This window comes from Staphylococcus sp. HMSC072B07, from assembly GCF_001815505.1.
GTDB lineage: Bacteria > Bacillota > Bacilli > Staphylococcales > Staphylococcaceae > Staphylococcus > Staphylococcus simulans.
Genome location: NZ_KV820912.1, coordinates 1 through 53,898, shown reverse-complemented (window position 1 = coordinate 53,898; position 53,898 = coordinate 1). Strand labels below are relative to the sequence as shown.

Genomic DNA, 53,898 nt, shown 5'->3' with positions numbered 1-53,898 from the left:
TTCAAGTTATAACGGTAGTTTGTCTACGGTCTGGGCAGCTATGCAAGTACATAGCTGCTTTTTTAATTGAATTCTAATAATTCTCTAATTCTTTACAAACTTAACCTCCTTAACATAGGCGATAAGGATTTTTACTAGGAGGTTATAACAATGAAAATTGCAGTGATACCCTCAGGCTTTAAAGAAAGCTTGAGTTCAGCAGAAGTCGGTACAGCAATTCAAAAAGGTCTGCATGAAGCAGATGAAAGTTTAAATATTCAAGTGATTCCGATGGTGGATGGAGGCGAAGGATTTGCGCAAACTATCACGCAAATTAAAAATGGTCAGCTTTATCATTTAAATGCAGAAGATCCATTAGGACAAAAACGCAAAACATTTTATGGTATGTTTTATGAAAACAAACAAAAAGTTGCGGTAATTGAGATGGCCGCAATTGCGGGTCTAAGACATGTACCTAGCAACCAGAGAAATCCGCTTCACACTTCTACATACGGTGTAGGTGAAGCAATTATCCACGCATTAGATCATGGCGCTGAACGTATCTTAATCGGCTGTGGTGATTCGGGAACATCTGATGGCGGTGTCGGCATGGCACAATCAATCGGTGTACGTTTCAAAGATTATAAAGGTAAAACAATATTTATCCATGGCGGAGGTGAAATTGACCGTATTCATGATATGGATTTATCTCATATTGATCCGCGTGTATTAAATACACCTATAGATGTAGCAGTGAATTGGTCGAATATTTTATGTGGACCAAAAGGTGTCGCAAAAGTATTCGGTCCACAAAAAGGTGCAAGTCCAAAAGAAGTCGAACATTTATCGGATAACCTTGATCATTTGGCACGTTTAATAAAACGTTCAACAGGTGAGTCAGTTGCTTATCAACAAGGTTCTGGCGCATCTGGTGGATTAGGTGCAGGGTTAATCGCTTTTGCGAACGCTACATTGCATCCACGTTTTGAATTAATTCAACAGTACTTGCATATTGAACCTGTTATTGCACAAGCTGATTAGTCATCACAGCAGAAGGGTGTTTAGATTTCCAAACGCCAAACGGAAAAATTCCTGCTGAAGTAGCGAGAATCGCACAACAATATGATACACCTGTGATTGCGTTAGCAGGAACAATCGGTCAAAATGCGGAATTTAATTATCAAAGTGGTATTAATGCCTTTCACAGCATTATTAAACAGCCTTCAAGTTTAGATGATTCTATTGAGTATGCATCAAAATGGCTAAAGGAATGTGCACGAAATATATATCACTCAATTCAAATCGGTATGAAGATGAATCAAACAAAGTCACAAACACACACAACTAAACAAAGACATTTTGTGCTTTAAAGATGAGTTATTCTAAATTAATCGCAGCCATTCTTTATCTTATTTTCACGCTATGGCTGTTTTTAGAAACAAATTTGTCCTATTTAGGACAATTGAGTGTGGCTTTGTTTGTGTTATCTTTAGTGCTATTTATTTTTAGTAAAATGCCAGCAGGGTTATCTGCAATGTTGGTTGTATGTTTAGGTATTTTACTCGGTATGCCGCAAGATATTTTGTATCAATCATTAGAAGAACATGTGATTTGGTTAATGATTGGCGCATTTATTATTGGTGGCGTAGTGGAAACCAGTGGTTTATTAGATCGTTTGATTCGTTGGATTGAAGCGAAGTGTACGTCTGGAAAACGTATGAATATCTTTGTCTTTATCTTAGTACAAATTTTATCTTTAATTATTCCATCTACTTCAGGTCGTGCAGCAGCACTTCTACCTGTATATCAAGCATTTGGCAATCGTTTTAATTCAAATCGTCAGTATTTAGGCATATTGATGCCAGTGTTAATTTTGATGGGAACAAACTTATCTTTAATCGGTGCAGGCAGTCATATTATTGGGATTGGACTGCTTGAAAATCAAACAGATGGTTCTATTTCTTATCTTCAATTCTTACTATGGGGCTTTCCATTTGGGATAATTATTGCAATAATAAGCTTATTTATGATAAAAAAGTTTTATATGAAGCCTGTTGAAAAGATTTCAACAGAAAATATAATACAATATGAAAAACAACCATTGACTAAAAAAGAGAAAAAAGCAGCAGTCCTCATTAGTTTGACAGTGATACTTTGGATTACTGAACCACTGCATGGCTTCGATATTGCCTTTGTGACAATTTTAATGAGCTTGATTATGATTATGCCTAAAGTTGATTTGATCGGATGGCGTGAAGCATTTAACAGAGTGTCATGGAGCTTAATTTTCTTTGTAGCGGGTGCGACTGCACTCGGCAATCTATTGGTGAAATATAAAGTGCTCGATGTCATTCAACATCAATTATTTCAAGTGATGCATCATGTCAAACTGGTAAATGAATTTGTGCCGCTAGTGATTATTGTAGTATTGACTATGACTTCTCACTTGTATATTACAAGTCATACAACACGTGCAGTCGTCTTTATTCCATTACTGATTGTTTTTGGTAAAATATTTGGTTTAAACCTGACAGCAGTTGTATTTATTGCGCTGATCGGTACGAACTACTGCTTAACTTTTCCAGTCAGTTCTAAAGCCTTGTTATTGTTTTATGAGAATAAAGAAAGACCATTTACAATTAAACAGCTCATGTATTTAAGTTTAGGTATCATGCCAGTATATATGCTTACCATGATTGTGATGTATTATGTTTATTGGCAATATGTTGGGCTTTCATTGAAATAGGAGTGAATAGAAAGTGGAAACTATCTTAATTGTGGAAGATGACGAGAAAATAGCACGCGTCATTGAACTAGAATTGGATTATGCAGGCTATGATGTCTGTATAGCGCATTCTGGTAAAGCAGCATTACAACTTTATCAAGAACGTCACATTGATTTGATTTTACTTGATGTGATGATACCAGATTTAAATGGATTAGAAGTGCTCAGACGTATTCGAAATGATGATGACTATATTAAAATTATTATGTTAACTGCACGTGATGAAGTCATGGATAAAGTCAGCGGTTTAGATTCTGGTGCAAATGATTATATGACTAAGCCATTTGAAATTGAAGAATTATTAGCACGGATTCGTGTACATTTAAAACAGCAGCAATTAAATCAAAAAGAAGCTGTTGAAGTTTTAACACATGATCACATCGAATTGAATCCACAATCTAGAGAAGTTTTTGTCGATGGCAGTCTAGTCGAACTCACACAAAAAGAGTACGATTTGTTGTACTACTTTATGACTAACCAAAATATTGCTTTAGATCGTGCGCAGATCATTGAGTATGTCTGGGGTTATGATTTCGTAGGTGATACGAATGTTGTAGATGTTTATGTCAGATACTTAAGAAAGAAATTAGATACGGCTGATACTTCAATTATATCAAGTGTCAGAGGTATCGGTTATATGATGAGAGCTTAGTTATGAAACTAGGAACACAACTTCAAATTTATATCACTTTGATGATTGCGATTGTTGTCATTATTACTAATTTGACGATCTATTTTATTTATCGTACCACTTCGTTAAATGCGGAAACCGCACAATTAGAAGATAAAGCAATCAGCACGATGGAAGAATTACGAAAGGCCAAAGAAAATCATAACGACAAAGAAAAAGTATTGCAAAGTTTGATTTTAACTGATGGTTATATTGCGATTGTAGGTAAAGATGATGATAGTAAATTTCAAGTCACATCTAATCCAAAATATAAAGATTTAAGTGAACCGTATAAAAATAAACAATATAAAAAGGCGATTTATAAAAAAGGGCATCATTTTGTCTTAGTCAGTATTCCACTCGTTTGGAAAGATGGTGAAGTCAGTAATTTACAAATTTTTGAGAATATCGATTTCAAATATAGTAAATACGATATTTTAAAAGTGGTATTAACACTTTCTACATTGTTTATTTTGTTGATTGTCTTTTTATTAAATCGATTACTGACTCAAATTATTTTACAACCGATAAATCAATTGATTGAGAAAATGAAAAAAACGATTGAAACGAATCATTATGTCATTATGGATATTAATCAAAAGGATACTAAAGAGTTGCAAGCATTAACTCAGACATATAATGATATGATGGAAAATTTAAAGGAACATGATGAAAAGCAGCAAGCATTTATATCCAATGCTTCTCATGAATTGAAAACACCGATTACGGTGATTAATTCATATAGTCAGATGTTGAAGCGGTTTGGAAAAACTAGAGAAGATATTTTAAATGAAAGTATAGATGCGATCAGCGATGAAGCACAACGACTGAAATATTTAACTGAGCAAATGTTGGATTTAGCTAAAGTAGAGCGCAGTAATCAACAGGCAGAACGACAATCTGTTGATTTAAATGAAATATTAGAGCATAAGGCTTCACGTTTCGCACATGCATATGATAGAAATATTGTATTTCACTGTGATAATACTGCACGTGCATTTGTGAATGAAGATCAGTTCAAACAGTTGATGACAATTTTTTTAGATAATGCGATTAAGTACAGTCAAGATGATGTGATGATACATGCGACAGAACATCCAACGCACATAAACGTGAATATTTCAGATCGTGGCATTGGTATTCCACCAGAAGATTTAGAACAGATCTTCAATAAATTTTATCGTGTGGACAAAGCAAGAGCAAGACAATCTGGGGGTTCTGGTTTAGGACTCTATATCGCGTTTGAATTAGCCAAACGTAATGACATAGAAATTCAAGTACAAAGTGTGCTTGATGTTGGCACAACGTTTATTTTGATTATAGAAAAGGTGACTTCAAATGGTGCTCAAAAAGATGATTAAAATACTGTTGATAGTCATTATTTGTATATTGATAGTGATATTATGTGCAGTGATTTATTTCAAGTCCACGCAACACGACTACACCCAACAAGAAGTTAAACAACTAGTAGATGATCGTTATGACGGCAAAATTCAATCTATTTCTTTGAACAAAGCTAAAACAACTTATAAGGTAAAATTGTTAGATGAAGGGTTAAAGTATGATTTAGAAGTGGATAAAAAAGACGGCGCAATTAAAAATGTCCATACAGTAAAAGTCAAACAACCGACTAAGTCAAAATCACAGCAAGAAAAAGCAACTAAGAAGAAAGAGACACCTTATATTTCAGAAGAAACAGCAAAAGCAGTCGCACAACATCAAGTGCCAGGTCAATTTGTTTATATTGATTTAGAAAAAGAGCACAATCCACCTTTTTATACGGTTCAACAAATCGTAGACGATGATGAAGGCGCAGTAATTAAAGTGAATGCCCTCAATAAAAAAGTACTGTCTGTGTCATGGTTCGAAATTAAAGATGATGACGACGATGATGATTTTGATGATTAAAAATATAAGCAGCTGTTGAAGTGTTATATGCGTTCAACAGCTGCTTATTTTCTTTGCCTATATTTCATTTTGAATTTATTGTAAAATAGTAGAGGTATGACAGAGAGAAGAGGTGTAGTTGATGGAGGGTATTTTACCTGTATTTAAAGAACGTGGTTTAACAAGCCATGATGTTGTATTTAAATTGCGTAAAATTTTACATACTAAAAAAGTAGGCCATACAGGCACATTAGATCCAGAAGTAAATGGCGTTTTACCGATTTGTGTCGGTGGTGCCACTAAAGTCAGTGACTATATCATGGAAATGGGTAAAGCATATCAAGCAACGGTTACGGTCGGTGTGAGTACAACTACTGAAGACCAAACTGGAGAGGTGCTAGAAACGAAAGCAGTCAGTAAAGATTTAACAGCTGATAAAATTGATGAAGCGATTTTATCATTTGTAGGTGAAATTGAACAAATTCCGCCGATGTATTCTTCTGTTAAAGTGAATGGACGTAAGCTTTATGAGTACGCACGTAATAATGAAACAGTTGAACGCCCTAAACGAAAAGTGCGCATTTATGAAATTGAACGTAATTCTGAGATTCGGTATAAAGATGACACATGTTCATTTGATATATTTATACGTTGTGGGAAAGGGACATATATCAGAACGTTAGCAACTGATATCGGTAGAGCATTAGGTTATCCGGCACATATGTCTCAATTAACACGTGTAGAAAGCGGCGGATTTTCTATCGATGAAAGTTTAACTTTGGATCAAATTGATGAATTATATAAGCAAGAAGCATTACAGGAAAAGCTATTTCCGATAGAATATGGTTTGAAAGGGTTGCCTCATATTCAAATTGACGACCCGAACATCAAAAAACGTATTTTAAATGGACAGAAATTTTATAAAAATGAATTTTCTGAAGCGATTGATGAAGTAACAGTGATGGAAGATAAAGAAACAGAAAAAGCCTTAGCGCTTTATATTCCGCACGCTGAGAAACCGAATGAAATCAAACCTAAAAAGGTATTTAACTAAAGGAGCATCGCAAAATGAAAGTAATTGAAGTTACACATCCAATTCAACCTGAGCAATATATACAAGAAGACGTTGCGATGGCATTGGGATTTTTTGATGGCTTGCATAAAGGACATGCGCAAGTCTTTCATACTTTAAATGAGATTGCGAAAAAACGTAATTTGAAAAAAGCGATTATGACGTTTGATCCCCATCCATCGGTTGTATTGAATCCTAAACAAAAAAGAACGGATTATTTAACGCCGTTAAGTGATAAAATCGAAATTTTAGAATCATATAACATCGATTATGTTATTATTGTGAATTTCACATCTAAATTTGCGGATGTTTCGATTGATGAGTTTGTGAATGAATATTTAATCGCAAACCATGTGAAAGAAGTCGTTGCAGGCTTTGATTTTACATTCGGCAAACACGGTAAAGGCAATATGTCTGTACTCCAAGAATTAAAAACACACTTTAATACAACGATTGTGAGCAAACAAGAAATGTTCTCAGAGAAAATATCAACAACTGAAATTAGAAAAGCATTAAAAGAAGGCGACTTGCAGAAAGCAAATGATGAACTAGGCTATCGTTACCGCATCAAAGGAACAGTAGTCCAAGGTGAAAAACGTGGCAGAACAATCGGGTTCCCAACAGCAAATATTGAACCGAGCGACGATTATGTATTACCTAAAAAAGGTGTGTACGCAGTCAGCTTAGCTATCGGTACAGAACAACGTATTTATAGAGGCGTATGTAATGTGGGTGTGAAACCGACATTCCATGATCCTAAGAAATCACATGTCGTGATTGAAGTGAATATCTTTGATTTTGAAGAAGATATTTATGGTGAACGTGTGATTGTCTTTTGGCACCACTATTTAAGACCGGAAATCAAGTTTGATGGTATTGATCCGCTTGTAGAACAAATGAATAAAGATAAAGAACAAGCGAAATATTTATTATCGGTTGATTTCGGTGATGAAGTATCTTATAATATTTAGGTCGGAATGATTACACATGTGGTAATCAAAACAAGATTAAAAACAGTCCTCACTCTTGGCAGGTCGATACTCCGACGCCTGACTCAGACTGGGGAGACTAAATTATTAAAGGAGGAAATTGACAATGGCAATTTCACAAGAACGTAAAGACGAATTAATCAAACAATACCGTGTACACGAAACAGACACAGGTTCACCAGAAGTACAAATCGCAGTATTAACTGCAGAAATCAATGCTTTAAACGAACACTTACGTACACACAAAAAAGACCACCATTCACGTCGTGGTTTATTAAAAATGGTAGGTCGTCGTAGACATTTATTAAACTACTTACGTAAAAAAGATATTCAACGTTACCGTGAATTAATCAAATCATTAGGTATCCGTCGTTAATCTTTTCTTAAGTAAAACGCTGATACCAGTTAGAGGAAAGGACCATCGTTGGTTGCTTTCCTTTTTTTATAGCTTAGATACGAATGTGCGTATAAAAATAATCATGTAAATGATATGATAGAATTATTAATGTAAAAGAGGTAGTAAGAGAAAGGAGATTCCTAATGTCTCAAGACAAGAAAGTGTTTAAGACCGAATGGGCAAACCGTCCGTTAACAATTGAAACTGGGCAGATGGCAAAACAAGCAAACGGTGCGGTACTCGTACGTTATGGGGATACAGTTGTATTATCTACTGCGACAGCATCAAAAGAACCGCGTGATGGAGATTTCTTCCCATTAACAGTTAACTATGAAGAAAAAATGTATGCAGCAGGTAAAATTCCTGGGGGCTTTAAAAAACGTGAAGGTCGTCCGGCTGACGAAGCAACTTTAACTGCGCGTTTAATCGATAGACCAATCCGTCCATTATTCCCTAAAGGTTACCGCCATGATGTTCAAATCATGAATATCGTGTTAAGTGCTGATCCAGATTGTTCACCAGAAATGGCAGCAATGATCGGTTCATCAATGGCATTAAGTGTATCAGATATCCCATTCCAAGGTCCGATTGCAGGGGTAAATGTCGGTTATGTTGATGGTCAATATGTGATCAACCCGACTGTAGAACAAAAAGAACAATCTCGTTTAGATTTAGAAGTTGCAGGCCATAAAGACGCAGTCAACATGGTTGAAGCAGGCGCAAGCGAGATTACTGAAAAAGAAATGTTAGATGCAATTTTCTTCGGTCATGAAGAAATTAAGCGTTTAGTAGCGTTCCAAGAGGAAATTATTGATTACCTTAAACCTGAGAAATCAGAATTTATTCCAGTTGAACGTGATGCAGAAGTCGAAGAAAAAGTAACTGCATTAACACAAGAAAAAGGTTTGAAAGAAGCAATTCAAACATTCGATAAAAAAGAACGCGAAGAAAATATCGACGCAGTTCGTGACGAAATTATTGAGATTTTCGAAGATGAAGAAGATCCGGAAAACGAAGCGTTACTAGCTGAAGTAAATGCAATCTTAAATGATTTAGTAAAAGAAGAAGTCCGTCGTCAAATCGCGGATGAAAAAGTACGACCAGATGGACGTAAACCAGATGAAATTCGTCCATTAGAATCTGAAGTAGGTCTATTACCGCGTGCACATGGTTCAGGTTTATTCACTCGTGGTCAAACACAAGCGTTATCTGTATTGACATTAGGCGCATTAAGCGAATATCAATTAATTGACGGTTTAGGACCTGAAGTTGAAAAACGCTTTATGCATCACTATAACTTCCCGAACTTCTCAGTAGGTGAAACAGGTCCAGTTCGTGCACCAGGTCGTCGTGAAATCGGACACGGTGCATTAGGCGAACGTGCTTTGAAATATATCATTCCTGACACACAAGATTTCCCATATACAGTACGTATTGTCAGCGAAGTGCTTGAATCAAACGGTTCATCATCACAAGCATCTATTTGCGGTTCTACACTTGCTTTAATGGATGCAGGTGTACCAATCAAAGCACCAGTTGCTGGTATTGCGATGGGTCTTGTAACACGCGATGATAACTATACAATTCTTACAGATATTCAAGGTATGGAAGATGCTTTAGGCGACATGGACTTCAAAGTTGCCGGTACTAAAGATGGTATCACAGCAATCCAAATGGATATCAAAATCGATGGTTTAACTAGAGAAATCATTGAAGAAGCTTTAGAACAAGCACGTGTCGGTCGTTTAACAATTCTAGAACACATGCTTCAAACAATCGATCAACCAAGACCAGAATTAAGTGCGTATGCACCTAAAGTTGAAACAATGACAATCAAACCAGACAAAATCAGAGATGTTATTGGACCTGGCGGTAAGAAAATCAATGAAATCATTGATGAAACAGGTGTTAAACTGGATATCGAACAAGATGGTACTATCTTTATCGGTGCAGTAGATCAAGCGATGATCAATCGTGCGCGTGAAATTATTGAAGAAATTACACGTGAAGCAGAAGTGGGTCAAACATATAATGCGAAAGTTAAACGTATTGAAAAATACGGTGCGTTCGTAGAATTATTCCCAGGCACTGATGCGTTATTACACATCTCACAAATTGCGAATGAGCGTATCAATAAAGTTGAAGATGTATTGAAACTTGGCGACTCAATTGAAGTTAAAGTAACTGAAATTGACAGTAAAGGCCGTGTGAATGCATCTCACCGTGTATTATTAAATAAAGAAAACTAATAGAATATGAGATTGAATAAGAAGAATGCTTGTACAACTTGATGTTGCTTCACAAGCATTCTTTTATACATATGTACGGTTTAACATCGTGCTGGCCTATGGATTCATTAGTGTACATTAAAAAGATTTTAACTTATAATATAGAGTGAATACTTATATGGTCGGGGATTATAAATAGGAGGAGAAAAATTGAATTTAGTAAAGAAAAAGAATAATGATATTCGCATCATCCCGCTTGGCGGCGTGGGTGAAATTGCGAAGAATATGTATATCGTTGAAGTTGACGATGAAATGTTTATGTTGGATGCAGGTCTAATGTTCCCAGAAGACGAAATGCTGGGTGTCGACATTGTAATTCCTGATATTCAATATGTCATTGAAAATAAAGATAAATTAAAAGGTATATTCTTATCGCATGGACATGAGCATGCGATTGGTGCAGTCAGCTATGTTTTAGAAAAAGTTGACGCACCAGTATATGGTTCTAAATTGACATTAGCACTTGTTAAAGAATATATGAAAGAACGTAAAATTGATAAGAAAGTCAGATATTATACAGTCAACAATGAATCTGTAATGCGCTTTAAAAATGTCAATGTATCATTCTTTAATACATCACATAGTATTCCAGATAGTTTAGGTGTAACGATTCATACGTCATATGGTGCAATTGTGTATACTGGTGAATTTAAATTTGACCAAAGTTTACAAGGCAACTATGCGCCAGATCTTAAGAAAATGACTGAAATCGGAGACGAAGGTGTCTTTGCGTTAATCAGTGATTCGACTGAAGCGGAGAAACCAGGTTACAACACACCTGAAAATGTGATTGAATCTCATATGTTAGATGCATTTACAAAAGTGAATGGCAGATTGATTGTGTCTTGTTATGCATCAAACTTTATCAGAATTCAACAAGTGTTAAATATAGCTTGCAAATTGAATCGTAAAGTCTCATTCTTAGGACGTTCACTAGAAACATCATTCAATATTGCACGTAAAATGGGATACTTTGATATTCCAAAAGACTTATTAATTCCAATTAATGAAGTTAAAAATTATCCAAAAAATGAAGTGGTAATTATTGCGACAGGTATGCAAGGAGAACCTGTAGAAGCATTGAATCAAATGGCGCGTCAAAAGCATAAAATTATGAATATCGAAAAAGGTGATTCAGTCTTCTTAGCCATGACAGCGTCAGCTAACATGGAAGTAATTATCGGTGACACGTTAAATGAATTAGCACGTGCCGGAGCAGATATCATCCCAAATAATAAGAAAATCCACGCATCAAGTCATGGTTGCATGGAAGAACTCAAAATGATGATTAACATCATGAAGCCAGAATACTTTATCCCTGTCCAAGGCGAGTTCAAAATGCAGATTGCCCATGCGAAATTAGCGGCTGAAGCAGGTGTAGCACCTGAAAAGATTTTCTTAGCTGAAAAAGGCGATGTCTTAAACTTCGATGGCGAAGATATGATTTTAAATGAAAAAGTAGAATCAGGTAACGTACTGATTGATGGTATCGGTGTCGGTGACGTCGGTAATATCGTTTTACGTGACCGCCATTTATTAGCAGAAGATGGTATTTTCATTGCGGTTGTGACTTTAGATCCGAAAAACCGACAAATTGCGGCAGGACCTGAAATTCAATCACGTGGTTTCGTGTATGTCAGAGAAAGTGAAGAATTGTTGAAAGAAGCGGAAGAAAAAGTACGCGAGATAGTGGAACAAGGTCTTCAAGAACGTCGTATTGAATGGTCTGAAATCAAGCAAAATATGCGTGATAAAATCAGCAAGTTGTTGTTTGAAAACACAAAACGCCGTCCAATGATTATCCCAATTATTTCTGAAGTTTAATTAAAAGTATGCAAGATTAACATACAAGAATGCTATGGTGTGCAAACATGCGTACCATAGCATTTCATCGTATAGCTCATATTTTAATCATGTGTAACTATGTGGTCTATACGTTAAATGTTAAAATAGAAGGATAGTAAGTTTAGCATGTGTGCGTATAGGTACCTTAGTTTGTCTGTACGCATAATACATATTCACTAAGACATATTTTATGGAAAAGAAGGTGTATGTTTTGGCACAAAGAAAGAAAAGAACAACAAATACGAAACGTAAAACGACAGCAAGAAGAAAAACCACAAAGAAAAAACAAAATGAAGCACCGTTACGCTATATTGCTGCGATTATTACGGTAGTGCTTGTTGTTCTAGGTGCCTTCCAATTAGGAATAATCGGAAGAGTAATTGATACCCTTTTCAATTACTTGTTTGGCTATAGTAGATACTTAACCTACATTCTCGTTATATTAGCATCAGGCTTTTTAGCTTATAACGGCAAGCTGCCGAAAACTAGAAGATTAACAGGTTCAATTGTGTTACAAGTTGCGTTGTTATTTGCGACACAGTTGTATTTAGTCTTTACGAAAGGTGCTGCGGGCGACCGTGAACCTGTTATTTCTTATGTGTATCGTCAATATGATAAAACCCATTTTCCGAATTTCGGCGGCGGGGTGCTTGGTTATTATTTAGTTCATTTCTCTATACCGCTTGTATCTATTGTCGGCGTTGTCATCTTAACAATATTACTTTTTATTTCTAGTTTTATTTTATTATCTAAACAACGTCATCGTGATGTGGCTAAAATTTTCTTAGAGAAATTAAAATCAGGCAGTGAAAAAGCAGCAGTACATAGAAAAGAACGTAAAGCACGTCAAGCTGAGCGTGCAGAAGAAAAACAACGCCGTAAAGAAGAAAAAGCAGCAGAGCGTGCACAACAAGAAGAAGTGAAGGATGTCAGCGACTTTACAGAAGTTCCCATGTCAGAAGCAGAGAAGCAAGAAGCTGCGATTCCGATTTTCGGTGATGATCAAAAAGAAGAGACACCAAAACCAGCAGAACCTAAACCCCAAGCAGAACCTGCACCTAAAAGAAAACGTGAAAAACGTCAGTTGGTAGAACAAACACAAACAAATGAATCAACAGAATCATCTGAAGATATGGGCAGTATTTCTGAAGCGGGTGAAGTTGAAAATTCAGACTATCAATTACCGCCGCTTTCTATTTTGAATGAACCAGTGAAACAAAAAACGACATCACGTGCTGAAGTTCAAAAGAAAGGGCGACTGCTTGAAAATACATTGAAGAACTTTAATGTTAATGCGAAAGTAACCCAAATCAAAATCGGTCCAGCAGTGACTCAATATGAAGTACAACCAGCACAAGGGGTTAAAGTCAGCAAAATCGTCAACTTGCATAATGATATTGCGTTAGCTTTGGCTGCCAAAGATGTGCGTATTGAAGCACCGATTCCTGGTCGTTCAGCTGTAGGTATCGAAGTACCGAATGATAAAATCGCATTAGTCTCTTTAAAAGAAGTCTTAGATGAAAAATTCCCTTCTAAGAATAAATTAGAGGTAGGTTTGGGTAGAGATATATCAGGCGAACCTATCAGCGTAGAATTAAATAAAATGCCGCACTTGCTTGTGGCAGGTTCTACCGGAAGCGGTAAATCTGTATGTATCAATGGTATCATTACGAGTATTTTACTGAATGCGAAACCACATGAAGTAAAACTCATGCTAATTGACCCAAAAATGGTAGAATTGAATGTATATAACGGTATTCCGCATTTATTAATTCCAGTGGTCACAAATCCTCATAAAGCATCGCAAGCGTTAGAGAAAATTGTGGCGGAAATGGAACGTCGTTATGATTTATTCCAACATACGGGTACGAGAAATATTGAAAGCTATAATGACTATATGAAGCGTCAAAATGAGGAATTAGATGAAAAACAATCTCTATTACCTTATATTGTCGTAATTGTAGATGAATTAGCTGACTTGATGATGGTTGCAGGTAAAGATGTTGAGAATGCGATTCAACGTATTACACAAATGGCTCGTGCTGCAGGCATTCACTTAATTATTGCGACACAACGTCCATCTGTGGATGTTATTACGGGATTAATCAAGAACAATATTCCATCACGTATTGCCTTTGCGGTCAGCTCTCAAACAGACTCTCGTACGATTATCGACCGAGGCGGAGCTGAGAAGCTATTAGGTAAAGGGGATATGTTGTACTTTGGTAATGGCGGTTCTATTCAAACGCGTATCCAAGGTGCATTCTTAAGTGATCAAGAAGTTCAAAATGTAGTGAATTTTGTAATTGATCAACAAAAAGCGAATTATGTTAAAGAAATGGAACCTGGTACAACACCAGAGGGCGGAGAAAAGAAAAGTGAAGATCCGCTATATGATGAAGCTTATCAATTTATTGTCGAACAGCAAAAAGCGAGTACATCCCTTTTACAACGTCAATTCAGAATCGGTTACAACCGTGCATCACGTTTAATGGATGATTTAGAAAACAACCAAGTGATTGGACCACAACGAGGCAGTAAACCACGACAAGTATTAGTGGATTTAGATAATGGTGAGGTGTAATGATGACAAATACGAATTCGATATACAGAATTAAAGAATGGATATTAAATGAAATTGAAGAAGGTAACTTGCAACCGGGTGATCCGGTTCCAAGTACTTTATCAATCGCAAGAGAAGTTAACGCAAAAACTGATGATGTATATGATGCAGTGGATGAACTTATTACGGAACAAGTTTTAACACAAAACTTTGAAGCAACAGCGAGTGTTAAAACTTCTCAACCTTTCTTCTATCCACTTGATAAGTTGTTAAGCATCAGCAAAATGATTGAAAATGAAGGTTATAAAGCGGGCACAATCTTTATGAATTTAGATCAACAACCAGCAACAATGTATGATCGTAAAGCGCTGGATTTAAAAGAAGGCGAATTTGTCACGTTGATTGAAAGAATCAGAACCGCTGATGGTAGTCCTGTTGTTTATTGTTTAGATAAAGTGGCAACGAGTTACCTGACTTGTGCTGCATTTCAAGCGCATGATGAATCCATTTTAACTGCAATCAAAGCTTTTGCTGATATCAGTATCGCATATTCAGAAACAGAAATTGAATCGGTCAGCTATGAACCTAAAGTGTCAGAAGCTTTAGAGTCAGCACCAAATGAAGCATTGATGCTATTAAGACAAATCCATTATGACCATCAAAACAGACCGATTCTTTACTCTTATAATTACTTCAAGAGTGAAGTAGTCAAATTTAAAACAATACGCAAAATTGAAGAAAATTAAGAAAGGGTGTGACAGTGTGAGTCAACAACACAATCATACAGAGCCGCGCATTAAGGTGATGCCGACGGATAAATTTAAAACAACAATTATCACATTCAAATTTATGGCACCGCTGGATGAAGAAACTATGACTGCGCGTGCCTTGTTAAGTAAATTACTTGTCAGAGCCACAAAAGAATGGCCGACAGATAAAGCGTTTAACAGAAAACTTTCAGAGTTATATGGGGCTTATGTCAATAGTTTCGTGACAAAGTTCAAGGATAAACATGTCATCACAATTACATTAGAAATTGTGAACGAACGTTACTTAAAACATAAAGACCCTTTGTTTGATGAAGGTTTAGCATTACTTCAACAAATTCTTTATCATCCGTTAGTTGAAAATGAACGTTTCAATGAAACATTTGTGACACAAGAAAAGACATTATTGAAAAAGAAACTAGAAGCAATCAATGATAATAAAGCACAACTGGCGTTCTTAAAATTAATGAAAAACATGTTTGGCGATCAACCATATAGTTATCTAGCATCAGGTTTAATCGAACATATACCTCAAATCACACCAGAATTGTTATATCATACATACCAATCCATGTTAGAGAACGATGATTGTGCTGTTTATGTCGTAGGTAATGTCGATTCAGAAGAAGTCACAGACAAAATCAAACAACTGTTTGATATTAAACCACTACAACAAGTGTCTTCAGTCATTCAAGCACAACGTTCTAAAGACGAACTGCCGCAAACTATTGTAGAATATGACGAAATTGACCAAGCGAAGTTGAACATCGGTTATCGCTTCAACACATACTATGGACAACCAGATTATTATACCTTTGTGGTCTTCAATACAATGTTTGGTGGTGATCCATCATCTGTCTTGTTCAATGAAGTACGTGAAAAACAAAGTTTAGCATATTCTGTACATTCACAAATTGATGGTAAGAATGGCTACATGTTTGTGTTAAGTGGTGTTTCTGCTGAAAAATATGAAGTTGCGAAAGATACGATTTTAGCGGAATTTGAAAAATTCCAACGTGGTGAATTCAGTGAAGAGAAATTAGAACTTGCGAAGAAAATTTTAATTTCACAACGTAACGAATCTCAAGACCGTCCGAAAAGTATGGTAGAAATTGCACATAATCAAATCTTATTACCGAAAGATTTAACAAATGGTAATTATGGACAAAAAATTCACGATGTGACGAAAGAAGATGTTATTCGTCTCACACAAAGTGCCATCCTAGATACGATTTATGTGTTGACGAAGGAGGACGAAGCATAAATGAAAAAACGTTATTATGAGTTAATCGATGAAACAGTATATGAAGCGCAAATGGATAATGGCTTAAAAGTTTTTATCATTCCAAAGCCAGGGTTCCAAAAAACATTTGTTACATATACGACACAGTTCGGTTCATTAGACAGCAAATTTAAACCTTTAGGCAGTGATGAATTTGTGACAGTACCGGATGGTGTTGCGCATTTCTTAGAACATAAATTATTTGAAAAAGAAGAAGGCGACTTATTTACTGACTTTGCGGAAGATAATGCACAAGTCAATGCCTTTACAAGTTTCGATCGCACAAGTTATTTATTTAGCGCAACCTCAAATGTAGAGTCGAACATTTTACGCTTGATGAACATGGTAGAGACGCCTTATTTCACTGAAGCAACAGTTGAAAAAGAAAAAGGGATTATTGCTGAAGAAATAAAAATGTATCAAGAACAACCAGGTTATAAGCTAATGTTCAATACATTACGTGCAATGTATAAACAACACCCTGTTAAAGTAGATATTGCTGGCAGTGTTGAAAGTATTTATGAAATTACAAAAGATGATTTATATCTTTGCTACGAAACATTCTATCATCCATCTAATATGGTGATGTTTGTTGTAGGTAATGTCGATCCTGAACGTATTCATGATTTAGTTCGTGATCATGAAGCAAAACGAGAATTGACAGCACAGCCTGAAATTGTACGCGATAGCTTAGAAGAGCCTGAAGCAGTTCAACAAACCAAAGTGGTTGAGGAAATGAATATTCAAATTCCAAGATTGATGCTTGGCTTTAAAAACGTACCGCAACAAGCATCAAAAGAAGTCTTTATGAAACGTGATATTGAAATGACATTCTTCTTCGAAATGGTATTAGGTGAAGAAACAGACTTCTATCAAAACTTATTAAATGAAGGCTTAATTGATGATACATTTGGTTATCAATTTGTGTTAGAACCTTCTTACAGCTTCTCTTTAATTACAAGTTCAACACCAGACCCAGATAAGTTGAAGTCATTATTGTTGGATGAGTTGAAAGCTAAGGTCGGTAATTTAGAAGATGAAGAAGCCTTTGAATTGTTGAAGAAACAATTTATTGGAGAGTTTATTTCAAGTTTGAACTCACCAGAATATATTGCGAATCAATATACAAAACTTTATTTCGAAGGTGTCAGCTTATTCAATATGTTGGACATTGTAGATAGTATTACGTTAGAGAGTATTAATGAAGCGGCAGAGAAAAGTTTAAACTTTGATCAAATCGCTGACAGCAGACTGGAGATTAAGAAGTAAATGAAAGCATTAGTCATTGGAGGTTCTGGCTCTATTGGTTCCGCTATTGTAGAACAATTATTGTCAGATGGTTATGAGGTCATTGTTCATTATAATCAATCGTCACCAGATCAGCTAAAAGCTAAATATGAGAGTCAGAATGTATCGTTTGTACAAGCGGATTTGACGCAAAATATAAACATGGAATCTGTATTTTCATTTATTCATAATTTGGATGTTTTAGTTTATGCAGCTGGTCGCAGTTTATATGGCATGTTTCAAGATATGACAGCAACAGACATTGATGCATGTTATCAGTTGAATGTTAAAAACATGATGCTTATTACACGTTTCTTTTTAGAACAATTAAGAGCAAGTGCTCATGGTCGCATTTTAATTATCTCTTCAATATGGGGAGAAACAGGTGCGAGCATGGAAACTGTTTATTCTGCGATGAAAGCGGCACAAATCGGCTTTGTGAAAGCTTTAAGCCAAGAACTTGCGATGACAAATATTACAGTCAATGCTGTGACACCTGGCATGGTCAGTGGTAATATGGCAGATGAGTTTGAACCTTCTGAATTAGCAGCTATTATTGATGAACTGCCACAACAACGTATGGTTACACCAGATGAAGTTGCGTACACATGTGCTTATCTTTATGATAAACGTGCACAAAGTGTCACAGGTACAATACAGAAAGTCAATGGCGGTTGGTATATTTAAACATGAATTCCATATTCATATACTTAGAGATAATGTATAATGTAGATATCTTTCAATTCTATTGAAAATGAGTATGTATCAATTCATTCTGATGAATTCTATATGTTGTTGAACTAAGGGGCGTGTTAAAACATGATAGCACCAGAAAGAAAAATTGAATGGTATTTAGAATATGAAATTACCTTTAACCGAGCTGGACTTTTAGGAGATGTCGCAAGTCTATTAGGGATGATGGGGATCAGTATTGTGACAATTAATGGCGTCGATCAAAATCGTCGAGGTCTATTAATTCGTGCAGACAGTTTAGACAAAATGCGACGCTTTGAAGATATTGTAAGTCAAATTGATGAAATTTCGATTACTAAAATGCGTAAACCGCAATTACGTGATCGTTTAGCAGTCAGACATGGCCGCTATATCAAACAAGATGCAGATGATAAGAAAACGTTCAGATTCGAACGTGAGGATTTAGGTCTGCTGGTAGACTTTTTAGCAGAAATCTTTAAAGAAGAAGGCCATAAACTAATCGGTATTCGTGGCATGCCACGTGTCGGTAAAACAGAATCAATTGTAGCAGGCAGTGTCTGTGCGCATAAGCGTTGGCTGTTTATCAGTTCTACATTGATTAAACAAACCATACGTAATTCTCTATTAAAAGGAGAATACGGACCAGAACATGTTTATATTATCGATGGGGCAGTGACTGCCAGAGAAAATGATCCTAAGCATCGTCAATTAGTCGATGAAGTGATGGCTTTACCAGCAATCAAAGTGGTAGAACATCCGGATTTATTTGTAGATTCTTGTGATTATCAGTTAGAAGACTTTGATTATATTATTGAGTTGAGAGAAACTGAAGATCAAGAAATCAAATATGAACATATGAAACATCAAACAGTTAAAAGTAAGAATAACTTAGATTTCGGTAATTCCTTTGATGACTTTGGCGGAGGATTCGGATTTTTTGAATAATGTTTCAAGGAGTGTCAAAACATGAGCAATACAATTGGACAGACATTAAAAGGGAAAAGAGAACGCTTAGGCATGACGTTAAATGAATTAGAGTCAAAGACTAAAGTGAAAAGAGAAACTTTGACTCTTATCGAAGCGAATGATTTTAATGCGCTTTCTAATCCGAATTATGCGGAAGGTATTATTGAGAAATATGCCAAAGCTGTGAATACAGATGCTTCTATCCTGATTGCTCATCATCAAGAGGAGCTGCCGAATTCTGCAGATAGCCACTATGATGAAACTATTGAACAATTCAGTGGTTCAAATCCGCCAGATTATAAAACACAAAGTAAAGATTCTAAGCAACTGGTTGTTTGGCTCAGTATTTTTATTGTGGTAACTTTGGTCTTATGGGTGGCAGCAGTATTCTTATTATAAAATAGCAAGAAAAGAGGAAATGTTTATGAATCTACCCAATCAGATAACCATCTTCAGGGTAATTTTAATACCGGTATTTATTCTTTTTGCGTTAGTCGACTTCGGCTTTGGCAATATGACATTTATCGGAAGTCATTCGATTCGTATTGAGTTCTTTATCAGCGGTTTGATTTTTATCATCGCTTCACTCAGTGACTTTGCGGATGGCTACTTAGCACGTAAATGGAATTTAGTGACAAACATGGGGAAATTCTTAGACCCGCTAGCAGATAAATTGTTAGTTGCAAGTGCTTTAATCGTTTTAGTTCAACTTGATTTAACGAATTCAGTTGTAGCGATTATTATCATTGCACGTGAATTTGCGGTAACAGGCTTACGCTTACTTCAAATTGAACAAGGATTTGTCAGCGCTGCAGGTCAATTAGGTAAAATTAAAACAGCAGTTACAATGGTTGCATTAGTTTGGATTTTACTTGGTGAACCACTTGTCGTATGGATTGGTTTCCCAATCGGACAAGTATTGTTATACATCGGTGTATTCTTTACAGTTCTTTCAGGTATTGAATATTTCTACAAAGGTAGAGATGTATTTAAAAAACAATCATAATCTATATCATCTTAAGGGTGGCATATACATAGCGGTGAACTGAATGCATATGAGTTCACAAATCACTATGTTTATGCCACTCTTATATTTGTATAGTATGAATTAAGATTCTCAAAGGTAATGGAGGAAATTTTATGAAAATTTCTATTGTAGCAGTAGGATCAGAACTCCTATTAGGACAAATACTCAATACAAATGCGAAGTTCCTTTCTCAATTATTTAACGGTGTTGGCTTAAATGTCGTGGAACAAGCGGTAATTGGAGATAATGAAGCTAGATTAGAACGCTTATTGCGTCAATCTCTAGAAGTTAACGATACGATCGTAATGACAGGCGGACTTGGTCCGACAAAAGATGATTTAACGAAACATACGGTAGCAAAAGTCTTAGGGCGTGAACTGGTTACAGACGAAACAGCATTAGAATATATTGAAAGCTACTTTAAAGAACAAAAACAAGAAATGAGCGAAAATAATAAACAACAAGCATTAGTGATTGAAGGGGCAACGGTTCTGCCAAATAAAGTAGGTATGGCACCTGGTATGTTAGTAGAACAAGATGGTAAACGTATTGCGTTAATGCCTGGACCACCAAAAGAAATGAATCCGATGGCAGAAGAAGAATTACTTCCATTATTAATGCAAGAAAACGGTACAATCTTTTCTGAACAATTGAAGTTTGCGGGTATCGGAGAATCACGTGTTGAAACAGAATTGTTAGACTTAATTGACAATCAATCTAATCCGACTATTGCGCCTTTAGCCGGATCTCATGAAGTTAAAATTCGTGTTACAGCAAGTGGACCAGATGAAGCTACATGTAAGTCTTTAATCAAACCAATTAGAACAGAAATTCTTAATCGTATTGGAGATTATTATTTTGGTTCTGATGAAACAACAATCGAACAAGCAACACTTGAAAAAGTACCGGGTACTTTTGCGATTTATGATGGTGTTACATCAGGAGAAGTTTACTCTAAACTTAAAGAAGATGATAAAGTTGATAAATTAAGAGGTATGTTAGTTGATGATGTTATCTTTGTAGAACAAGACTTAGATATTAAAACACGATTAAAATCAGGTGCAGAACAAGTACGTAAACTTTATCAAACTGATATTGGTGTAGCCTTATTGCATGAAGAGGATGAAGTGTATTTAGGTGTATGCACAGAAGATGACTTCAAAATAGAAGCGTTTACTATGACGCAAAAAAGGAATTTAATTAAACATAGAACGCCAAACTATGTCTATATCCGTTTGATAAATATGTTTTCTAAGTAAGAAATAGACAAAAAATTACGTTTATAAGTACTAGTGTTCGGTTGGTTATCACTAAAAACAAGAAATAACCGAACAAATATTCGTTTATTTCTTGTAATTTAGGATAGAAACCTGTATAGTATGAATTAAGATAAATTTGAGAAGATATCTCGAATAGGAGGCCAGACATTGAATAATGAACGTCAAAAAGCGCTAGATACTGTAATTAAGAATATGGAGAAATCGTTTGGTAAGGGTGCGGTTATGAAGTTAGGCGATAACAAAGCGCGCCGAGTTTCAAGTGTATCAAGCGGTTCTGTTACATTAGATAATGCCTTAGGAGTAGGCGGATACCCTAAAGGAAGAATTGTAGAAATTTACGGACCAGAAAGTTCTGGTAAAACAACAGTTGCATTGCATGCGATTGCTGAAGTACAAAAACAAGGCGGCATTGCAGCATTTATTGATGCTGAGCACGCGTTAGATCCTGTATATGCAGAAGCATTAGGTGTAGATATCAATAACTTATACCTTTCACAACCTGACCATGGGGAACAAGGTTTAGAAATTGCAGAAGCATTTGTGCGTAGTGGTGCAGTAGACATTATTGTTGTCGACTCAGTTGCAGCATTAACACCTAAAGCTGAAATTGAAGGTGAAATGGGAGATACACACGTTGGTTTACAAGCTCGTTTAATGTCACAAGCTTTACGTAAACTTTCAGGTGCCATTTCTAAATCAAACTGTACAGCGATTTTCATCAACCAAATCCGTGAAAAAGTCGGCGTAATGTTCGGTAACCCTGAAACAACGCCAGGTGGACGTGCATTGAAGTTCTACAGCTCAGTACGTTTAGAAGTACGTCGTGCAGAACAATTAAAACAAGGCCAAGAAATTGTAGGTAATCGTACTAAAATTAAAGTAGTTAAAAACAAAGTTGCGCCACCATTCAGAGTAGCAGAAGTTGATATTATGTACGGACAAGGTATTTCTAAAGAAGGCGAATTAATCGACTTAGGTGTTGAACATGATATCGTTGATAAATCAGGTGCTTGGTATTCTTACAATGGCGACCGTATGGGTCAAGGTAAAGAAAACGTAAAGAATTACTTGAAAGAACATCCTGATGTTAAAGCAGATATTGATCAAAAATTACGTCAAAAACTTGGTATTTTTGATGGAGATGTTGAAGAGAAAGAAGAAAAAGAAGCAGAAAAAAATAGTGAAAATGCATCTTTATTTGAAGAAGAATAGTATCTATTTTATAAACCTGGAAATAGCTTCCAGGTTTTTCTTTTTGCGGTGTAATTATGAAGGTTATGTAAACTATTAACCTTGACACTTCTCATGTTAAAAAAGTACAATTGGTATGTATGATTCTTATATAACTTCATATAATCATATTGAAATTGATATACAAATAAACAAAATCCTAGAAAAAGGAGGTGTTTGTGTGAATTTATTAACCCTCCTACTCATTTTGCTGGGTTGTATTCTAGGAGTTGTTGTAGGGTATATAGTTGCCCAAAAAGTTTTGCACGATAAACAAGTGCAAGCAAAACAAACTGCAGATGATATTATCAATCAGGCGAACAAAGAAGCAGAGAATCTCAAGAAAGAGAGATTACTTGAGGCGAAAGAAGAAAATCAACGTTTAAAAGAACAAACAGAAAATGAACTTCGAGAAATACGTGGAAATCTTCAAAAACAAGAGACCCGCCTTCTTCAAAAAGAAGATAACTTAGAGCGTAAGTCTGATCTATTAGACAAAAAAGATGAGATTTTAGAGCAAAAAGAATCGAAAATTGAAGAAAAACAACAACAAGTAGATGCAAAAGAGAGTAGTGTTCAATCCATAATAATGAAGCACGAACAAGAATTAGAACGCATCTCCGGTCTCACACGTGATGAAGCAATCAAAGAACAGTTTCAACGTGTTGAAGAAGAACTGTCACAAGATATTGCAGTACTTGTTAAAGAAAAGGAAAATGAAGCGAAAGAAAAAGTTGATAAAACCGCAAAAGAATTGTTGGCAACAACGGTTCAACGCTTAGCTGCTGAACATACTTCAGAGTCAACAGTATCGGTAGTCAACTTACCGAATGATGAAATGAAAGGTCGTATTATTGGCCGTGAAGGTCGAAACATTCGTACTTTAGAAACATTGACGGGTATCGATTTAATTATAGATGATACACCAGAAGCGGTTATATTATCAGGCTTCGATCCTATTCGACGAGAAATTGCACGCACAGCTTTAGTCAACCTTGTTTCAGACGGTCGGATTCATCCGGGTCGTATCGAAGACATGGTAGAAAAAGCACGTAAAGAAGTAGATGATATTATCCGAGATGCTGGTGAACAAGCTACATTTGAAATTAACGTTCATAACATGCATCCAGACCTAGTTAAAATACTCGGTCGACTTAAATTCAGAACAAGTTATGGCCAAAATGTCTTAAAACACTCAATCGAAGTTGCACATTTATCAGGAATGCTTGCAGCTGAACTTGGTGAAGACGTGACATTGGCAAAACGTGCTGGTTTGTTACATGACGTTGGTAAAGCGATTGATCATGAAGTAGAAGGCAGCCATGTCGAAATTGGTGTAGAACTTGCGAAGAAATATCATGAAAACGAAACAGTTATTAATGCGATTCATTCCCACCACGGGGATGTTGAACCAACATCTATTATCTCTATCCTAGTTGCTGCAGCAGATGCTTTATCAGCAGCGCGTCCAGGTGCTCGTAAAGAGACACTTGAAAATTATATCCGAAGATTAGAACGCTTAGAAGCACTATCTGAAGGTTATGAAGGCGTAGAAAAAGCATTTGCGATTCAAGCAGGTCGTGAAATCCGTGTGATTGTATCACCAGATGACATCGATGACTTGAAAGCACATCGCCTAGCAAGAGATATTAAAAAACAAATAGAAGATGAACTACAGTATCCAGGACATATCAAAGTGACAGTTGTTCGTGAGACGAGAGCAATTGAATATGCAAAATAATTTTTGAAACCAACAGAACCTTGGGCTAGAGATAGCTCAAGGTTCTTTTATATACAAATAAACTATCCCTTCAGCTTTTGAATGAGCTCAAGGGATAGTTTCATTTAATTCATATTAAACTTATATATGCAGCATACTTAGAGTCGCAAAAGTTAATGCGGATAATATAATAGATGCGATTACAATTGCTATTAATGGTTTGCCGGCACGATCTTTAATATCTTTTAAGGCAACATTCAAGCCCAATCCAACCATTGCCATTATGATGAGTAATGTTGCTAAGAAATTTAATACTGCCATTAAAGGTTCTGGCAATGGTAAATACGTGTTAATCAGTGCAGCAATAATAAAACCAAATAAGAAATATGGAATTTCTATTTTAGCTTTTTGTGCACTATGTTGTGATTTGTATTTCATGATTGCGAGTAAAATCAAACTGACTGGAATCAATAGGAATATACGTCCGAGTTTTGCGAGTAGTCCGATTTTAAGTGAAGCTTCTCCCGCAAATCCAGCAGCTAATACGACATGCGCAATTTCATGTAAACTACTGCCTGACCATGCGCCATATAATTGTGGCGCAATATTAAAGATAGATGTAATAACAGTGTAGGCTAATGAAAAGAGTGTTCCGATTAATGCGATAATGCCTACACTTAATGCTGTGTCTTTCTCTTTCGCTTTTAGAATTGAAGAAGTTGCGGCAATAGCAGCTGCACCGCAAATTCCTGTTCCGATTCCTAATAGAAGACCGATATCACGATCACCTTTAAGCCATTTGTTTAATAAGAAAATAAAACCGATACTAAAAATAACTACACCGATATCCACGAGTAATAATGTACGTCCTTGTGTAATGATTTCGTTAATATTTAATTTAAGACCATACAAGACAATCGCAAATTTCAAAAGCTTTTTCGCTGAAAATTCAATGCCAGGTCTAAGTGTTTCCGGATATCCTTTAATATGTCGATAAACAATCGCAAATAAGATCGCAATAGTCAATGCACCTACATTTGCGAGAATCGGCAACTTCGCTAACAACATACTGATGAGTGCGATAACCAGAGTAAAGAGTATCCCTAGTATGAAAGGTTTTTGTCTAAATGTTGTCATAGTCATGCCTCCTTAAAATTAAGGTTATCATTGGCTGACTATAACGTTAAATAAATATTTGGTATAGCGCTCATAACAAATTTGTTATAATAGTGAAAAGTCAAAGAGTCGGAGGACGTACAATGGATCCTTTTAAAGTATTAATTGAAGTCGTAAAAACGAGAAGCTACACGAAAGCAGCACAAAACTTATATACCTCGCAACCTTCAATCAGCCGAGATATTAAACGCTTAGAAAGTGACTATGACGTGAAGGTATTTGAATTTAAACATTCGAACATGCGACTCACAACTGATGGTGAAACTTTATTTCGATATGCGATACAAAAACAGCGACTTGAAGATCGTTTGAGAAAAGATTTAAAACAAGCACCTCATACAATTTCAGGAGAACTAACCATTGGCAGCAGTTACACTTACGGAGAATATCGATTGTCTGAACATCTCGCAGACTTGGCTCTAAAATATCCTAAATTACACATTCATGCGAGATTAGATAACTCAGAACATATTATTGAACATCTTAAACATAATAGTATCGATGTAGGTATTGTAGAAAAAGAAATTCAAGACAATGCGTTAAATAAAATTAAAATTGAACATGATGAGTTAGTTTTAATTCGTAGAAAAGGGCAAGTGTTTGAACAAGCTTCAACTTTTTATATTAGAGAAAGAGGCTTAGGTACGCGTGCATACCAAGAGAAGGGAATTGAGAAACTTGGCTTAGATGATATCTTTTTAGTTGAAATGAATAACACCACACTGATTAAAAATATGGTGCGAAGTGGTATGGGAATATCTATTGTTTCCTCTTCAGCGCTGACTCCTTATGATCATCAATATTTAAGCGTAGTACCTGTAGATATACAACGTGATTTTTATTTGTTTACACATAAGAATAAATACATTGATGATAATCTAAGCTTATTGATAGAACATTTGAAGAAGCAATAAAAAGTTGAACATAAAAAAGAAGTTAAGCATATTTTGCTTAACTTCTCGTGTTTCATGTGTCAGTGTATATCACTGCATTGCTTTTATTTTTATAATCGTTGTCTTTATTTAGATAAAAGTAAATCTGTTTGTTTTACTTCTTTAAGTACTTCGCATGTATCTAAAGCGTTTGAAGATAATTGTGCGTATCTTTCAGCTAAACGATAAGCATTAACATAAAGTTCTAAAGCTTCTTTTGCGATATCTTCAGCATCCTCACTTTTTGACGGATTTGATTGAAGTACTAGTTCTGCGAACTTTTCGGGATCAATATTAATTGACATTGAATAACGACATCTCCTATAAATTTGATAGACAAATCATAACATACAAACACACCCTGAAAAAGTAAAACTTCTAGTCGAAAATTGACAGATTTTTTACAAATACAACAATGTGATGTATGAATGACTTAATTACTTTTACCCGCTCTACATAAAATTAAAGATGAAGTTATTAAAACTTAAAAGAATCTTTGATTTCAGAACGCGATTGATACTTTTCAATTGATGCTTTTTCCATTAAACTAACTAATATGAGAGGATGAAGGAACGTTGAGAATATTATTTATCGGCGATATCGTAGGTAAGGTAGGACGTCAGGCAATCACGACGTATCTTCCTAAATTGAAACAACATTACCGTCCGACTGCGACAATTGTGAATGCTGAAAATGCGGCACACGGCAAAGGACTGACTGAAAAAATTTATAAACAATTATTACGTGAAGGCGTAGACTTTATGACGTTGGGCAATCATACGTATGGTCAGCGTCAGATTTATGAGTTTATTGATGATGCGAAACGTATGGTCAGACCTGCGAACTTCCCTGATGAAGCACCAGGTGTCGGCATGCGTTATATGCAGATTAATGACACAAAACTTGCTGTTATCAATTTGCAAGGACGCGCTTTTATGCAAGATATTGATGATCCATTTAAAAAAGCAGATGCTTTGATAAAAGAAGCGCAAAAAGAAACGCCTTATATTTTTGTAGATTTTCATGCGGAAACAACATCAGAGAAAAATGCGATGGGCTGGTATTTAGATGGCCGCGCAAGTGCTGTAGTTGGAACGCATACACATATTCAAACTTCAGATAACCGTATTTTACCTCAAGGTACAGGTTACATTACAGATGTCGGTATGACTGGCTTCTATGATGGTATTTTAGGTATTAATCGTGATGAAGTCATTTACCGTTTTATCTCAAGTTTACCGCAACGTCATGTTGTACCTGACGAGGGAAGAGAAGTTTTATCTGGTGTAGTTATTGATTTAGATAAAAATGGTAAAACCAAAAAGATTGAACGGATTTTAATTAACGAAGATAACCCATTCGAAATGGTCTGATAGGGTATCGTCCGTTAGTATGAATTTCACTTAAAACCACTGTTATCATAGTAATACAGTGGTTTATTTTGTTATGATGATAGATGAATTATATTACAGGAGGCAAAGCTAGGTATGAAATCACAAGTATCTTGGAAAGTAGGCGGACAACAAGGTGAAGGAATTGAATCGACTGGAGAAATCTTTGCCACAGCAATGAACCGTGAAGGGTATTATCTCTACGGATACAGACATTTCTCAAGCCGTATTAAAGGCGGACATACCAATAATAAAATCAGGGTATCAACAACACCTGTACATGCGATCAGCGATGATTTAGATATTCTAATCGCATTTGATCAAGAAACGATTGAATTAAACCATCATGAAATGCGTGATGACAGCGTAATTATTGTAGATGCAAAAGCAAAACCGTCTCGTCCTGAAAATTGTAAAGCCCAACTGATCGTACTGCCTTTTACAGATATCGCAAAAGAGTTAGGTACAAAATTAATGAAAAACATGGTCGCAATTGGTGCAACATGTGCCATTATGGATTTAGATATCAAATCTTTCGAATCTTTAATTGCGAATACATTCGGTAAAAAAGGCGAAAATATTGTAGACATGAACGTTCAAGCGTTACATGCAGGCTATGAAGCTATGAAAGAAGAAATGACAGACTTAAAAGGTGACTACCACCTTGAAGCAAGCCAGTCTGAGCCGCATTTATATATGATCGGTAACGATGCGATTGGTTTAGGTGCGATTTCAGCGGGTTCTAAATTTATGGCTGCTTATCCGATTACACCAGCATCAGAAATCATGGAATATATGATTGAAAACTTACCAAAAGTAAATGGTGCAGTTATCCAAACTGAGGATGAAATTGCGGCTGCGACAATGGCTATCGGTGCAAACTATGCAGGTGTCCGTGCATTTACAGCATCAGCAGGACCTGGCTTGTCGTTAATGATGGAATCTATCGGGTTATCAGGTATGACTGAAACACCGTTAGTGATTGTGAATACACAACGTGGCGGTCCATCAACAGGCTTACCGACAAAAGAAGAACAATCTGACTTAATGCAGATGATTTATGGTACGCATGGCGATATTCCTAAAATTGTCGTAGCACCGACAGATGCTGAAGATTCGTTCTATTTAACAGTTGAAGCTTTCAACTTAGCTGAAGAATACCAATGCCCAGTCATTATCTTAAGTGATTTACAATTAGCATTAGGTAAACAAACTGTTGAACAATTAGATTTCAGTCGTGTAGAAATTAAACGTGGCGAGTTGCTGCAAAGTGATATTGAAAGAGATGAAGATGATAAATCTTACTTCAAACGTTATGCATTAACAGCAAGCGGTGTATCACCACGACCAATTCCAGGTGTTAAAGGCGGTATTCATCATGTGACAGGTGTAGAACACAGTCCAGAAGGTAAACCTAGCGAGTCTGCACAAAACCGTCAAGAACAAATGGACAAACGTATGCGTAAGACAGAAAAGTTATTAATCAATGAACCTGTGATTGACGATCAACCGTATGATGAAGCGGATATCTTATATATTGGTTTCATTTCAACAAAAGGTGCAATTCAAGAAGGTAAAGCACGTCTTGAAGATGAAGGTATTAAAGTCAATCATTTACAAATTAAACAATTGCATCCGTTCCCTACACAAATTGTGCAAGAAGCGGTAGATAAAGCGAAAAAAGTAGTTGTTGTTGAACATAACTATCAAGGACAACTTGCGAATATATTAAAAATGAATGTGAACGTCCATCAAAAATTAATCAATCAAACGAAGTATGATGGTACACCATTCTTACCACATGAAATTGAAGAAAAAGGTTTAGAAATTGCCAAAGAAACTGAAGGAGTGGTTACAGGTGGCAACATTTAAAGATTTTAGAAATAACGTTAAGCCTAACTGGTGTCCAGGTTGCGGTGACTTCTCAGTCCAAGCAGCGATTCAAAAAGCAGCTGCAAATGTAGGCTTAGAACCAGAAGAAGTAGCATTAATTACAGGTATCGGTTGTTCAGGTCGTTTATCAGGCTATGTTAACTCATATGGTATGCACGCGATTCACGGTCGTGCTTTACCGATTGCGCAAGGTGTTAAAATGGCCAATAAAGATTTAACAGTGATTTGTTCAGGCGGTGACGGAGATGGTTATGCGATTGGTATGGGTCATACCATTCATGCATTACGTCGTAACATGAACATTACGTACATCGTTATGGATAACCAAATTTATGGTTTAACTAAAGGACAAACATCACCATCATCAGCACCTGGCTTTGTGACAAAAACTACACCAAAAGGCAACATTGAACAAAACGTCGCACCGTTAGAATTAGCATTATCATCAGGTGCAACATTTGTAGGACAAGGTTTCTCAAGTGACATCAAAGGATTGACTGCTTTAATCGAAGAAGCAATCAACCATGATGGTTTCTCATTTGTGAACGTTTTCTCACCATGTGTGACTTATAATAAAGTAAATACGTATGATTGGTTTAAAGAAAATCTTGTATCTGTTGATGAATTAGAAGATTATGATCCATCAGATAAAGGTAAAGCAACACAAGCAGTTATCAATCATGAATCATTGCTGACAGGTATTGTATATCAAGATAAAGAAACACCTTCTTATGAATCACAATTAGAAGTGATGAGCGGAGAAGCTTTAGCTAAGCAAGATATTAACATTGACCAATCACAATTTGATGAACTAACAAAACAATTTATTTAAAATACAAAATAGCCTTCATATTCTTCAAATAACGGGTATAAGTTATTGTAAGGGTATGAAGGCTTATTTATGATTCTGAAAATATATTTATATGATTATTTTGTATATCCATTAAATTGGGATTGACTAAAGTTTAAAATAAAAGTTTGGCATACCGCTTAATCAGGGTAATGTTTAAATAAGTCGCATTTAAGAGGTGTACAAAATGAAGAAAGAGATAAACGGAAATGAAACTCCTATGACACAAGAGCACTTATTAAATAAAATTGCACATAATTACTTAGAAGGACAGCAAGTAGATCCTTCAAATGAACATATAATTGAAAATGAAACACCACAAGGGTATGATGCACGCATTTATTTATTAAAAAACGAAGCCAATCGAAAACATTTAGCACACTGTATTAGAGATTATATCAATGGACATCTCGTAAAAGTGTTAGTAGACGATCATTTATTAATCGATTTTACGGAAACAGCAAATAATGATCATACCCATTTCAAAAGTTTAAATGGAGAATTAATCAAACATTTTAATCGAGCAATCAGACAAATTAAAGGTGAAATTCCTTTTGATGAAGATAATCATCCTGTGCCTCTATATGTTAGACGAATCAGTGAAGGTGGTTTTAAAGTTTTGAAACTTGATGAAATCCACCGCCTAGTCTATAAAGAAATTGATCATCGCCTCATTATTATCAGCTGTTATTACCACACTGTATGATTTCCATAAAACTAAGATAGAATATTCGATAGAAAATATAAATTTTGATACAGTAAAGTTAATGAAATAGTGAAAAGAGGTTTGAAAGATGCAAGATACATTGATGAGTATTCAAGTATTACCTAAAACCCCCAATGGTGAAGACGTTATTCCATATGTTGATGAAGCGATTTCTATTATTGAACAATCTGGATTAAAATTTAGAGTATCGCCATTAGAAACAACCGTTCAAGGCACAATGAGCGAGTGTTTGATTTTAATTCAAAATATTAATGACAGAATGGTCGAACTAGAAGTACCAAGTGTCATCAGTCAAGTGAAGTTCTATTATGTACCGACTGGTATTACAATGGAAGATTTGACCGCAAAATATGATTAATAAATATTATTTGCTAAAGCATTCCTAATTACAGGAGTGCTTTTTTGTTTTATCAAACAACCTAATTATAAAAATAATAAAAAATAGAAGCGTCATTGACACAATAGTCTGAATATTAATATAATAATTTCATATAAGCGGCATAGAGATAACAGCAAGAGGAGGAATTATATGAAGAAACGATGGTTTAAGTTAGCGATAGTTTTACTATCACTGTTATTAGTACTATCAGCATGCGGCAGCAAAAAGTCGGATTCTGATAATACTAAGGGTTCAAGCAGTACGGGCAAGAGTGACAAAAAAGGCGGTACATTAAATATTGGTACAGGTGCACCACCAGAAGGTAACTTCTCTGGTATTTTTGCATCATCAGTTACTGATTCAGGTGTTATCGGATTATTCAGTGATGGATTATTCAAAATGGATGATCATTTACAATTAGAACCAAACTTAGTGTCATGGAAAGAAATCGAACCTGCTAAGAAATATAAATTCACATTGAAAAAAGGTGTGAAATGGCAAGATGGTAATCCATTAACAATCAATGACTGGATTTTCACATTAGAAACATTAGCAAATCCTGACTACGATGGTCCACGTTATGACAACGTAGATTGTATCGAAGGGGCACAAGCGAAAAAAGAAGGTCAAGCGGATACAATTTCAGGTATCAAAAAGATTGATGACTACAATGTAGAAATCACATTCAAAGAGAAAAAAGTTAATAACTTATTGAAAATTTATGCTGGCGACTTATTGAGTGAAAAAATCTTTAAAGATATTCCAGTTAAAGATATGGCAAAATCAGACGCTGTTCGTAAACATCCAATCGGTTATGGAGCATTCAAAGTTAAAAAAATCGTAGATGGCGAATCAGTACAATTAGAGAAAAACAAAGATTACTGGAAAGGTGAACCAAAGCTCGACAAAATCAACTACAAAGTTGTAGACCAAAACGCGATGGTTAAAGCTCTTCAAAACGGCGACATCGACATGGTAGGTCAAGGTACACCACCAATGGCAAAACAAGTTAAAGACTCTAAAGCAGACAACATTAAAGTATTAACAGCACCATCAACACAATACATGATTATCGGATTTGTATTAAACAAATATGATAAAAAAGCAATGAAAGTCGGAGAACCACTTCCTAAATACCAAGATGTACGTTTAAGAAAAGCAATGGATTATGCGATCAATAAAGATGAATGGATTAAAGCATTCATGTATGGTTACGCTAAACCAACGAACTCATTAATTCCAACAAGTCACTGGGTATCTCAAGGTAATAAAGGCTTAGAAGACTATAGCTACAATGTTAAAAAAGCGAAAAAATTATTAGATGAAGCAGGATATAAAGATAGAGACGGCGATGGTTTCAGAGAAGACCCTAAAGGTAAAAAATTCGAAATCAGCTTGAAACACTATGCAGGTACAAACCCAACATTTGAACCAAGAACTGCAGCACTTAAAGGTTATTGGGAAAAAGTTGGCTTGAAAACTAAAGTCAGCATGGTTGAATTCAGTAAATATAATGCAGATTTAGAAAAATCAGACGGTAACGTTGAAGTTTATGTCAGAGGATGGCAACAAGGGGCTGACCCAGATCCATCAGGTTTATATAAATCAAATGCATTATGGAATGAATCACGTTACAACAACCCAGAATCAGATAAATTATTAGCAGAAGCTACTGATTTTGATGTTGTAGGAAACGACAAAGAAAAACGTAAAGATATCTACTTGAAATGGCAAAAACTTTGGAATAAAGATGTTCCAGTTATCCCTCTTGTAGAACTTGAAGATATTACTTTAGTTAGCAATAAAGTTAAAAACTTTGAAGTTTCATTCAAAGGTTCTAACCCTGCAAATGAATGGACTGTAGAAAAATAATTTTGCATGAAAAGCCTCGATTATTTTCGAGGCTTTTTCTAAGCAAAAAAAGGGAGTGTTGAAATTGACATCGAGGAATATTTTAGAAATAACACAATTAAAAACCAGCTTTTACATAAAGAAAGAATGGCATTCTGCAGTTAATGATATTAATTTGTCAGTTGAAGAAGGGGAGATTCTTGGGATCGTAGGTGAATCAGGATCAGGTAAATCTGTATTAAGTTTATCTGTGATGCAGTTATTACCAGAAAAAATTGCCAAGATTGAAGAAGGAGAAATCGTCTTTAAAGGTAAGCGTGTCGACAACATCAGTGAGAATGACTATAACCAACTAAGAGGTAAAGAACTCTCAATGATTTTCCAAGAACCGATGACAGCTTTAAATCCAGTATTTACAATTGGTAATCAGCTTACTGAAAAAATCATGCTGCATTTGAAATTGAATAAATCAGAAGCGAGAGCCAAAGCGATTGATTTGCTGAACCAAGTAGGTATTCCGCGTGCCGCAGAAGTCATTGATAACTATCCGCATCAATTATCAGGGGGGATGAGACAGCGTGTCATGATCGCATTAGCTATTTCTTGTAGTCCTGATTTGTTAATCGCTGATGAGCCTACCACTGCCTTAGACGTTACAGTACAAGCCCAAATTTTAGAGTTGTTACGTAAAATCAGAAAAGAAACGAATATGTCTATCATCTTCATTTCGCATGACTTAGCTGTTATCTCAGAACTCTGTGACCGCGTTGCCGTAATGTATGCCGGTAATATTATTGAAACTGGCACGACAAATGAAATTTTCAAATCTCCGAAACACCCTTATACACAAGCTTTAATCAGATCGATACCTAAATTAGACAGTGATGTTGAAAAATTAGAAGTCATTGAAGGTAGTGTCCCTTCACTTGTAAATATGCCGAAAGTAGGATGTAAATTCGCAAATAGATGTCCGCATGTTATGAATATCTGTAAAACTGAAAACGTCGCTTTAAAATCGATTGACGCAAAACATAAAGTCGCTTGTCATTTATATGACGAGCAATAATGGAGGAACGATATGGATAAAAAGACAATCTTAGAAGTAAACAATCTTAAGCAATATTATCCAATTAAAGGTGGGTTTTTTCGTAGAACAATCGGTCAAGTTAAAGCAGTAGACGGTATCAGTTTTAAAATTAATGAAGGAGAAACAATGGGGCTTGTTGGTGAATCAGGCTGTGGTAAATCGTCAGCAGGACGCATCATTTTAAGATTACAGACACCGACAGATGGTACTGTTTTATTCGATGGCGAGGATATCACAAAGATTCAAGGTAGAAAGTTGAGAGAAGCGAGACAAGGTTTTCAAATGGTCTTTCAAGATCCTTATGCATCATTAAACCCGCTTCAAATGGTCGGCGATATCGTCGCTGAACCGATTAAAAACTATCATAAAATATCTAAAGAAGAACTCGAAAAAGAAGTCAAAGCACTGCTTGTCAAAGTAGGACTAAACACAGAAGACTATTATAAATATGCACATGAATTTTCAGGAGGTCAAAGACAAAGGGTCGGTATTGCACGTGCACTCGCTTTGAAACCAAAACTCATCATTTTAGATGAACCTGTCAGTGCGTTAGATGTTTCTGTACAATCTCAAGTTTTGAACTTATTAGATGATTTGCAAGAAGAGTTTAATCTCAGCTATTTATTCATCGCCCATGACTTAAGTGTCGTAAAGCATGTGAGTGATTACATTGGAGTTATGTATCTCGGACACATTGTAGAACAAGGTCCGTCAGATGAAATTTATAACAATCCTAAACATCCGTACACACAAGCTTTGATTTCAGCTATTCCTGAAATTGATCCAGAAAAAAGAAAAGAACGTATTTTATTAACAGGTGATTTACCTTCTCCTGCCAATCCACCGACAGGGTGCCCATTCCATACCCGTTGTCCGATTGCTCAAGAAGCGTGTAAAACAACTAAGCCAAAGTATAAAGAAGTCAGTCAAAATCATTTCGCAGCATGCTTATTGATTGAGGAAGAGGTGGAAAAATGATTCAGTTAATTGTTCGTCGCTTATTATTGATGATTCCGTTATTATTCTTAATTTCAATCGTTATCTTCGGTATTGCGAAAATGCAGCCGGGTGATGCTTTTACAGGATCTGTAACGTCAACTGATAGTTCAGCATCTAAATATATTGAACAGCAAAGAAAAAAATTAGGCTATGACCAGCCGATTCATGTGCAATATATGAAATGGGCTGAAAAAATCGCTCAAGGTGATTTAGGTGAATCTGTACGATTCAAACGTCCAGTTTTAGATTTAATTAAAGAAAGAATGCCAAACACAATTACACTAGGTACATTAAGTTTGATATTTACTTATATTTTAGCGTTTCCGCTTGGTATTGTTTCAGGACGGAAACCGTACTCACCTTTAGATTATTCTATACAAATCGCGAACTATTTCTTACTCGCGTTACCATCATTTGTAGCGGGTGTGTTCGCAATTTATTTATTTGCTTTCCAATTAAACTGGTTCCCATTCCAAGGCTCAGTGACGATTGGTTTGGAAGAAGGTACATTCCCGTACTATATGAGTAAAATTTATCATGCCTTATTGCCTGCATTAATTCTAGGTATTATGTCGACAGCAGGTTACGTACAATTCTTAAGAAATGATATTATCGAAAATTCACGTAAAGACTATGTCAGAACAGCACGTTCAAATGGTATTTCAGAAAACAAAATTTACAACAAACATATTTTAAGAAACTCAGTCATTCCGATTGTGACATTCTTCGGTGGAGATGTGTTATCTATCTTCGGCGGGGCTGTAATTACTGAAACGATTTTCTCTTATCCTGGTATCGGTAAATTATTAATTGAAGCAATCAGCGGTAAAGACTATCCATTAATGATGGCATTACTTTTATTCTTTGCATTTTTAGGACTATTAGCGAACTTAATATCCGACATCACATACAGTATTGTAGACCCTAGAATTAAGAGCAACTAAGGAGGAGAAAACATGTCTAAAAAATCAAAAAAGAAACATGAAAGTTATTCACCGCTGAGAACAGCCATGATTCACTTCACACATAATAAATTAGCAATGACAGCGCTGATTACATTAATTGCGATATTTGTGATTTCAATGTTATCTCCACTGCTTGCGCCGTACGATCCAAACTTACAAAATTTGGTTTATATTAAAGGGGATATGTCACCAGAACACTGGTTAGGCACAGATGCCGGTGGACGTGATATTTTAAGTCGTCTGCTTTATTCTGGTCGTGTCTCTATGGTCTTTGGGATTGTGACAACTGCCGGAATTTTAATCATCGGTTTGATTGTCGGAATGATTTCAGGTTACTATGGCGGCAAAGTAGATACCATTTTAATGCGTTTTACTGAGTTTGTTATGTTGTTCCCATTCATTCCATTCGCAATCGTATTAAATGCGACATTCAGTGACAAAATCAAAAATCCATATGGCTCAGCGTTTATTTTAGCTGCCGTAATCATTACTTTATCATGGGTTGGGATTGCCAGATTAACACGTGGTAAAGTCATGCAGGAAAAAGAAAATGAATATTTCTTAGCGGCTGTTTCAATTGGAACACCTGTTTATAAAATTATGTTAAAACACTTACTTCCAAATATTTTAAGTGTCATCATTGTACAAGCAACATTATTATTTGCGGTACAAATCGTGGCAGAAGCAGGTTTGAGTTTCCTTGGTTTCGGTATTGCGAAAACAACACCGACATGGGGGAATATGTTATCGGATGCGCAAGAAGCGGATGTATTAAGCAGTAAACCATGGATTTGGATGCCACCAGCGATGATTATTACGATTACAATTTTATGTATCAACTTCGTGGGTGAAGGATTAAAAGATGCTTTGAACCCTAAATCTAAACACTAATCAAAGAGTCGGTCACATTGACCGGCTTTTTCTTATGAGAACAAGAATCATTTTGCACTTTTATGATAAACCATATATAATGTAATAATGATAAATCGGGGATATAGAAAGGATTTTGCGAAGTGAATGAAGAACAAAGAAAAGCAGGTTCTTTAGACGTCATTGCTCAACGAAATAAAAAAGAAAAAGATTATAGTCAGTACTTCGAAACAGTGTATCAACCTCCTAGTTTAAAAGAAGCCAAAAAACGCGGTAAAGAAGAAGTAAAATATAATCGTGATTTCCAAATAGATGAAAAGTTTAAAGATATGGGTAAAGGCCGTACGTTCTTTATTAAAACATACGGTTGTCAAATGAACGCACATGACACAGAAGTAATGGCAGGTATTTTTGAGGCACTTGGTTATACGTTAGCAGACGACATGTTGAAAGCGGATGTTATTTTACTGAATACTTGTGCAATCCGTGAGAATGCGGAGAATAAAGTGTTCAGTGAAATCGGTAATTTAAAACATTTAAAACGTGATCGTCCAGATTGTTTAATCGGTGTTTGCGGTTGTATGTCACAAGAAGAATCAGTAGTAAATAAAATCTTAAAATCATTCCAAAATGTGGACATGATTTTCGGTACGCATAATATTCATAAGTTGCCTGAAATTTTAGAAGAAGCTTATTTATCTAAAGCAATGGTCATTGATGTATGGTCAAAAGAAGGCGATGTTATTGAAAACTTGCCTAAAGTACGTGATGATTATTTCAAAGCTTGGGTCAATATTATGTACGGTTGTGATAAGTTCTGTACATATTGTATTGTTCCGTTTACACGCGGTAAAGAACGTAGCCGTAGACCAGAAGACATTATTGAAGAAGTCCGTGATTTAGCACGTCAAGGTTATAAAGAGATTACATTATTAGGACAAAATGTTAACTCATATGGTAAGGACTTACAAGATATTGAATATGGTTTAGGCGATTTATTTGAAGATATCGCTAAAATTGATATCCCACGTGTTCGCTTCACAACAAGTCATCCATGGGACTTCACAGACCACATGATTGAAGTTATTGCCAAAGGCGGCAATATTGTTCCACATATTCATTTACCGGTACAATCTGGTAATGATGCCGTACTTAAAATTATGGGACGCAAATATACACGTGAAAGTTATTTAGATTTAGTAAATCGTATCAAAGCAGCAATTCCAGATGTTGCGTTAACGACAGATATCATTGTCGGTTATCCAAATGAAACTGAAGAACAATTTGAAGAGACTTTATCACTATATGATGAAGTTGAATTCGAACATGCGTATACGTACCTTTATTCACAACGTGATGGTACACCAGCAGCACGTATGAAAGATAACGTGGCAACTGAAGTGAAGAAAGAACGTTTACAACGATTGAATAAAAAAGTCGGTTATTATTCAGAACGTGCCTTAAAAGCATACGAAGGTGAAGTGGTCACTGTATTATGTGAAGGCAGCAGTAAAAAAGATGAAAATGTTTTAGCAGGTTATACTGAGAAAAATAAACTTGTCAATTTCAGAGGACCTAAAGAAGCAATTGGTCAATTAGTGAAAGTGAAAATTGATGAAGCGAAACAATATTCTTTAAACGGTACATTCTTAAATATTGTGGAAGCTGAAGCGGTTGAAGCATAATGTACGATAAAGCAGAGATTATCGCTAAGGCACAAGCACTCAGTGATCAAATAAAAGCTTTAGAAACCGTTAAAGAATATCAAAAAGTTGAACAACAAATACATCGTAATCATCATATCGATGCGTGGATGGCTGATTTGAAACAACGACAAAAGCAATCAGTCAATTTGCAGAACTACGGCAAAATGGAAGCTTTCAAGCGTAGTGAAGCAGAGATTGCGGAGATTCAACAAAAAATCAATGCGTTGCCGATTGTGACAGAGTTTCGTGATGCCCAAGCAGATGCGAATGATTTATTGCAGATGATGATTAATACGATGGCTGATCAGTTAAATGCAGCGCACCACAAGCAGTAACTTTAAATTATAAGTGAAAGGGCGTTTTTTATTGTGAATGTAAGAAAGCTTACACTGACTTCAATGTTTATCGCCATTAATGTGGTTTTAAGCAGTTTGATTGTTATCCCTATTGGACCGATTAAAGCAGCACCGATTCAGCATATGATTAATGTGCTATGTGCTGTATTTGTAGGACCGTGGTTTGGATTGGCACAAGCCTTTCTATCTTCTGTAATTAGAATGATGTTCGGCACAGGATCTGCTTTTGCGTTTCCTGGCAGTATGATTGGTGTATTGTTGGCAAGTGCACTTTACCGCTACCGTAAACATTTATTTATGGCAGCTATCGGTGAAGTCATCGGTACAGGATTAATCGGAAGTTTTATGTGTATTCCATTAGCATTCGTACTCGGTTTACAACATTTTGCGATTAAACCTTTAATGGCAGCCTTTATTACTTCAAGTGCTGTCGGTGCTTTTATCAGCTATGTTGTATTAATGATATTATTTAAAAAAGGTAAACTCTCTCGTTGGTTGCCTAAAGATTAATAAATAAGACCCCATTTGTTTCTTAAATGAAGTGAATGGGGTCATTGTTATATCTTGTGGTTTTTATAACTAAATATTGTTTTAGTCATAGAAAGAAAATACTAGTAAACTGTTAGAATCTCATACATGAAATAACTATATGTGGTCAATTAGTACTATTTTTGATCACGTAACTGAATATACTGATCGATATAATTTGAAAATGCACCATCTACACCTGCATTCAGCAATGCTTGCATCTCTGGTTGTGTATTTACTGTATATGGATGAACAAGTAAGTCGTGACGATGTGCTTTGTCGACATTTTGTGGTGTCGCATCATGATACTCAGGGCCGACACCTTGTGCATAAGATGAAATAAAGTCTAGTTGTTGATCAGTATAAGCGGATAATTGACCAATATCTGTTAGTTGAATAAGCGGAATATGGCTATTTAAGCGTTGCATCTTCAGTAAGCTTTCTTGTGAGAAGCTTTGAATCACAACTTGTCCGTTTTTTAGTTTTGCAGGAGTTAATAAGCCATGTTGATTCAGTGTTTGAAGTAATTTTTCTTCCATACCTGGATACACATCTGGTGACTTTGTCTCGATATAATAATTAGTATCTTGACCATAACGATTTAAAATCTCGTCAAGCGTCGGAATTTTTGCGCCTTCATATTCAGGTTTCGCATATTGTGGATTTTCAACGTTAAACCAAGTACCGACATCCATTTGTTTCAGTTGTTCTGTCGTATAATTTTTGACGGGACTATGGAATTTTCCACCAGTTGTACGATCTACCGTTTCATCATGCATCGCGATAAGATTGCCGTCTTTAGTCATCTGTAAATCTAATTCAATATAGTCTGCGTTAAGTTCATGTTTCGCTTTGTCATATGCGAAGAAAGTATGTTCAGGTGCATAACCACTCGCGCCACGATGTGCAATTGAAACATTTTGATTTAAGATGTTATGCGGATGATTAGACATATTTTTTGTAGATTGGTTATGCGCATTTGAAGCTGGACCGATAGTGTCGGTGCTCGCATAAGAAGCTTGGGAAGTTGCGAGAAGTGCAGTAGAAATCATGAGAGTAGAAAAAATAGTTGATTTAATTTTCATATGTATTCATGCTCCTTTGTTTAAGATATTTTCATGATAGCTTAAGATTTAAGGGGAATTGCACATATTTACTATAAGTTTATAAAAGTTAACTATGGTTTTATGATTTATTATTATTTTTAAAATTAGATTAAAATTACAGTGTAAAGACGATACTCGTTTGTGAGAACATAATTTGTTAAAATAGATGAGTTAAGACAAGTGAAAAGAATATGAATTTCCTATACAATCACTTATAATGATTAAACCTAAAATTAGAAGGAATGATTGAAAATCATGACAAATGTAACGCCGATGATGCAGCAATATTTAAAAATTAAATCACAATATCAAGACTGCTTACTGTTTTTCAGACTAGGCGATTTTTATGAAATGTTTTATGAAGATGCTAAAGTCGCATCGAAAGTGTTAGAAATCACGTTGACGAAGCGTGATGCGAAAAAAGAAAATCCGATACCCATGTGCGGGGTGCCGTATCATTCAGCAGAAAGCTATATCGAAACTTTAATTAATAACGGCTATAAAGTGGCCATTTGTGAACAAATGGAAGATCCGAAGGTTACAAAAGGCATGGTACGCCGTGAAGTCATCCGCGTCGTTACACCTGGTACGATTATGAACCAGGGCGGTGTTGATGAGAAACAAAACAACTATATTTTAAGCTTCGTCAGAGAAAATGGTGACATTGCGTTAAGTTATTGCGATGTTTCTACTGGTGAATTAAAAGTTACACACTTTAAAGATGAAAGTATGTTGCTGAATGAAATCACAACGATTAATCCAAATGAAATTGTGACAGCAGAAACAGTAGAAGAAAACTTAAAACAACAAATGTCGCTTGCGACTGAAACGTTGACTGTTGTAGATGATATCACGAATCAAGACTATCCAGTGAATCAAGTAGAAGATGACTTGATGCATCGTGCTGTACAAGTCTTATTAGATTATATTCATCACACACAAAAACGAAACTTAGATCATATTGAAGATGTCAAAGTGTACGAAGCAGTAGACTTTATGAAAATGGATTATTATGCGAAACGTAATTTAGAGTTAACAGAAAGTATCCGTTTGAAGTCTAAAAAAGGTACTTTATTATGGTTGATGGATGAAACGAAAACACCGATGGGTGCACGTCGTTTAAAACAATGGATAGATCGTCCATTAATTTATAAACAAGCTATTAATGAACGTTTAGATGCAGTGTCTCAATTGATAGACCGCTTCATCGAACGTGATACTCTCCGTAAATACTTAAACCAAGTCTATGATATTGAACGCCTTGTAGGACGTGTCAGTTATGGTAACGTCAATGCACGTGATTTAATCCAATTGAAGCACTCAATATCTGAAATTCCGAATATCAAAGCTTTACTCGATGAATTTGACCAACAGCTGCCAGAACAATTCAGACAGTTAGAGCCTTTAGATGATTTACTCGATTTATTAGAACAAAGTATCGTGGAAGAACCTCCGATTTCTGTAAAAGATGGTGGTTTATTTAAACAAGGCTTCAATGAACAGCTTGATGAATATTTAGAAGCGTCAATTAATGGGAAACAATGGCTTGCGCAACTTCAAGCAAAAGAACGAGAGCGCACTGGCATTCGCTCATTAAAAATCAGCTTCAACAAAGTATTCGGTTACTTTATCGAAATTACGCGTGCGAATCTAAAAGACTTTGAACCTGCTGATTATGGCTATACACGTAAACAAACTTTATCGAATGCGGAACGTTTTATTACTGACGAATTAAAAGAAAAAGAAGATTTGATTTTAGGCGCAGAAGATAAAGCGGTTGAATTAGAGTATCAATTATTTGTGAAATTGAGAGAAGCAGTTAAAACTTATACTGAACGTCTTCAAAAACAAGCAAAATTAATTTCAGAAATTGACTGTCTTCAAAGTTTTGCGGAAATCGCGCAAAAATATAACTACGTCAGACCTGAGTTCAGTGAAGATAAAACATTGAACTTAGTCGATTCACGCCATCCAGTGGTAGAACGTGTGATGGATTATAATGATTATGTACCTAATGATTGTTACTTAGATGATGAACAATTTATTTACTTAATTACTGGACCGAATATGTCAGGTAAATCAACATACATGCGTCAAATTGCGATTATTAGTATTATGGCGCAAATGGGGGCATATGTTCCATGTGGTGAAGCAGTTTTACCGATTTTTGATCAAATCTTTACGCGTATCGGTGCAGCGGATGATTTAGTTTCAGGTAAAAGTACGTTCATGGTAGAAATGTTAGAAGCACAAAAAGCTTTAACTTATGCGACTGAAGACAGCTTGATTATCTTCGATGAAATCGGTCGTGGTACTTCTACATTTGATGGTTTAGCACTCGCTCAAGCCATGATTGAATATGTAGCACAAACGTCTCATGCGAAGACTTTATTCTCTACTCACTACCATGAGCTGACAACATTAGATCAATCGTTAGCATGTCTTAAAAATGTACATGTCGCAGCAAATGAATATCAAGGCGAATTGATCTTCCTGCATAAAGTCAAAGAGGGTGCAGTAGATGACAGTTATGGTATTCAAGTTGCGAAATTAGCAGACTTACCTGATGAAGTGATTGACCGTGCACAAGTGATTTTAGATGCCTTTGAAGCAAAAGATAAACCACAGCCGCATATTCCGACGAATGAAACATCAGAAATGCAGGTGGCTGAAAGCACAGAAGAAACAAAACAGTCTAAAGGAAATGAAGCAGAGTTCTTCCAAGGTACCTTTGACTTATTTGATAGTGCGCCGAAAGAAAGTGCGATAGAAGCGGAATTGAAACAACTTAATATTTCTAATATGACACCGCTTGAAGCATTGATTAAATTAAACGAATTACAAAATCAATTAAAATAGAGGTGACGAATCATGGGCAAAATTAAAGAATTACAAACTTCACTCGCTAATAAAATTGCGGCGGGTGAAGTCGTAGAACGTCCTGGATCAGTCGTCAAAGAATTACTCGAAAATGCCCTTGATGCACAAGCAAGTGAAATTAATATAGAAGTTAAACAGTCTGGCATTGAATCTATTCGTGTTGTAGATAATGGAACAGGTATAGAGGAAGATGACTTGAAGTTAGTCTTTCATCGTCATGCGACGAGTAAGTTAAGTGAAGATAACGACTTATTCCATATAAGAACATTAGGCTTTCGTGGTGAAGCCTTGGCCAGTATTTCTTCTGTAGCAAAAGTGACATTAAAAACATGTACAGACGGACAAAACGGTCATGAAATTTATGCAGAAGATGGCGCAATTTTAAACCAAAAGCCGGCGAAAGCGAAACAAGGGACAGATATTTTAGTAGAATCCTTGTTTTATAATACGCCAGCACGTTTGAAATATGTGAAGAGCTTGTATACAGAATTAGGCAAGATTACAGATATCGTCAACCGTATGGCCATGAGTCATCCAGATGTGCGTTTCACTTTAGTTTCAGATGGTAAAGTGCTGATTAAAACAAATGGTTCTGGACGTACGAATGAAGTGATGGCAGAAATATACGGTATGAAAGTGGCTAAAGATTTAGTACATATTACAGGTGATACGAGTGATTACCACCTAGAAGGTTATGTCGCTAAACCAGAACATTCACGTAGTAACCGTCACTATATTTCTATTTTTATCAATGGACGTTATATTAAGAATTTCATTTTAAATAAAGCCATTTTAGAAGGGTATCATACGTTGCTGACAATCGGCCGTTATCCTATTTGTTATATCAATATTGAAATGGATCCAATTTTAGTAGATGTTAATGTGCATCCTACAAAATTAGAAGTCAGACTTTCTAAAGAAGAACAGTTATATGATTTAATTGTGGAAAAAATTAGAGATGCGTTTAAAGATAAAATCTTAATTCCACACAATGATGAAAATAAATTGTATAAAAAGAACAAAGTGTTGGAATCATTTGAACAACAGAAATTAGATTTTGAAAAAAGAAACCAGCAACAATCTACTCAAACTTCGAATGATTTGCCTACTACTGAATCAGAGCCAGAAGTTCCCAATGAACAGGTCTCTGAAAAGAATACATCAACTTCAGATTATCAAGCGTATCAAGAGATGCAAAAAGCAATGTTGTCTGATTTAGAAGAAAAAGATAATCAATCTGATAATGACGATGCATTATTAAATGAAAATGAAGCTACAACACATACACCAGAAGAAGCAGCGTATGGCGCACAACCAACACCAGATGTTCGTGAAACACAAAACGCGCAACCTAAACACCGTGTGCCATATATGGAAGTAGTTGGCCAAGTTCACGGAACATATATTATTGCGCAAAATGAGACTGGCATGTTTATGATTGACCAGCATGCAGCACAAGAACGCATTAAATATGAGTATTTCCGTGAGAAAATTGGAGAAGTAACGAATGAAGTTCAGAATTTATTAATACCGTTAACGTTCCATTTTTCAAAAGATGAACAAATGATTATTGATGAGTTCAAGGATGAATTAGATAAAGTAGGGGTACATTTAGAACCGTTCGGTGCGCATGACTATATCGTGAATAGTTATCCTGTCTGGTTCCCTAAAGCAGAGGCAGAAGAGATTATTCAAGATATGGTAGAGTATGTGTTAGAACATAAAAAAGTAGAGATTAAGAAGATTAGAGAAGAAGCGGCCATCATGATGAGCTGTAAAAAATCTATTAAAGCCAATCATTATTTACGAAATCATGAAATGGCGGACTTAATTGATCAGTTGAGAGAAATGGAAGACCCATTTACTTGTCCGCATGGTCGTCCGATTATCATCAGTTTTTCAAATTATGAAATGGAGCGTTTATTCAAACGTATCCAGTAAAGGAGATATGAGCTTGAAACCACACATTTTACCTGCAATCCGTGAAATGCGCGATTTAGAAAAATTGGTGAAAACGGATTATCCTACTTGCGTGTTATTGGATGCGCATATCGGTCATTTACAAAGTATTACCGATTTATTGAAACAACACAGCATGGAAATGTATATTCATGTGGATTTAACAAGGGGTATTGCGCACGATGAGTTCGGTTGTGAATATTTGATTCAAAAATTCAAGCCGAAAGGTATTGTGTCGACGAAACCTAAAGTGATTAAAAAAGCAAAGACATTAAAAGTAACGACAATTTTACGTGTCTTTATTATTGATAGTCATGCGCTTAAACGTAGTATTGCCTTAATCCAACAAGTAAAGCCGGATTTTGTGGAAGTATTACCTGGAGTTGCAAGCAAGGTAATACAGAAAATTTATGATGAAACAAAGACACCTGTGATTGCTGGCGGGCTGATTGATTTAGAAGAAGAAGTACAAGAAGCCGTAACAAGTGGTGCGGAATATGTTACAACGAGCAATAAAACATTATGGTAAATTTTTGGAACGTAATTTTGTGAAATTGTGAATAATTATTGACAACGCTTTCATAAAAAGATATTCTGTTAATAAGTTAATATAAATATTGATAGAGATAGGAGACTTCTACATTGTATTCAATTATGTAGGAGTCTTTTTGTCTTTTTTAAGGAGTGAATTAAGATGAGTCCATATTTTGCGGAATTTCTAGGGACAGCCATTCTGATTTTATTTGGGGGCGGCGTGGTTGCCAATTTGAACTTAGCAAAATCAAAAGGTTTAGGCAGTGATTGGATTAATATTTCGCTTGGTTGGGGGCTTGCGGTAACACTAGGTGTTTATGCAGTCGGAACTTTTTCAGGTGCACATTTAAATCCAGCTGTGACAGTTGCTTTTGCGATGGATGGCGGTATTGAATGGTACAAAGTGCCAGGTTATATCATCTGTCAAATGCTCGGCGGTATTGTCGGAGGCTTTTTAGTTTGGTTAATGTATTTACCGCACTGGAAAGTGACTGAAGATCAAGGTGCAAAATTAGCAGTGTTTTGTACAGCACCAGGTATCAAAAATTACTATGCTAACTTTTTCAGTGAAATTATCGGTACAGCAGCATTAACATTAGGCTTATTATTTATTGGTATTAATAAGTTCACTGAAGGCTTAAATCCGATTATTGTCGGTGGTTTGATTGTGGCAATTGGTTTAAGTTTAGGTGGCCCGACAGGTTATGCGATTAATCCAGCGCGTGATTTAGGTCCGCGTATTGCACACGCATTATTACCGATTGCAGGTAAAGGTAATTCAAATTGGTCTTATGCGATTGTGCCTGTGCTAGGTCCAATTGCAGGCGGTATGTTAGGTGCTTGTATTTACCGTGCAGCTTATAAAGAAACATTTGATGCATTATCTGTTGTGGCGATTTTATTAACTGCAGCAACTTTAATTTTAGGTGTTGTGTTAAATAAAATCGATAAGAAAGACATTGGTACGATTTACTAATCAAAGTGTTTACAGGCTTAGATAATTCGGGGAACAGTTAAAACATTAATAACATGTTAAAATCAGGGTTAAGGAGTGGCTTACTATGGAAAGATATATTATGTCAATAGACCAAGGTACTACAAGTACACGTGCAATATTATTCAATAAAGAAGGAGAAATTGTCTCAACAGCACAACGTGAATTCACACAACATTTCCCACATTTAGGTTGGGTGGAACATGATGCGAATGAAATTTGGACATCCGTGTTGTCTGTCATTGCGACAGTGTTGAATGACGATAATATTTATCCGCATCAAATCAGCGGTATCGGTATTACAAACCAAAGGGAAACAACTATCATTTGGGATAAACATACTGGTCGTCCGATTTATAATGCGATTGTGTGGCAATCTCGTCAAACACAAGATATTGTACAATCATTACGTGATCAAGGTTATGAAGATACCTTCCGTGAGAAAACAGGTTTAGTTCTTGATCCATATTTCTCTGGTACTAAAATCAAATGGATTTTAGACAATGTGGAAGGCGCAAGAGAAAAAGCTGAAAACGGCGATTTATTATTCGGTACAGTAGATTCATGGATTGTCTGGAAATTATCAGGGGGCGCTGCGCATGTGACGGATTATACGAATGCCAGCCGTACATTAATTTACAATATCCATGACTTAAAATGGGATGATGAATTATTAGAAATTCTAGACATTCCAAAACAAATGTTGCCGGAAGTTCATGAATCAAGTGAGATTTATGCGAAAACAAAAGATTATCATTTCTTCGGACAAGAAGTACCGATTGCGGGAATCGCAGGGGATCAGCAAGCAGCCTTATTCGGACAAGCATGCTTCGAACGTGGTGAAGTGAAAAACACGTACGGTACAGGTGGATTCATGTTAATGAACACTGGTAAAGAAGCGATTCAATCTGATAACGGTTTATTAACAACAATCGCATTCGGCTTAGATGGCGAAGTGAATTATGCATTAGAAGGTTCTATTTTCGTCTCTGGCTCAGCTATTCAATGGTTGCGAGATGGTTTACGTATGATTAACTCAGCACCTGAATCTGAAAACTATGCGAACCGTATTGAATCAAGTGATGGCGTTTATGTGGTGCCTGCATTTGTTGGACTCGGTACACCATATTGGGATGCGAATGCGCGTGGTGCAGTATTTGGTATTACACGTGCGACTGAGAAAGAACACTTTATCAGAGCAACGTTAGAATCTATTTGTTACCAAACACGTGATGTGGTTGAAGCGATGATTCAAGACTCAGGTATTGAAGTGAAGAATATCCGTGTAGATGGTGGTGCTGTTAAGAACAACTTCTTAATGCAGTTCCAAGCAGATATTCAAAACATTACAGTAGAACGTCCTGAAATCAATGAAACGACTGCGTTAGGTGCTGCTTATCTTGCAGGACTTGCGGTAGGTTTCTGGGATAGTAAAGCAGAAATTGCGAACCGTTGGAAATTAGATCAAGCTTTCGAACCTGAAATGGATGAAAAAGAAAGAGAAAAATTATATAAAGGTTGGAAAAAAGCTGTAGAAGCAACACAAGTCTTCAAGCTGGACGACTAATTAGACGACTGATTTCTAACTATGTTATACTAAAGACAAGTTAATATCTATGACTCGAGAATGAGAGAACTGTTCACACCATTTTTAATGTATGGGATAGGTCTCTCATTTTTTAATTTATTTTGCGTTAAATTCGCATCTCGACTTGTCTCATGCATTCATAACAGAATATTTTAGGAGGCGTTGTTCAATGAGTTTATCAACATTAAACAGAGATGTAATTAAAGGAAGATTGAAAGAGGAAGACTATGATGTCGTTATCATCGGCGGCGGTATTACAGGTGCCGGCATTGCGTTAGATGCGGCAGACCGCGGTATGAAAGTGGCATTAGTAGAAATGCAAGACTTTGCGCAAGGAACAAGTTCTCGTTCTACTAAATTAGTTCATGGCGGTTTACGCTACTTAAAACAATTTCAAGTCGGGGTTGTAGCAGAAACTGGACGTGAACGTGCGATTGTTTATGAAAATGGTCCGCATGTAACAACACCGGAATGGATGTTGTTACCGATGCATAAAGGCGGTACATTCGGTAAATTTACAACTTCTATCGGTTTAGCGATGTATGACCGTTTAGCAGGGGTTAAAAAATCAGAACGCAAGAAAATGTTGAACAAAAAAGAAACATTAGAAAAAGAACCATTAGTTAAAAAGAAAGGCCTAAAAGGCGGCGGTTACTATGTAGAATATCGTACAGATGATGCACGTTTAACAATTGAAGTCATGAAACGTGCAGCGGAAAAAGGTGCAGATATTCTTAACTATACGAAATCAATGAATTTCACATACAATGACAACGAAAAAGTGAATGGCATTCAAGTGACTGACATGTTGACGGATGAAGCTTATACCATTCACGCTAAAAAAGTCATTAATGCCAGTGGCCCATGGGTAGATGAAGTCAGAGGCGCTGATTATTCTAGAAACAATAAACAATTACGCTTAACTAAAGGTGTGCATATTGTTATCGATCAATCTAAATTCCCATTACAACAAGCGGTTTATTTCGATACAAAATCAGATGGCAGAATGATTTTTGCGATTCCTCGTGAAGGTAAAGCGTATATCGGCACAACTGACACATTCTATAACAATGACAAAGCGTCACCACTACCAACACAAGAAGACCGTGATTACCTAGTCGATGCAGTGAACTATATGTTCCCAGGATTAGATATAACAGATAAAGATATCGAATCATCTTGGGCAGGTATCAGACCATTGATTTTAGAAGAAGGTAAAGACCCATCTGAAATTTCACGTAAAGATGAAATCTGGGAAGGTAAATCTGGCCTATTAACAATTGCGGGCGGTAAATTAACAGGTTATCGTCATATGGCAAAAGGCATTGTGGACTTATTAGCAAAACGTTTACAACAAGACTTCGGTAAGAAATTCGGTCCATGCGAAACAAAACATCTGACAATATCAGGCGGAGATGTCGGCGGCAGTGCGAATTTCGATCACTTTGTAGAAGAAAAAGTAGCTGAAGCTAAGAAATATCAAATTGACGCAAAAACTGCTAAAGATATTGCACAACGTTATGGTTCAAACGCAGATGAAATCTATAAAATTGCGCATACGGCACAATATCAAAACTCAGGATTGCCATTAGAAATCTATGCTGAATTGGTATATGGTATTCAAAATGAAATGGTTTATAAACCAACAGATTTCTTAATCCGTAGAACAGGTATGTTGTACTTCGATATTGAAGATGTCTTGAAATATAAAGAAGCGGTTGTAGATGTATTAGCACAACTATTAAACTATGATGAAATTCAACGTTCATTGTATACAGAAGAATTAGAAGAAGCGATTAATGAAGCAAGAACTGCGAATAATCAACCTGCTGAATAAAGCAAAATAGAGTATCAAAATGAGTTGGGACGAAGTTCCAGCTCATTTTTGTTGTCCTATTATTAAAGAGTGCAGTTTTTTTACTATTTAGGTAAATGAAAGCCTATTTCAAGAATTTGGGGTCTGTTTTATAATAGAAGGGTAAGACATCTAGTGAAGGCATCTTAGAATAATAAAAAGTTAGACGGGAGTGTAGTCAATGTGTCCTAACACATTTAAGGTAACAGTTGAAGATGGTACAAATATTGAAGTTAAATTAGATAAAGCGAATAAAACACGAATTGGTATTGTACATATTTTTCATGGTATGGCTGAACATATGGGACGTTATGATACATTTGTCGAATCGCTCAACCAACAAGGCTATGATGTGATTCGTCACAATCATCGAGGTCATGGTAAGGATATAGACGAAAGCACAAGAGGGCATTATGACAGTATTGAAAATGTTGCGGCGGATGCTTATGAAATTGCGCAAACGTTATATCCAGAAAGAGATGAACTGCCTTATATTGTGCTCGGCCATTCAATGGGATCGATTATTGCACGTAAATATGTTGAAATGTATCCTGATATGTCGCAAGGTTTGATTTTGACAGGTACAGGATTGTTCCCAAAATTAAAAGGGAAAATTTTGGCATCGTTAATGAAAATAATCACGATTGTATTTGGCAAACGCAGAAGACTCAGATGGGTCAACCGTCTAGCTTTCAGACCATTCAATCGAGGAATTCAAAACGTGCAAACTGAGAATGATTGGTTATCAACACAAAGAGAGGAAGTTGATAGATATTGTTCTGATCAGTATTGCGGATTCTTAGTCTCAAATCAGATTATTTATGAAACGCTGAATGAAATGATGAAAACCAGCACACCAAAAGAAATCAAAAAGATGAATGCAGATTTACCAGTCTTATTAATTTCTGGTAAAGATGATGCATTTGGAGACTATGGCAAAGGTATTCGCAGACTGGGTGTGGCAATGAAGAAAAATGGTGTAAAACACATTACGGTACAACTTTATCGTAATAAGCGACATGAAATTCTGTTTGAAGAAGACTATCATCAAACATGGAATAACATGTATGACTGGATTAAGAAAAATATCCTTAACAAATATAAGCAGGGGGATTAATATGAGCAACAATATAAAGCCCTTACTCGTTGTCATTGTAGGACCAACAGCGGTAGGGAAAACTGAATTAAGCATTGAAATTGCGAAAAAAGTTGATGGTGAAATTATCAGCGGTGATTCAATGCAGGTTTATAAAGGCATGGACATTGGGACAGCTAAAGCTACGCCTGAAGAGATGCAAAATATCCCTCATTATCTTATTGATATTTTAAATCCAGATGAATCATTTTCAGCATATGACTTCAAAGTTCGTGCTGAAGCATTAATTAAAGACATCACAGCGCGCGGTAAAGTTCCAATTATCGCTGGAGGTACGGGTCTTTATATTCAATCATTAATTTATAACTATCCATTTGATAAAGAAGAAGTTTCTGAAGAAACAGCACGTGCTGTACGTGAAAAGCTGGAGGAATTAGAAAGCTTGTCTAATGAAGCGTTACATCAATATCTCGCAAGCTTTGATGCGGAGTCTGCAGCGGATATTCACCCGAATAACCGTAAAAGAGTGTTGAGAGCGGTTGAATATTACTTAAAAACGAAAAAAAAATTAAGTAATCGCAAAAAAGTTCAACAATATACAGAAAATTATGATACATTATTAATAGGGGTAGAAACGTCGCGTGAAACTATGTATCAACGAATAAACAATCGTGTTGATCATATGATGAAAGCGGGTTTAATTAATGAAGTAGAGCAACTGCTGAGACAGGGTTTTACAAATTGTCAGAGCATGCAAGCAATAGGATATAAAGAGTTGATTCCTGCTATTGATCAAGACATTTCGATTGAACAAGCAGTTGACAAGTTAAAACAACACTCAAGAAATTACGCAAAACGTCAAATGACTTGGTTCAAAAATAAAATGAATGTGCAATGGTTTGATAGAGAGCAACAGCCACTTCCATTGATTCTAGATGACATTACTGCCCACATAAATAAAAAAAGGAGAGAATGCAATCATGAATGATAAAAGCATCCAAGAGAATTTTCTACAAGGTTTTAAAGACAGCAAAGAGGAGTTAACTGTTTTCTTATTAAACGGTTTCCAAATGAAAGGAACAATTGTAGAATTCGATGACACCGTTGTGAACTTATTCTCACAAGGCAAAAATCATTTAATTTACAAACATGCGATCAGCACATTCACACAAGAACCATCAGTGGTTGAGTAATTTGTTCGTTTGTTTAATTCTAAAACCCAATCATCAGGAAAAAACATCATGTAACGGTTAGATTGCATATAATCTCACAATAGATGAATCATGTTGAACTGAGTTTTAGTACAAATTTATTTATTTAATTAATTGGTATAGGTAAAAACACGAAGAGCAGCGTCTGGTATTAAGTGATATAACTTAGTGCATAGTCGTTGCTTTTTTGGCTCTCTGTCAAATAGGACTGGTGAGC

46 protein-coding genes and 1 pseudogene are annotated in these 53,898 nt (G+C 35.9%); 44 read left to right on the top strand and 3 right to left on the bottom strand.

The window, feature by feature from the left end; genetic code table 11:
• Positions 1–150: 150 nt before the first annotated feature.
• The 21 genes and pseudogenes from HMPREF3031_RS06795 to rny all read left to right on the top strand — a co-directional run bounded on the left by HMPREF3031_RS06795 (position 151) and on the right by rny (position 24,769).
• Positions 151–1,349, top strand: a pseudogene (locus tag HMPREF3031_RS06795) (glycerate kinase).
• A gap of 2 nt (positions 1,350–1,351) precedes the next feature.
• Positions 1,352–2,725: an SLC13 family permease gene (locus HMPREF3031_RS06790; protein ID WP_037556367.1), complete on the top strand. Its 1,374-nt coding sequence runs from the start codon at positions 1,352–1,354 to the stop codon at positions 2,723–2,725.
• 13 nt (positions 2,726–2,738) lie between these two features.
• A complete protein-coding gene (locus HMPREF3031_RS06785) occupies positions 2,739–3,416 on the top strand; it encodes a response regulator transcription factor (protein ID WP_002480714.1) in 678 nt (225 codons plus the stop codon).
• Positions 3,417–3,418: 2 nt separating this feature from the next.
• Positions 3,419–4,795, top strand: coding sequence for a sensor histidine kinase (locus tag HMPREF3031_RS06780; protein ID WP_002480715.1), 1,377 nt, complete (start codon positions 3,419–3,421; stop codon positions 4,793–4,795).
• Positions 4,773–5,342, top strand: coding sequence for a PepSY domain-containing protein (locus tag HMPREF3031_RS06775; protein ID WP_002480716.1), 570 nt, complete (start codon positions 4,773–4,775; stop codon positions 5,340–5,342). The genes HMPREF3031_RS06780 and HMPREF3031_RS06775 overlap by 23 nt, the downstream gene beginning before the upstream one ends.
• 118 nt (positions 5,343–5,460) lie before the next feature.
• Positions 5,461–6,375: a tRNA pseudouridine(55) synthase TruB gene (gene truB, locus HMPREF3031_RS06770; protein ID WP_103363875.1), complete on the top strand. Its 915-nt coding sequence runs from the start codon at positions 5,461–5,463 to the stop codon at positions 6,373–6,375.
• 14 nt (positions 6,376–6,389) lie between these two features.
• Positions 6,390–7,364, top strand: coding sequence for a bifunctional riboflavin kinase/FAD synthetase (locus HMPREF3031_RS06765; RefSeq protein ID WP_002480718.1), 975 nt, complete (start codon positions 6,390–6,392; stop codon positions 7,362–7,364).
• Between the two features lie 124 nt (positions 7,365–7,488).
• Positions 7,489–7,758 (top strand): 30S ribosomal protein S15, encoded by a 270-nt coding sequence (rpsO, locus tag HMPREF3031_RS06760; RefSeq protein WP_002480719.1) that lies wholly within the window; start codon positions 7,489–7,491, stop codon positions 7,756–7,758.
• Between the two features lie 164 nt (positions 7,759–7,922).
• A complete protein-coding gene (gene pnp, locus HMPREF3031_RS06755; RefSeq protein ID WP_002480720.1) occupies positions 7,923–10,028 on the top strand; it encodes a polyribonucleotide nucleotidyltransferase in 2,106 nt (701 codons plus the stop codon).
• Positions 10,029–10,217: 189 nt separating this feature from the next.
• The gene (gene rnjB / locus HMPREF3031_RS06750) at positions 10,218–11,891 is read left to right on the top strand and encodes a ribonuclease J2 (protein WP_002480721.1); all 1,674 of its coding nucleotides are present in this window, start codon (positions 10,218–10,220) and stop codon (positions 11,889–11,891) included.
• A gap of 232 nt (positions 11,892–12,123) precedes the next feature.
• Complete coding sequence (locus tag HMPREF3031_RS06745) at positions 12,124–14,496, top strand: FtsK/SpoIIIE family DNA translocase (protein ID WP_002480722.1); 2,373 nt, start codon at positions 12,124–12,126, stop codon at positions 14,494–14,496.
• A 2-nt stretch (positions 14,497–14,498) separates the two neighbouring features.
• Positions 14,499–15,221 carry a GntR family transcriptional regulator gene (locus HMPREF3031_RS06740; RefSeq protein ID WP_002480723.1) on the top strand — a complete coding sequence of 241 codons (723 nt, stop codon included), beginning with the start codon at positions 14,499–14,501 and terminating at the stop codon, positions 15,219–15,221.
• Positions 15,222–15,279: 58 nt separating this feature from the next.
• On the top strand, positions 15,280–16,506 hold the full coding sequence (gene yfmF / locus HMPREF3031_RS06735) for an EF-P 5-aminopentanol modification-associated protein YfmF (protein WP_172954253.1): 1,227 nt from the start codon (positions 15,280–15,282) through the stop codon (positions 16,504–16,506).
• A complete protein-coding gene (yfmH, locus tag HMPREF3031_RS06730) occupies positions 16,507–17,793 on the top strand; it encodes an EF-P 5-aminopentanol modification-associated protein YfmH (RefSeq protein ID WP_002480725.1) in 1,287 nt (428 codons plus the stop codon).
• Positions 17,794–18,498, top strand: a complete 705-nt coding sequence (gene ymfI / locus HMPREF3031_RS06725; RefSeq protein WP_002480726.1) for an elongation factor P 5-aminopentanone reductase — start codon at positions 17,794–17,796, stop codon at positions 18,496–18,498. It abuts the gene before it with no gap.
• Between the two features lie 132 nt (positions 18,499–18,630).
• On the top strand, positions 18,631–19,470 hold the full coding sequence (locus HMPREF3031_RS06720) for a DUF3388 domain-containing protein (protein ID WP_002480727.1): 840 nt from the start codon (positions 18,631–18,633) through the stop codon (positions 19,468–19,470).
• Between the two features lie 21 nt (positions 19,471–19,491).
• Complete coding sequence (locus HMPREF3031_RS06715) at positions 19,492–19,890, top strand: helix-turn-helix domain-containing protein (RefSeq protein WP_002480728.1); 399 nt, start codon at positions 19,492–19,494, stop codon at positions 19,888–19,890.
• A gap of 25 nt (positions 19,891–19,915) precedes the next feature.
• Positions 19,916–20,497: a CDP-diacylglycerol--glycerol-3-phosphate 3-phosphatidyltransferase gene (gene pgsA, locus HMPREF3031_RS06710; protein WP_002480729.1), complete on the top strand. Its 582-nt coding sequence runs from the start codon at positions 19,916–19,918 to the stop codon at positions 20,495–20,497.
• A gap of 134 nt (positions 20,498–20,631) precedes the next feature.
• On the top strand, positions 20,632–21,777 hold the full coding sequence (locus HMPREF3031_RS06705) for a CinA family nicotinamide mononucleotide deamidase-related protein (protein ID WP_002480730.1): 1,146 nt from the start codon (positions 20,632–20,634) through the stop codon (positions 21,775–21,777).
• 168 nt (positions 21,778–21,945) lie between these two features.
• The gene (recA, locus tag HMPREF3031_RS06700) at positions 21,946–23,010 is read left to right on the top strand and encodes a recombinase RecA (RefSeq protein WP_002480731.1); all 1,065 of its coding nucleotides are present in this window, start codon (positions 21,946–21,948) and stop codon (positions 23,008–23,010) included.
• Positions 23,011–23,209: 199 nt separating this feature from the next.
• Positions 23,210–24,769: a ribonuclease Y gene (gene rny, locus HMPREF3031_RS06695; RefSeq protein ID WP_002480732.1), complete on the top strand. Its 1,560-nt coding sequence runs from the start codon at positions 23,210–23,212 to the stop codon at positions 24,767–24,769.
• A gap of 120 nt (positions 24,770–24,889) precedes the next feature.
• Here the strand turns inward: rny and HMPREF3031_RS06690 are convergent, their stop codons facing one another.
• Positions 24,890–25,885: a YeiH family protein gene (locus tag HMPREF3031_RS06690; protein ID WP_002480733.1), complete on the bottom strand. Its 996-nt coding sequence runs from the start codon at positions 25,883–25,885 to the stop codon at positions 24,890–24,892.
• 122 nt (positions 25,886–26,007) lie between these two features.
• Here HMPREF3031_RS06690 and HMPREF3031_RS06685 point away from each other — a divergent pair, with 122 nt between their 5' ends.
• Positions 26,008–26,838: a LysR family transcriptional regulator gene (locus HMPREF3031_RS06685; RefSeq protein ID WP_070724776.1), complete on the top strand. Its 831-nt coding sequence runs from the start codon at positions 26,008–26,010 to the stop codon at positions 26,836–26,838.
• Between the two features lie 104 nt (positions 26,839–26,942).
• Here the strand turns inward: HMPREF3031_RS06685 and HMPREF3031_RS06680 are convergent, their stop codons facing one another.
• The gene (locus HMPREF3031_RS06680; protein ID WP_002480735.1) at positions 26,943–27,161 is read right to left on the bottom strand and encodes a hypothetical protein; all 219 of its coding nucleotides are present in this window, start codon (positions 27,159–27,161) and stop codon (positions 26,943–26,945) included.
• Positions 27,162–27,431: 270 nt separating this feature from the next.
• Between HMPREF3031_RS06680 and HMPREF3031_RS06675 the strand changes: the two genes are divergently transcribed.
• The 13 genes from HMPREF3031_RS06675 (at position 27,432) to thiW (ending at position 40,440) form a co-directional block, all read left to right on the top strand.
• On the top strand, positions 27,432–28,229 hold the full coding sequence (locus tag HMPREF3031_RS06675) for a TIGR00282 family metallophosphoesterase (RefSeq protein ID WP_002480736.1): 798 nt from the start codon (positions 27,432–27,434) through the stop codon (positions 28,227–28,229).
• 114 nt (positions 28,230–28,343) lie between these two features.
• The gene (locus tag HMPREF3031_RS06670; protein ID WP_057509838.1) at positions 28,344–30,119 is read left to right on the top strand and encodes a 2-oxoacid:acceptor oxidoreductase subunit alpha; all 1,776 of its coding nucleotides are present in this window, start codon (positions 28,344–28,346) and stop codon (positions 30,117–30,119) included.
• On the top strand, positions 30,106–30,972 hold the full coding sequence (locus tag HMPREF3031_RS06665; protein ID WP_002480738.1) for a 2-oxoacid:ferredoxin oxidoreductase subunit beta: 867 nt from the start codon (positions 30,106–30,108) through the stop codon (positions 30,970–30,972). The genes HMPREF3031_RS06670 and HMPREF3031_RS06665 overlap by 14 nt, the downstream gene beginning before the upstream one ends.
• A 205-nt stretch (positions 30,973–31,177) precedes the next feature.
• Complete coding sequence (locus HMPREF3031_RS06660) at positions 31,178–31,696, top strand: type II toxin-antitoxin system YoeB family toxin (protein WP_002480739.1); 519 nt, start codon at positions 31,178–31,180, stop codon at positions 31,694–31,696.
• A gap of 88 nt (positions 31,697–31,784) precedes the next feature.
• Positions 31,785–32,075, top strand: coding sequence for a thiamine-binding protein (locus HMPREF3031_RS06655; RefSeq protein ID WP_002480740.1), 291 nt, complete (start codon positions 31,785–31,787; stop codon positions 32,073–32,075).
• A gap of 171 nt (positions 32,076–32,246) precedes the next feature.
• On the top strand, positions 32,247–33,968 hold the full coding sequence (gene opp4A, locus HMPREF3031_RS06650) for an oligopeptide ABC transporter substrate-binding protein (protein ID WP_060803526.1): 1,722 nt from the start codon (positions 32,247–32,249) through the stop codon (positions 33,966–33,968).
• A gap of 64 nt (positions 33,969–34,032) precedes the next feature.
• Positions 34,033–35,013 (top strand): ABC transporter ATP-binding protein, encoded by a 981-nt coding sequence (locus tag HMPREF3031_RS06645; RefSeq protein WP_002480742.1) that lies wholly within the window; start codon positions 34,033–34,035, stop codon positions 35,011–35,013.
• Positions 35,014–35,025: 12 nt separating this feature from the next.
• The gene (locus tag HMPREF3031_RS06640) at positions 35,026–36,012 is read left to right on the top strand and encodes an ABC transporter ATP-binding protein (protein WP_002480743.1); all 987 of its coding nucleotides are present in this window, start codon (positions 35,026–35,028) and stop codon (positions 36,010–36,012) included.
• Positions 36,009–36,977, top strand: a complete 969-nt coding sequence (gene opp4B / locus HMPREF3031_RS06635) for an oligopeptide ABC transporter permease (protein WP_002480744.1) — start codon at positions 36,009–36,011, stop codon at positions 36,975–36,977. The genes HMPREF3031_RS06640 and opp4B overlap by 4 nt, the downstream gene beginning before the upstream one ends.
• Before the next feature lie 12 nt (positions 36,978–36,989).
• On the top strand, positions 36,990–37,889 hold the full coding sequence (gene opp4C / locus HMPREF3031_RS06630; protein ID WP_002480745.1) for an oligopeptide ABC transporter permease: 900 nt from the start codon (positions 36,990–36,992) through the stop codon (positions 37,887–37,889).
• Positions 37,890–38,011: 122 nt separating this feature from the next.
• Positions 38,012–39,553: a tRNA (N6-isopentenyl adenosine(37)-C2)-methylthiotransferase MiaB gene (gene miaB / locus HMPREF3031_RS06625; RefSeq protein WP_002480746.1), complete on the top strand. Its 1,542-nt coding sequence runs from the start codon at positions 38,012–38,014 to the stop codon at positions 39,551–39,553.
• A complete protein-coding gene (locus HMPREF3031_RS06620; protein ID WP_002480747.1) occupies positions 39,553–39,909 on the top strand; it encodes a YlbF/YmcA family competence regulator in 357 nt (118 codons plus the stop codon). Before miaB ends, HMPREF3031_RS06620 begins: the two co-directional genes overlap by 1 nt.
• 33 nt (positions 39,910–39,942) lie before the next feature.
• Complete coding sequence (gene thiW / locus HMPREF3031_RS06615; RefSeq protein ID WP_002480748.1) at positions 39,943–40,440, top strand: energy coupling factor transporter S component ThiW; 498 nt, start codon at positions 39,943–39,945, stop codon at positions 40,438–40,440.
• 155 nt (positions 40,441–40,595) lie between these two features.
• Here the strand turns inward: thiW and HMPREF3031_RS06610 are convergent, their stop codons facing one another.
• On the bottom strand, positions 40,596–41,543 hold the full coding sequence (locus HMPREF3031_RS06610; protein WP_070724774.1) for a glycerophosphodiester phosphodiesterase: 948 nt from the start codon (positions 41,541–41,543) through the stop codon (positions 40,596–40,598).
• Positions 41,544–41,819: 276 nt separating this feature from the next.
• On the opposite strand from HMPREF3031_RS06610, the gene mutS reads away from it, so the two are divergent.
• The 9 genes from mutS to hfq all read left to right on the top strand — a co-directional run bounded on the left by mutS (position 41,820) and on the right by hfq (position 53,663).
• On the top strand, positions 41,820–44,423 hold the full coding sequence (mutS, locus tag HMPREF3031_RS06605) for a DNA mismatch repair protein MutS (RefSeq protein WP_037556462.1): 2,604 nt from the start codon (positions 41,820–41,822) through the stop codon (positions 44,421–44,423).
• Positions 44,424–44,435: 12 nt separating this feature from the next.
• Complete coding sequence (gene mutL, locus HMPREF3031_RS06600) at positions 44,436–46,385, top strand: DNA mismatch repair endonuclease MutL (RefSeq protein ID WP_002480751.1); 1,950 nt, start codon at positions 44,436–44,438, stop codon at positions 46,383–46,385.
• A 13-nt stretch (positions 46,386–46,398) separates the two neighbouring features.
• Positions 46,399–46,932: a glycerol-3-phosphate responsive antiterminator gene (locus tag HMPREF3031_RS06595; RefSeq protein WP_002480752.1), complete on the top strand. Its 534-nt coding sequence runs from the start codon at positions 46,399–46,401 to the stop codon at positions 46,930–46,932.
• A 165-nt stretch (positions 46,933–47,097) separates the two neighbouring features.
• Positions 47,098–47,913, top strand: a complete 816-nt coding sequence (locus HMPREF3031_RS06590) for an MIP/aquaporin family protein (protein ID WP_002480753.1) — start codon at positions 47,098–47,100, stop codon at positions 47,911–47,913.
• An 85-nt stretch (positions 47,914–47,998) separates the two neighbouring features.
• Positions 47,999–49,498 carry a glycerol kinase GlpK gene (gene glpK / locus HMPREF3031_RS06585; RefSeq protein WP_002480754.1) on the top strand — a complete coding sequence of 500 codons (1,500 nt, stop codon included), beginning with the start codon at positions 47,999–48,001 and terminating at the stop codon, positions 49,496–49,498.
• Positions 49,499–49,688: 190 nt separating this feature from the next.
• Complete coding sequence (locus tag HMPREF3031_RS06580; RefSeq protein ID WP_002480755.1) at positions 49,689–51,356, top strand: glycerol-3-phosphate dehydrogenase/oxidase; 1,668 nt, start codon at positions 49,689–49,691, stop codon at positions 51,354–51,356.
• Between the two features lie 199 nt (positions 51,357–51,555).
• Positions 51,556–52,491, top strand: a complete 936-nt coding sequence (locus HMPREF3031_RS06575) for an alpha/beta hydrolase (protein ID WP_002480756.1) — start codon at positions 51,556–51,558, stop codon at positions 52,489–52,491.
• A gap of 1 nt (position 52,492) precedes the next feature.
• Positions 52,493–53,458: a tRNA (adenosine(37)-N6)-dimethylallyltransferase MiaA gene (miaA, locus tag HMPREF3031_RS06570; RefSeq protein ID WP_002480757.1), complete on the top strand. Its 966-nt coding sequence runs from the start codon at positions 52,493–52,495 to the stop codon at positions 53,456–53,458.
• Positions 53,451–53,663 carry an RNA chaperone Hfq gene (gene hfq, locus HMPREF3031_RS06565; protein ID WP_244968292.1) on the top strand — a complete coding sequence of 71 codons (213 nt, stop codon included), beginning with the start codon at positions 53,451–53,453 and terminating at the stop codon, positions 53,661–53,663. Before miaA ends, hfq begins: the two co-directional genes overlap by 8 nt.
• The last annotated feature ends 235 nt before the right edge of the window (positions 53,664–53,898 follow it).

Bases quoted from the DNA above. Each gene is read 5' to 3' on its own strand.
- HMPREF3031_RS06790 (WP_037556367.1), top strand. From the start codon at position 1,352: ATGAGTTATTCTAAATTAATCGCAGCCATTCTTTATCTTATTTTCACG.
- HMPREF3031_RS06780 (WP_002480715.1), top strand. From the start codon at position 3,419: ATGAAACTAGGAACACAACTTCAAATTTATATCACTTTGATGATTGCG.
- HMPREF3031_RS06775 (WP_002480716.1), top strand. From the start codon at position 4,773: ATGGTGCTCAAAAAGATGATTAAAATACTGTTGATAGTCATTATTTGT.
- HMPREF3031_RS06765 (WP_002480718.1), top strand. From the start codon at position 6,390: ATGAAAGTAATTGAAGTTACACATCCAATTCAACCTGAGCAATATATA.
- rpsO (WP_002480719.1), top strand. From the start codon at position 7,489: ATGGCAATTTCACAAGAACGTAAAGACGAATTAATCAAACAATACCGT.
- pnp (WP_002480720.1), top strand. From the start codon at position 7,923: ATGTCTCAAGACAAGAAAGTGTTTAAGACCGAATGGGCAAACCGTCCG.
- HMPREF3031_RS06740 (WP_002480723.1), top strand. From the start codon at position 14,499: ATGACAAATACGAATTCGATATACAGAATTAAAGAATGGATATTAAAT.
- yfmF (WP_172954253.1), top strand. From the start codon at position 15,280: ATGCCGACGGATAAATTTAAAACAACAATTATCACATTCAAATTTATG.
- yfmH (WP_002480725.1), top strand. From the start codon at position 16,507: ATGAAAAAACGTTATTATGAGTTAATCGATGAAACAGTATATGAAGCG.
- ymfI (WP_002480726.1), top strand. From the start codon at position 17,794: ATGAAAGCATTAGTCATTGGAGGTTCTGGCTCTATTGGTTCCGCTATT.
- HMPREF3031_RS06720 (WP_002480727.1), top strand. From the start codon at position 18,631: ATGATAGCACCAGAAAGAAAAATTGAATGGTATTTAGAATATGAAATT.
- HMPREF3031_RS06715 (WP_002480728.1), top strand. From the start codon at position 19,492: ATGAGCAATACAATTGGACAGACATTAAAAGGGAAAAGAGAACGCTTA.
- pgsA (WP_002480729.1), top strand. From the start codon at position 19,916: ATGAATCTACCCAATCAGATAACCATCTTCAGGGTAATTTTAATACCG.
- HMPREF3031_RS06705 (WP_002480730.1), top strand. From the start codon at position 20,632: ATGAAAATTTCTATTGTAGCAGTAGGATCAGAACTCCTATTAGGACAA.
- HMPREF3031_RS06690 (WP_002480733.1), bottom strand. From the start codon at position 25,885: ATGACAACATTTAGACAAAAACCTTTCATACTAGGGATACTCTTTACT.
- HMPREF3031_RS06685 (WP_070724776.1), top strand. From the start codon at position 26,008: ATGGATCCTTTTAAAGTATTAATTGAAGTCGTAAAAACGAGAAGCTAC.
- HMPREF3031_RS06680 (WP_002480735.1), bottom strand. From the start codon at position 27,161: ATGTCAATTAATATTGATCCCGAAAAGTTCGCAGAACTAGTACTTCAA.
- HMPREF3031_RS06670 (WP_057509838.1), top strand. From the start codon at position 28,344: ATGAAATCACAAGTATCTTGGAAAGTAGGCGGACAACAAGGTGAAGGA.
- HMPREF3031_RS06660 (WP_002480739.1), top strand. From the start codon at position 31,178: ATGAAGAAAGAGATAAACGGAAATGAAACTCCTATGACACAAGAGCAC.
- HMPREF3031_RS06655 (WP_002480740.1), top strand. From the start codon at position 31,785: ATGCAAGATACATTGATGAGTATTCAAGTATTACCTAAAACCCCCAAT.
- opp4A (WP_060803526.1), top strand. From the start codon at position 32,247: ATGAAGAAACGATGGTTTAAGTTAGCGATAGTTTTACTATCACTGTTA.
- HMPREF3031_RS06640 (WP_002480743.1), top strand. From the start codon at position 35,026: ATGGATAAAAAGACAATCTTAGAAGTAAACAATCTTAAGCAATATTAT.
- opp4B (WP_002480744.1), top strand. From the start codon at position 36,009: ATGATTCAGTTAATTGTTCGTCGCTTATTATTGATGATTCCGTTATTA.
- opp4C (WP_002480745.1), top strand. From the start codon at position 36,990: ATGTCTAAAAAATCAAAAAAGAAACATGAAAGTTATTCACCGCTGAGA.
- HMPREF3031_RS06620 (WP_002480747.1), top strand. From the start codon at position 39,553: ATGTACGATAAAGCAGAGATTATCGCTAAGGCACAAGCACTCAGTGAT.
- HMPREF3031_RS06610 (WP_070724774.1), bottom strand. From the start codon at position 41,543: ATGAAAATTAAATCAACTATTTTTTCTACTCTCATGATTTCTACTGCA.
- mutS (WP_037556462.1), top strand. From the start codon at position 41,820: ATGACAAATGTAACGCCGATGATGCAGCAATATTTAAAAATTAAATCA.
- mutL (WP_002480751.1), top strand. From the start codon at position 44,436: ATGGGCAAAATTAAAGAATTACAAACTTCACTCGCTAATAAAATTGCG.
- HMPREF3031_RS06590 (WP_002480753.1), top strand. From the start codon at position 47,098: ATGAGTCCATATTTTGCGGAATTTCTAGGGACAGCCATTCTGATTTTA.
- glpK (WP_002480754.1), top strand. From the start codon at position 47,999: ATGGAAAGATATATTATGTCAATAGACCAAGGTACTACAAGTACACGT.
- HMPREF3031_RS06580 (WP_002480755.1), top strand. From the start codon at position 49,689: ATGAGTTTATCAACATTAAACAGAGATGTAATTAAAGGAAGATTGAAA.
- HMPREF3031_RS06575 (WP_002480756.1), top strand. From the start codon at position 51,556: ATGTGTCCTAACACATTTAAGGTAACAGTTGAAGATGGTACAAATATT.
- miaA (WP_002480757.1), top strand. From the start codon at position 52,493: ATGAGCAACAATATAAAGCCCTTACTCGTTGTCATTGTAGGACCAACA.
- hfq (WP_244968292.1), top strand. From the start codon at position 53,451: ATGAATGATAAAAGCATCCAAGAGAATTTTCTACAAGGTTTTAAAGAC.